Origin of the sequence: Billgrantia desiderata (genome assembly GCF_900108215.1) — a bacterium.
In the GTDB taxonomy this organism is placed as follows: domain Bacteria; phylum Pseudomonadota; class Gammaproteobacteria; order Pseudomonadales; family Halomonadaceae; genus Halomonas; species Halomonas desiderata.
Window position 1 is genome coordinate 1 of the sequence record NZ_FNVC01000015.1, and the last position, 54,840, is coordinate 54,840.

General features: G+C 61.7%; 58 protein-coding genes, 7 tRNA genes and 1 pseudogene (1 of these 66 only partly in view). 36 read left to right on the forward strand and 30 right to left on the reverse strand.

Going from position 1 to position 54,840, the window contains the following annotated elements:
- Positions 1-213: 213 nt before the first annotated feature.
- A complete protein-coding gene (locus C4S71_RS13775; protein WP_086509375.1) occupies positions 214-447 on the reverse strand; it encodes a S1C family serine protease in 234 nt (77 codons plus the stop codon).
- Between the two features lie 224 nt (positions 448-671).
- Between C4S71_RS13775 and C4S71_RS13780 the strand changes: the two are divergent.
- The 4 genes and pseudogenes from C4S71_RS13780 (at position 672) to C4S71_RS13795 (ending at position 4,444) form a co-directional block, all read left to right on the forward strand.
- Positions 672-1,519, forward strand: a pseudogene (locus C4S71_RS13780) (cation diffusion facilitator family transporter).
- Positions 1,520-1,620: 101 nt separating this feature from the next.
- The gene (locus tag C4S71_RS13785) at positions 1,621-2,298 is read left to right on the forward strand and encodes a DsbA family protein (RefSeq protein WP_086509374.1); all 678 of its coding nucleotides are present in this window, start codon (positions 1,621-1,623) and stop codon (positions 2,296-2,298) included.
- Positions 2,295-3,554: a M23 family metallopeptidase gene (locus C4S71_RS22615; RefSeq protein ID WP_200825301.1), complete on the forward strand. Its 1,260-nt coding sequence runs from the start codon at positions 2,295-2,297 to the stop codon at positions 3,552-3,554. Before C4S71_RS13785 ends, C4S71_RS22615 begins: the two co-directional genes overlap by 4 nt.
- A 107-nt stretch (positions 3,555-3,661) precedes the next feature.
- Positions 3,662-4,444 carry a ZIP family metal transporter gene (locus tag C4S71_RS13795; protein WP_086509373.1) on the forward strand — a complete coding sequence of 261 codons (783 nt, stop codon included), beginning with the start codon at positions 3,662-3,664 and terminating at the stop codon, positions 4,442-4,444.
- A gap of 21 nt (positions 4,445-4,465) precedes the next feature.
- Here the strand turns inward: C4S71_RS13795 and C4S71_RS13800 are convergent, their stop codons facing one another.
- Positions 4,466-4,924: a MerR family transcriptional regulator gene (locus tag C4S71_RS13800; RefSeq protein ID WP_086509372.1), complete on the reverse strand. Its 459-nt coding sequence runs from the start codon at positions 4,922-4,924 to the stop codon at positions 4,466-4,468.
- A gap of 85 nt (positions 4,925-5,009) precedes the next feature.
- On the opposite strand from C4S71_RS13800, the gene C4S71_RS13805 reads away from it, so the two are divergent.
- The 8 genes from C4S71_RS13805 to C4S71_RS13840 all read left to right on the forward strand — a co-directional run bounded on the left by C4S71_RS13805 (position 5,010) and on the right by C4S71_RS13840 (position 12,943).
- On the forward strand, positions 5,010-7,205 hold the full coding sequence (locus C4S71_RS13805; protein WP_086509371.1) for a heavy metal translocating P-type ATPase: 2,196 nt from the start codon (positions 5,010-5,012) through the stop codon (positions 7,203-7,205).
- Positions 7,202-7,705: a signal peptidase II gene (gene lspA / locus C4S71_RS13810; RefSeq protein WP_086509370.1), complete on the forward strand. Its 504-nt coding sequence runs from the start codon at positions 7,202-7,204 to the stop codon at positions 7,703-7,705. The genes C4S71_RS13805 and lspA overlap by 4 nt, the downstream gene beginning before the upstream one ends.
- Before the next feature lie 4 nt (positions 7,706-7,709).
- The gene (gene lnt / locus C4S71_RS13815; protein WP_086509369.1) at positions 7,710-9,212 is read left to right on the forward strand and encodes an apolipoprotein N-acyltransferase; all 1,503 of its coding nucleotides are present in this window, start codon (positions 7,710-7,712) and stop codon (positions 9,210-9,212) included.
- Positions 9,213-9,286: 74 nt separating this feature from the next.
- Entirely contained in the window at positions 9,287-10,303 is a 1,017-nt protein-coding gene (locus C4S71_RS13820) for a L,D-transpeptidase family protein (protein ID WP_235014438.1), read from the forward strand.
- 235 nt (positions 10,304-10,538) lie between these two features.
- Positions 10,539-10,832 (forward strand): hypothetical protein, encoded by a 294-nt coding sequence (locus C4S71_RS13825; protein WP_086509367.1) that lies wholly within the window; start codon positions 10,539-10,541, stop codon positions 10,830-10,832.
- 29 nt (positions 10,833-10,861) lie between these two features.
- Positions 10,862-11,605, forward strand: coding sequence for a cytochrome c biogenesis CcdA family protein (locus C4S71_RS13830; protein WP_086509366.1), 744 nt, complete (start codon positions 10,862-10,864; stop codon positions 11,603-11,605).
- 23 nt (positions 11,606-11,628) lie between these two features.
- Positions 11,629-12,492, forward strand: a complete 864-nt coding sequence (locus tag C4S71_RS13835) for a beta propeller repeat protein (protein ID WP_086509365.1) — start codon at positions 11,629-11,631, stop codon at positions 12,490-12,492.
- Positions 12,485-12,943, forward strand: coding sequence for a c-type cytochrome (locus C4S71_RS13840; protein ID WP_176342808.1), 459 nt, complete (start codon positions 12,485-12,487; stop codon positions 12,941-12,943). Before C4S71_RS13835 ends, C4S71_RS13840 begins: the two co-directional genes overlap by 8 nt.
- A gap of 70 nt (positions 12,944-13,013) precedes the next feature.
- Here the strand turns inward: C4S71_RS13840 and C4S71_RS13845 are convergent, their stop codons facing one another.
- Positions 13,014-14,315: an ISL3 family transposase gene (locus tag C4S71_RS13845; RefSeq protein ID WP_033988338.1), complete on the reverse strand. Its 1,302-nt coding sequence runs from the start codon at positions 14,313-14,315 to the stop codon at positions 13,014-13,016.
- Positions 14,316-14,393: 78 nt separating this feature from the next.
- A complete protein-coding gene (merR, locus tag C4S71_RS13850) occupies positions 14,394-14,840 on the reverse strand; it encodes an Hg(II)-responsive transcriptional regulator (protein ID WP_006911920.1) in 447 nt (148 codons plus the stop codon).
- A gap of 73 nt (positions 14,841-14,913) precedes the next feature.
- Here merR and merT point away from each other — a divergent pair, with 73 nt between their 5' ends.
- The 6 genes from merT to C4S71_RS22890 all read left to right on the forward strand — a co-directional run bounded on the left by merT (position 14,914) and on the right by C4S71_RS22890 (position 18,005).
- Positions 14,914-15,264, forward strand: a complete 351-nt coding sequence (gene merT / locus C4S71_RS13855) for a mercuric ion transporter MerT (RefSeq protein ID WP_027965778.1) — start codon at positions 14,914-14,916, stop codon at positions 15,262-15,264.
- 13 nt (positions 15,265-15,277) lie between these two features.
- Positions 15,278-15,574, forward strand: coding sequence for a mercury resistance system periplasmic binding protein MerP (gene merP / locus C4S71_RS13860; RefSeq protein WP_022519794.1), 297 nt, complete (start codon positions 15,278-15,280; stop codon positions 15,572-15,574).
- A gap of 2 nt (positions 15,575-15,576) precedes the next feature.
- Entirely contained in the window at positions 15,577-15,834 is a 258-nt protein-coding gene (merF, locus tag C4S71_RS13865) for a mercury resistance system transport protein MerF (RefSeq protein WP_033988342.1), read from the forward strand.
- A gap of 73 nt (positions 15,835-15,907) precedes the next feature.
- The gene (merF, locus tag C4S71_RS13870; protein WP_027965777.1) at positions 15,908-16,147 is read left to right on the forward strand and encodes a mercury resistance system transport protein MerF; all 240 of its coding nucleotides are present in this window, start codon (positions 15,908-15,910) and stop codon (positions 16,145-16,147) included.
- Positions 16,140-17,789 carry a mercury(II) reductase gene (gene merA, locus C4S71_RS13875; protein ID WP_082051506.1) on the forward strand — a complete coding sequence of 550 codons (1,650 nt, stop codon included), beginning with the start codon at positions 16,140-16,142 and terminating at the stop codon, positions 17,787-17,789. Before merF (C4S71_RS13870) ends, merA begins: the two co-directional genes overlap by 8 nt.
- 81 nt (positions 17,790-17,870) lie before the next feature.
- The gene (locus C4S71_RS22890) at positions 17,871-18,005 is read left to right on the forward strand and encodes a hypothetical protein (RefSeq protein WP_255408533.1); all 135 of its coding nucleotides are present in this window, start codon (positions 17,871-17,873) and stop codon (positions 18,003-18,005) included.
- A 111-nt stretch (positions 18,006-18,116) separates the two neighbouring features.
- Here C4S71_RS22890 and C4S71_RS22315 read toward each other — a convergent pair whose 3' ends face one another.
- The 3 genes from C4S71_RS22315 to C4S71_RS13885 form a co-directional block, all read right to left on the reverse strand.
- Positions 18,117-18,584, reverse strand: a complete 468-nt coding sequence (locus tag C4S71_RS22315) for a hypothetical protein (RefSeq protein ID WP_140162521.1) — start codon at positions 18,582-18,584, stop codon at positions 18,117-18,119.
- Entirely contained in the window at positions 18,581-21,490 is a 2,910-nt protein-coding gene (locus C4S71_RS13880; RefSeq protein ID WP_160113392.1) for a site-specific integrase, read from the reverse strand. Before C4S71_RS13880 ends, C4S71_RS22315 begins: the two co-directional genes overlap by 4 nt.
- 95 nt (positions 21,491-21,585) lie before the next feature.
- Positions 21,586-22,941, reverse strand: coding sequence for a site-specific integrase (locus C4S71_RS13885; RefSeq protein WP_086511096.1), 1,356 nt, complete (start codon positions 22,939-22,941; stop codon positions 21,586-21,588).
- A 260-nt stretch (positions 22,942-23,201) separates the two neighbouring features.
- On the opposite strand from C4S71_RS13885, the gene C4S71_RS13890 reads away from it, so the two are divergent.
- Together C4S71_RS13890 and C4S71_RS13895 are read left to right on the forward strand one after the other, a co-directional pair.
- Positions 23,202-23,894 (forward strand): DinB/UmuC family translesion DNA polymerase, encoded by a 693-nt coding sequence (locus tag C4S71_RS13890; RefSeq protein WP_235014459.1) that lies wholly within the window; start codon positions 23,202-23,204, stop codon positions 23,892-23,894.
- Positions 23,895-23,956: 62 nt separating this feature from the next.
- Entirely contained in the window at positions 23,957-24,769 is an 813-nt protein-coding gene (locus C4S71_RS13895) for a DNA adenine methylase (protein WP_103969530.1), read from the forward strand.
- A gap of 1 nt (position 24,770) precedes the next feature.
- Here the strand turns inward: C4S71_RS13895 and C4S71_RS13900 are convergent, their stop codons facing one another.
- The 4 genes from C4S71_RS13900 to C4S71_RS13910 all read right to left on the reverse strand — a co-directional run bounded on the left by C4S71_RS13900 (position 24,771) and on the right by C4S71_RS13910 (position 27,979).
- On the reverse strand, positions 24,771-25,946 hold the full coding sequence (locus tag C4S71_RS13900; RefSeq protein WP_103969531.1) for a DGQHR domain-containing protein: 1,176 nt from the start codon (positions 25,944-25,946) through the stop codon (positions 24,771-24,773).
- A gap of 2 nt (positions 25,947-25,948) precedes the next feature.
- Entirely contained in the window at positions 25,949-26,455 is a 507-nt protein-coding gene (locus tag C4S71_RS22320; protein ID WP_146064605.1) for a hypothetical protein, read from the reverse strand.
- A gap of 87 nt (positions 26,456-26,542) precedes the next feature.
- A complete protein-coding gene (locus tag C4S71_RS13905) occupies positions 26,543-27,106 on the reverse strand; it encodes a hypothetical protein (protein WP_103969532.1) in 564 nt (187 codons plus the stop codon).
- A 135-nt stretch (positions 27,107-27,241) separates the two neighbouring features.
- Complete coding sequence (locus tag C4S71_RS13910; protein WP_103969533.1) at positions 27,242-27,979, reverse strand: XRE family transcriptional regulator; 738 nt, start codon at positions 27,977-27,979, stop codon at positions 27,242-27,244.
- Between the two features lie 39 nt (positions 27,980-28,018).
- Between C4S71_RS13910 and C4S71_RS13915 the strand changes: the two genes are divergently transcribed.
- From C4S71_RS13915 to C4S71_RS13965, 11 genes are read left to right on the forward strand one after another with little or no spacing between them, the layout of a single operon-like run.
- Positions 28,019-28,243, forward strand: coding sequence for a DNA-binding protein (locus tag C4S71_RS13915; RefSeq protein ID WP_103969534.1), 225 nt, complete (start codon positions 28,019-28,021; stop codon positions 28,241-28,243).
- A 39-nt stretch (positions 28,244-28,282) separates the two neighbouring features.
- Complete coding sequence (locus C4S71_RS13920; protein WP_086511099.1) at positions 28,283-28,480, forward strand: hypothetical protein; 198 nt, start codon at positions 28,283-28,285, stop codon at positions 28,478-28,480.
- 42 nt (positions 28,481-28,522) lie between these two features.
- On the forward strand, positions 28,523-28,723 hold the full coding sequence (locus C4S71_RS13925) for a hypothetical protein (protein ID WP_103969535.1): 201 nt from the start codon (positions 28,523-28,525) through the stop codon (positions 28,721-28,723).
- 2 nt (positions 28,724-28,725) lie between these two features.
- Positions 28,726-28,989, forward strand: coding sequence for an ogr/Delta-like zinc finger family protein (locus tag C4S71_RS13930; protein WP_160113393.1), 264 nt, complete (start codon positions 28,726-28,728; stop codon positions 28,987-28,989).
- Positions 28,990-29,031: 42 nt separating this feature from the next.
- Positions 29,032-29,367 (forward strand): hypothetical protein, encoded by a 336-nt coding sequence (locus C4S71_RS13935; protein WP_146064606.1) that lies wholly within the window; start codon positions 29,032-29,034, stop codon positions 29,365-29,367.
- A gap of 22 nt (positions 29,368-29,389) precedes the next feature.
- A complete protein-coding gene (locus C4S71_RS13940; protein ID WP_103969538.1) occupies positions 29,390-32,038 on the forward strand; it encodes a toprim domain-containing protein in 2,649 nt (882 codons plus the stop codon).
- Positions 32,039-32,057: 19 nt separating this feature from the next.
- A complete protein-coding gene (locus C4S71_RS13945; protein ID WP_103969539.1) occupies positions 32,058-32,387 on the forward strand; it encodes a phage antirepressor KilAC domain-containing protein in 330 nt (109 codons plus the stop codon).
- A 10-nt stretch (positions 32,388-32,397) separates the two neighbouring features.
- Complete coding sequence (locus C4S71_RS13950; protein ID WP_103969540.1) at positions 32,398-32,613, forward strand: hypothetical protein; 216 nt, start codon at positions 32,398-32,400, stop codon at positions 32,611-32,613.
- The gene (locus tag C4S71_RS13955) at positions 32,606-32,824 is read left to right on the forward strand and encodes a TraR/DksA C4-type zinc finger protein (RefSeq protein ID WP_103969541.1); all 219 of its coding nucleotides are present in this window, start codon (positions 32,606-32,608) and stop codon (positions 32,822-32,824) included. The genes C4S71_RS13950 and C4S71_RS13955 overlap by 8 nt, the downstream gene beginning before the upstream one ends.
- Positions 32,811-33,098, forward strand: a complete 288-nt coding sequence (locus C4S71_RS13960) for a hypothetical protein (protein WP_103969542.1) — start codon at positions 32,811-32,813, stop codon at positions 33,096-33,098. The genes C4S71_RS13955 and C4S71_RS13960 overlap by 14 nt, the downstream gene beginning before the upstream one ends.
- A gap of 38 nt (positions 33,099-33,136) precedes the next feature.
- Positions 33,137-34,303, forward strand: coding sequence for an Arm DNA-binding domain-containing protein (locus C4S71_RS13965; RefSeq protein WP_103969543.1), 1,167 nt, complete (start codon positions 33,137-33,139; stop codon positions 34,301-34,303).
- Between the two features lie 92 nt (positions 34,304-34,395).
- On the opposite strand, the gene C4S71_RS13970 is transcribed toward C4S71_RS13965, so the two are convergent.
- From C4S71_RS13970 to C4S71_RS14025, 12 genes are all read right to left on the reverse strand, one after another.
- A tRNA-Ser gene (locus C4S71_RS13970) sits at positions 34,396-34,483 on the reverse strand.
- A 105-nt stretch (positions 34,484-34,588) separates the two neighbouring features.
- Entirely contained in the window at positions 34,589-35,092 is a 504-nt protein-coding gene (locus C4S71_RS13975) for a YiiD C-terminal domain-containing protein (protein WP_086511754.1), read from the reverse strand.
- A 3-nt stretch (positions 35,093-35,095) separates the two neighbouring features.
- On the reverse strand, positions 35,096-35,656 hold the full coding sequence (locus C4S71_RS13980) for a nitroreductase family protein (RefSeq protein ID WP_103969544.1): 561 nt from the start codon (positions 35,654-35,656) through the stop codon (positions 35,096-35,098).
- Positions 35,657-35,761: 105 nt separating this feature from the next.
- Positions 35,762-36,595: an NADPH-dependent 7-cyano-7-deazaguanine reductase QueF gene (gene queF / locus C4S71_RS13985; RefSeq protein WP_103969545.1), complete on the reverse strand. Its 834-nt coding sequence runs from the start codon at positions 36,593-36,595 to the stop codon at positions 35,762-35,764.
- Entirely contained in the window at positions 36,592-37,365 is a 774-nt protein-coding gene (locus C4S71_RS13990) for an ABC transporter permease (protein ID WP_103969546.1), read from the reverse strand. The genes queF and C4S71_RS13990 overlap by 4 nt, the downstream gene beginning before the upstream one ends.
- Positions 37,362-38,324: an ABC transporter ATP-binding protein gene (locus tag C4S71_RS13995; protein WP_103969547.1), complete on the reverse strand. Its 963-nt coding sequence runs from the start codon at positions 38,322-38,324 to the stop codon at positions 37,362-37,364. Before C4S71_RS13995 ends, C4S71_RS13990 begins: the two co-directional genes overlap by 4 nt.
- Positions 38,325-38,488: 164 nt before the next feature.
- Positions 38,489-38,563, reverse strand: a tRNA-Gly gene (locus tag C4S71_RS14000).
- Between the two features lie 45 nt (positions 38,564-38,608).
- Positions 38,609-38,684, reverse strand: a tRNA-Glu gene (locus tag C4S71_RS14005).
- Between the two features lie 40 nt (positions 38,685-38,724).
- A tRNA-Gly gene (locus C4S71_RS14010) sits at positions 38,725-38,799 on the reverse strand.
- Between the two features lie 52 nt (positions 38,800-38,851).
- Positions 38,852-38,927, reverse strand: a tRNA-Glu gene (locus C4S71_RS14015).
- 36 nt (positions 38,928-38,963) lie between these two features.
- A tRNA-Gly gene (locus C4S71_RS14020) sits at positions 38,964-39,038 on the reverse strand.
- Between the two features lie 60 nt (positions 39,039-39,098).
- Positions 39,099-39,174, reverse strand: a tRNA-Glu gene (locus tag C4S71_RS14025).
- 156 nt (positions 39,175-39,330) lie between these two features.
- Here C4S71_RS14025 and msrB point away from each other — a divergent pair.
- From msrB to htpX, 4 genes are all read left to right on the forward strand, one after another.
- Positions 39,331-39,732 (forward strand): peptide-methionine (R)-S-oxide reductase MsrB, encoded by a 402-nt coding sequence (gene msrB, locus C4S71_RS14030; protein ID WP_086510844.1) that lies wholly within the window; start codon positions 39,331-39,333, stop codon positions 39,730-39,732.
- Between the two features lie 71 nt (positions 39,733-39,803).
- Complete coding sequence (gene ylqF, locus C4S71_RS14035) at positions 39,804-40,784, forward strand: ribosome biogenesis GTPase YlqF (RefSeq protein ID WP_103969548.1); 981 nt, start codon at positions 39,804-39,806, stop codon at positions 40,782-40,784.
- Positions 40,785-40,849: 65 nt separating this feature from the next.
- Entirely contained in the window at positions 40,850-42,082 is a 1,233-nt protein-coding gene (locus tag C4S71_RS14040) for a pyridoxal phosphate-dependent aminotransferase (RefSeq protein WP_103969549.1), read from the forward strand.
- Positions 42,083-42,211: 129 nt separating this feature from the next.
- Positions 42,212-43,114, forward strand: coding sequence for a protease HtpX (htpX, locus tag C4S71_RS14045; RefSeq protein ID WP_086510841.1), 903 nt, complete (start codon positions 42,212-42,214; stop codon positions 43,112-43,114).
- A 72-nt stretch (positions 43,115-43,186) separates the two neighbouring features.
- Here the strand turns inward: htpX and C4S71_RS14050 are convergent, their stop codons facing one another.
- The 4 genes from C4S71_RS14050 to C4S71_RS14065 form a co-directional block, all read right to left on the reverse strand.
- The gene (locus C4S71_RS14050; protein WP_103969550.1) at positions 43,187-44,938 is read right to left on the reverse strand and encodes a diguanylate cyclase domain-containing protein; all 1,752 of its coding nucleotides are present in this window, start codon (positions 44,936-44,938) and stop codon (positions 43,187-43,189) included.
- 190 nt (positions 44,939-45,128) lie between these two features.
- Positions 45,129-46,301 carry a 4-phosphoerythronate dehydrogenase PdxB gene (gene pdxB, locus C4S71_RS14055; RefSeq protein WP_103969551.1) on the reverse strand — a complete coding sequence of 391 codons (1,173 nt, stop codon included), beginning with the start codon at positions 46,299-46,301 and terminating at the stop codon, positions 45,129-45,131.
- Positions 46,302-46,303: 2 nt separating this feature from the next.
- Positions 46,304-47,791 (reverse strand): ABC transporter substrate-binding protein, encoded by a 1,488-nt coding sequence (locus C4S71_RS14060; protein ID WP_103969552.1) that lies wholly within the window; start codon positions 47,789-47,791, stop codon positions 46,304-46,306.
- Positions 47,784-49,172, reverse strand: coding sequence for a GGDEF domain-containing protein (locus tag C4S71_RS14065; protein ID WP_103969553.1), 1,389 nt, complete (start codon positions 49,170-49,172; stop codon positions 47,784-47,786). The genes C4S71_RS14060 and C4S71_RS14065 overlap by 8 nt, the downstream gene beginning before the upstream one ends.
- Positions 49,173-49,295: 123 nt before the next feature.
- Between C4S71_RS14065 and C4S71_RS14070 the strand changes: the two genes are divergently transcribed.
- Entirely contained in the window at positions 49,296-49,577 is a 282-nt protein-coding gene (locus tag C4S71_RS14070; RefSeq protein ID WP_086510837.1) for a hypothetical protein, read from the forward strand.
- Here the strand turns inward: C4S71_RS14070 and C4S71_RS22940 are convergent.
- The 3 genes from C4S71_RS22940 to rlmKL all read right to left on the reverse strand — a co-directional run.
- Positions 49,572-52,496 carry an EAL domain-containing protein gene (locus tag C4S71_RS22940; RefSeq protein ID WP_160113394.1) on the reverse strand — a complete coding sequence of 975 codons (2,925 nt, stop codon included), beginning with the start codon at positions 52,494-52,496 and terminating at the stop codon, positions 49,572-49,574. The two genes, C4S71_RS14070 and C4S71_RS22940, sit on opposite strands and share 6 nt — an antisense overlap.
- 179 nt (positions 52,497-52,675) lie before the next feature.
- Positions 52,676-53,029: a glutaredoxin family protein gene (locus C4S71_RS14080; RefSeq protein ID WP_103969555.1), complete on the reverse strand. Its 354-nt coding sequence runs from the start codon at positions 53,027-53,029 to the stop codon at positions 52,676-52,678.
- A protein-coding gene (gene rlmKL / locus C4S71_RS14085) for a bifunctional 23S rRNA (guanine(2069)-N(7))-methyltransferase RlmK/23S rRNA (guanine(2445)-N(2))-methyltransferase RlmL (RefSeq protein ID WP_103969556.1) crosses the window boundary here: on the reverse strand, positions 53,026-54,840 show its 3' portion. The gene runs 399 nt beyond the window's last position; only the last 1,815 of its 2,214 coding nucleotides appear in the window; its start codon lies beyond the right edge, outside the window; the stop codon is at positions 53,026-53,028. The genes C4S71_RS14080 and rlmKL overlap by 4 nt, the downstream gene beginning before the upstream one ends.

Here is a 54,840-nt window from a genome sequence, read left to right on the forward strand (position 1 = left end):
GCCTTATCCGTAGAAAAGCAAACCTGGCTGGAAGCTCGATCAAGTCTGTTTCCTGACTTGTGCAAGTAGTGATATTCAATAGAGTATCCTGTCCTGGCCGTTCACCCGGCACAGCAGGACAACTGCGTCACGTCCTTGGGGAAAGTCTGAGCGCAGAGATTGAGCCACTCCACCATGGTCAGGTAGGGAAACAGTGATCTTGCTCAGTCGCGGTCAGTCACCATTGAACTCACGGAAGACCTCCGGTATCTCCTGCCCCCCAAACTGCCGAGAGGACGTCATGGACATCTCGACTTCCCGGGAGGTCGAGATGTTGACGACGGCCGGCGCGGCCTTGTCGACCAGCTCCGTGAAGTCTGGCAGTCGTGGCTCGGCGAGGGCTGGCGTCACCATCAATAGTAAAGCTAGGCTCATCAGCCAGGCGTGCGAGTGCGGCTTGGGTATCAAAATGGGCTCCTTCCGGGGCATGGAACATGGTAACCGTGTTTGGTACGGCGCCCACTACGCAAAGTTCCATACGCCTAGCCCCGGCTCGGTCTTCATTAGAATTCGGGCTTGAATCTTGAGTTGCTATAGGTTTTATACTGCTGGGTCATCAGGTGACACTAGGATGACGCATGGGACATCATCACGATCATCCCCATCTTGACCCCACCTCTGGTGACCGTCGGATGAGCATCGCCATCTGGGCCAACGGGATATTGACTGTTGCTCAGATCGTTGGGGGTATCCTGGCGGGAAGCCTCGCGCTGATCGCGGATGCGCTGCATAACTTTCCGACATGGCTGCCCTTATCATTGCATTTGCTGCCCGCAAGATCGCGAGACGGCCGCCAGACTCTCAGATGACGTTCGGCTATGGGCGAATCGAGATTGTCGCAGCGCTGATCAACTACACGACCCTCATTCTCGTTGGGTTTTATCTAATTTATGAAGGCGTGATGCGCATGATCGACCCGCCAGAGATTCAGGGCTGGATAGTCGTCATCATCGGCATTGTCGCTCTTCTTGTCGATGCGCTAACGGCCTTGCTCACCTGGTCGATGCAAAAACATAGCGTCAACATTCGGGCTCTCTTCCTGCACAACCTGTCTGATGCGTTTGCGTCCATCGCTGTGATCATTGGCGGCTCGCTGATTCTGCTATACGACATGCGCTGGGTAGACCCCGCGATTACGATCAGTATTGCACTCTATATTCTCTATCTTGCCTTTACGGAGATAGGTGGCCCCATCCGGACACTGATGCTGAGCTCGCCACCCGATGTCGATGGTCAATCAGTCATTGATGCCCTGCGTAGCGTCGAAGGGGTTGAGGATGTGCATCATGTTCACCTATGGCAAATGCAGGAGAATACCGCCGCACTTGACTGCCACGTGGTGACGACGGAAGAAGGCTGGCAGCAGCTCGAGGCGATCAAGGCGGATATCAAAGCACGCTTTGACATTGGCCACTCCAGCTTGGAATTCGAGCATATTGATCATGCGCATCAGGGAGCCAATCTTTATGGGCATGGATAACACGCCACTATTCGCCGACTTGGGCACCCATCAGCGGTTGAGATCCACTCAGCAGTCCTCTCGTCGTGCTTTTCGCTTAACCATTTGAATTGGAGAAGTAAATGTACAAAAAAGCGACTTTTATCCTGGCCGGTGCGTTGATGCTGATCGCCATCATCGTGATCGTATCGAGACCCTCGCTGTTGGGCATGGGCGCCGAGGCGGCCAACCAGGATGGAGCTCAGGTCGAAAACTCTCTGGTGCGCTCACACTCGCCTATTCTGGGGCCGGAAGAAGCACCGGTGACCATCGTGGAGTTCTTCGACCCGGCCTGTGAGGCCTGCCGTGCCTTCTACCCGCTGACCAAGCGCATCCTGGAAGAGTACCCCGACCAGGTGCGGCTGGTGGTGCGCTACACGCCCTTCCACGGAGAAGTGTCCGAAACCGCCATTCGCGTGCTGGAAGTCGCCAGGCACCAGGACGTCTTCCAGCCGGTGCTGGAGGCGTTGCTGGCCCGCCAGAGCCAGTGGGCGGCTCATGGCAGCTTCGATGAAGCTGCTATTCTGGATATCGCCAGCCAGGCCGGTCTAGATAGAGCTGCAGCAGAGGAACAACTTGATTCACCCGAGGTACAAGCGGTCTTCGACCAGGACAAGGCTGACGTCAAGGCCAATCAGATCCGCCAGACGCCGACCTTTTTCGTCAATGGCGAGCTGGTGGACCCCTTCGGCATGCAGGAGCTGGTCGACGCCGTCAATCGTGAGGTGACCGAGGCCTCTGGCGAGGACGATGCGTCATGACGCGACGCTGGATGCTGGTAGGGTTGATGGGGCTGGGCCCTCTGCTGGCCGAAGCCCATTGGCAAGACAATGCCTCGCTATCACCGAGCGAGCCGACATCGGCCAGGGCACAAGCTATCCCGCAGGAGGGATCATCACCCTCGGCTGTTCAGCCGCCCGAGCGCGTCGCCCAAGAGCTAACCGTGGCACCAGGGGATACCCTGAATGCATTGCTGCAGCAGCTTGGCGCGGATTCCGACACGCGCACCCAAGCGTCGAAATCGCTGGCGGAGAGGTTCGACCCGAGACGCTTGCGGCCTGGAGACCGTCTCACTTTCACCTCTCTGACGACCGGACAGCCGGTGTCGGTGACCATCGAGCGTGATTCGGGTATTCAATACGTCGTCACGCTTGGGGAGCGGCCGTCGACGCGGATTGTCCCGCCTCGTCTCGACACCCTGACTCTGGGCCGTGAAGTGGACGTCGAAACGTCACTCTATGCCGCCTTGGCGGCAGAGGGGATACCCACGCGTTTCGCCGTGGACCTCGAGGTGCTGTTAGGCGGACTCATGGACACAGCCCGAGATATTTCGGGCGCGGAGCGCCTGCAGTTACTGTGGGAAGAGGATCGCCGAGAGGATGGCACGCGAGTTGGGCCTCCCCGTCTGACCTATATGGGGTTGGCTGACCAGTCGGCACGACTGGAGATGGTATGGCCAGCGGACCAGAGAGCCACCGTGATGCTCTACAAGGACGGTAGCCTTGTGGAGACGAAGCGGTTCCCGGTGGTCGGCGCACGCCTGACGTCCGCCTTCGGCAATCGACGCCATCCCGTATACGGGGGGGTACGTCGTCATGACGGCGTCGACCTTGCCGCGCCTCGCGGCACCCCGGTCATGGCGACGGCGCCGGGGCGGGTCTCCTTCATCGGTCGCCGTGGAGGTTATGGTCGTGTCGTGGAGGTAGAGCACGAGATGGGCACCCTCAGCCGCTATACGCATCTCAGCCGCTTCGCCTCCGGTCTGTCGGTCGGGGACGTCATCAATGCCGGCGACACGCTGGGGGAAGTCGGGGCCTCCGGACTCACCACGGGTCCCAACCTGCACTACGAAGTGAGAGTGGGTGACCGACCTGTCGATCCTCTGGAGGAGGGGCAGCGCATCATTCTGGGGGAGTCACCGGCACCCCAGGATTATCGAAGCGTGCTCTTCGAGGCTCGTGGTCGTCTGCAAAAAGCCATCGGTACGTCCGGTCTGGTCGCCTTGGATAATCGATAGGCCGACAGGCAGGCTTGTTGTATGACACGCATCGGTGGCCATGTAATGGCTATTGTCGTGTGACACAACATTCCCTGCAGTACCAATCCTCCAGAAGGGAAGGGTCTATGGAAGGTGTCTCTCCGGTCACACTGGGGTTCCTGGGTAGTCTTGCCGCCGGTTCGATGACCGCCATCGGAGCGCTACCTGTCCTGATCAGCAAGGCGCCCGATCGTGCCGTTCGCGACCTGGCACTCGGATTCGCCGCCGGTGTCATGCTGGCGGCGTCCTTCTTTTCACTGATCATTCCCTCCCTGGAAGCCTCTGGACTGCGCTATGGCGGTAGCGTCTTGCCTGCCGCCATTGCCTGCGCGTCGATACTGATGGGGATCGGACTGGTCGCCCTGCTGAATGAGCGACTCCCCCACGAACATTTCGAACAGGGGCGTGAAGGGCCGGAGGCTGCATCGCTGCGCCGAATCTGGTTATTCATCTTCGCCATCACGATCCACAACCTGCCAGAGGGTCTGGCGGTGGGTGTGGCCTTCGGAGCAGGGGGAAGCGAAGGGGGACTTCCCCTTGCTATCGGTATCGGCCTGCAGAATGCGCCGGAAGGCCTGGCGGTGGCAGTGGCATTGCTGGGTGAGGGGTATTCACGCTGGCGATCCTGGACCATTGCCTCCCTCACCGGGCTGGTCGAGCCGTTGGGTGGCCTGCTGGGAGCGGGAGTCGTCAGCATGTCGCAAGTGCTGCTCCCCTGGGGGCTGGCCTTCGCCGCCGGCGCCATGCTCTATGTCATCAGCCATGAGATCATTCCCGAGACCCACCGAAGCGGCCACCAGAACAAGGCGACGCTGGGGCTCTCGGTGGGATTGGTACTCATGCTGTTCCTGGATGTCTCGCTGGGCTAGCATGCCGACCCGTCCAGGCGCCTACCCCAGATCGTGAGCGCCTCCGTGGGCCTGGTCGCTGATACAAAGCTGATGATCGCCCAACACTTCAATGATCCGGCAGCTTTCGACCTTCCCCCCGGCACACTGGCTCACCATCCGTCTGAGCTCGTCACGCAGAGCGGAGAGCCGCTGCAGCCGCGCCTCGATCTCCTCCAGGTGGTGCTTGGCAATGGCGTCGACCTCCTGACACGGCATGTCGGGTTGGTCTGACATGGCCAGCAGTTCACGCACCGCATCCACCGAGAAGCCGAAGTCCCGGGCATGGCGAATGAAGGTCAACCGCCTGACAGCCTCCTCGCCGTAGCGTCGCTGCCCACCCACGGTGCGCGACGCATCGCCCACCAACCCGATGCGCTCATAGTAGCGCACCGTTTCAGGCTTGCAGCCGGCGCGCCGTGCCAGCTCGCCGATGCCGATGGCAGGGCTAATCTCCGGCATCCTGATGTTCCTCCCGTATGGCTTGAATCTATAGTTGCTATAAGGTTTATACTGCAAAGGATAACGCATCGCCAGGAGTGTCACCATGAAGAATTCAGCACCCATAGCCACGGCCACAGCCTCGACGCTACGGGTGGAAGGCATGGACTGTGGTGGGTGCGAGCGCAAGGTCGAAGCTGCGCTGGGCCGCCTGGAGGGCATCGAGGAGGTGTCGGCCAGCTCGGTCACCGGATCGGTGACGATTCACCCTCAGCAGAGCACGAGGTCCTCTCATGAGGCGATCGAGCGGACCCTTAACGAGCTCGGTTACCGCCTTGCCGGCGAGGATGAGGGAGGTAAGTCGGATGCCTCCCCAGCCTCTTGGTGGCAGACCGCCAAGGGACGCCTGGTAATCGTCACCGGGGGCCTGCTGACTCTGGCCTTCGTTCTCCGCCTGACCTGGCCGGCCCTGGGCAACTGGCCCTTCGTCGCCGCCACCCTGGTGGGGCTGGTGCCCATCGCACAGAGTGCCTGGGGCGCGCTGAAGATGCGCAACCCCTTCACCATCGAGATGCTGATGAGCATCGCCGCCCTGGGCGCCCTGGCCATCGATGCCGCCGCCGAGGCGGCGGTGGTGGTCTTCCTGTTCGCCGTGGGCGAATTGCTGGAGGGGGTGGCCGCCTCAAGGGCGCGACGCAGCATTTCGGCCCTCGCGGACCTCACCCCGTCCACGGCGAGGCTGATGGAGGATGGGGAAATCCGGGAGGTCTCGGCCGCCACGCTTACGCCCGGGCAGCGAGTCCTGGTGCGACCGGGCGACCGCGTCCCCTGCGATGGGCGTATCCTGACCGGCGAGTCCGATGTGGATGAGTCACCGATCAATGGGGAGTCCGTGCCCCGCTCGCGTGCCCCGGGTGACGACATCTTCGCCGGCACGGTCAACCTCGATGCCGCCCTGGAAGTGGAGGTAACCCGCGGTGCCGAGGACAACACCATCGCCCGGGTCATCCGCCTGGTGGAGGAGGCCCAGGCCGCCAAGGCACCGGTGGCCCGCTTCATCGATCGCTTCGCTTTCTACTACATGCCGGCGGTGGTGGGGCTCGCCCTGCTGATGGCGGTGGTGCCGCCGCTGGTCTCGACCATGGCCTGGTCGGAATCGGTCTATCGCGCCCTGGCCCTGCTGTTGATCGCCTGTCCTTGTGCCCTGGTGATCTCGACCCCCGCGGCGATCGCTGCCGGCCTCTCGGCGGGCGCCCGCCGTGGGCTGCTGATCAAGGGCGGCGCGGTGCTCGAACAGCTGGGTAAGCTCCGAACGGTGGCGCTGGACAAGACCGGCACCCTCACCGCCGGTACCCCCAAGGTCACCGACGTGGAGGATTGGGCCACCGGCCAGGGCGCGCAGGAGATCCTGAGGCTGGCCGCCGCGCTGGAACGTGACTCCAGTCATCCCATCGCCACCGCCATCTTCTCGCATGCACAGCAGCTGGGCCTTTCCATCCCCCAGACGAACGGCAACCGAGCCCTTTCGGGACGTGGCGTCGCTGGTCAGGTCGAGGGGCGTGAGCTGAGCTTGGTCTCCCCCCGGCAACTGACAGAGCAGGCTGCACTCGATGACGATCTGAGCGCCCGGATCGCCGAGTTGGAACACGCCGGCAAGAGTCTCGCCCTGCTGGTCGAGAGCGAGCGTCCGCTGGGGCTGATCGCAGTACGCGATGAGCCGCGTGAGGACGCCCAGGAGGGGCTGACGGCGCTGTCACGCCTGGGCGTGCAGGCGGTGATGCTCAGCGGTGACAATGCACGTACCGCCGCTGCCATCGGTGGCTCTCTCGGCATCGAGGCGTATGGCGAGCTGATGCCCGAGGACAAGGCCCGGCGCGTGCAGGCGTGGCAGGCCGCCGGCCGGGGGCCTGTAGGGAAGGTGGGTGACGGGATCAACGATGCCCCGGCGCTGGCAGCAGCCGATGTCGGCATCGCCATGGGGGGCGGCACCGACGTGGCACTGGAAACGGCGGATGCGGCCCTGCTCAAGAACCGCGTCACCGGCATCGCCGAGCTGATTGACCTGTCTCGGGCCACGCTGCGCAACGTCAAGACCAACGTCGCCCTGGCGCTGGGTCTGAAGGCCATCTTCCTGGTGACCACGGCATTGGGCATTACCGGCATGTGGATCGCGGTGATGGCGGATACCGGCGCCACCGTGTTGGTGACCCTGAACGCCATGCGGCTGCTGGGCTATCGCTTCTCGCCCGTCACCGCCACGAGTGGCTCGGCAAGCCCGCGCTACCAGGAAGCCACGTCATGAGAACGAAACGGATAGCGATGGCGCGTCAGGGCCCGTACTGGTTGGCCCTGGCGGGCCTGGTCGGCCTGGCCGACCAAGTCATCAAGTGGCTGGTGCAGGCGCTGATGCCGTATGGCCAGACCGTCCCGCTGACCCCATTCTTCAACTGGGGTCACTGGTGGAACACGGGGGCAGCCTTCAGCTTCCTCGCCGATGCGGGTGGCTGGCAGCGCTATCTTTTCCTGGGCCTGACGGGGATGGTGGCTATCGTTCTGACCATCCTGTTGTGCCGGCCCAGGCCCCGTCTGGAGGCGCTGGGGTACAGCTTGATGCTGGGTGGCGCGTTGGGTAATGGCATCGACCGCCTGGCACGAGGGTATGTGGTGGACTACCTGGACGTTTACTGGCGTGAATGGCATTGGCCCGCCTTCAACCTGGCGGATATCGCTCTGTTCCTGGGCGTAGTGGCCTTCGCCATTACGACCTTGCGTGAGCGTCCCTCCTCCAGATTGTCTGAGTGACGGCATGGTTGCAGACAACCTGTCAGTCCCGCACAAGACGCTTGCCGGACGGGTCACGCCGGCTCTCGGCTGTTTGCTGGCCCTGGTCGCCGGAGGGCTGACCACCCTGAGCGCCGCGCCCTTCGCGCTGTGGTGGCTGGGCCCGATAGCGGTGGCCCTCGTCTATGTCGGCATCCATGCTCTGACACCCTCTCAGGCCGCCCTTCGCGGCTGGTGCTATGGGGTAGGCCTGTTCGGCTCGGGGACCTCCTGGGTCTTCGTCGCGATCCACGACTATGGCTATACCGGGGCGCCCCTAGCGCTCTTCCTCACCGGTCTGTTCGTGGCCGGCCTGGCGCTGTTCTTTGCCGTGCCCTTCTGGTTCTATCGTCGCATAACGGGCCGGCGGCTGGCCTTCCTCAGCTTCGCCGGCGTCTGGGTGCTGAGCGAATGGCTGCGCACCTGGCTGTTTACCGGGTTTCCCTGGCTGCTGCTGGGCACCTCCCAGGTAGACTCGCCATTGGCGGCCTGGGCTCCGGTCGGTGGGGTCTACCTGCTATCGCTGATCACTGCGCTGACCGGCACCCTGGGCGTGGAGTTTCTGCGCCGACGCTGGTGGGCCATAGTGCCCATCGCCGCTCTTTGGTTGACTCCCCTGGCCCTGCCGGCCCAGTGGACCTCCCCGGCCGGCGAGCCGCTGCGGGTCGCCTTGCTGCAGGGCAACCTGGATCAGGCGATCAAATGGACGCCCGAGGGCCAGCGCGAGGCGGCCAGTATCTACACGGTGTTGACCCTTGCCCAGTCCGGCGACCTCGACCTGGTTGTCTGGCCCGAGGCGGCCCTGCCGATGTTCGAGCAAGAGGCGCGACCGATCCTCGAGCGGGTGCAGTCCAATCTCGCGCCCGACACCGCCCTGCTCACCGGCATTCTGCAGCGCGACGGAGGCGACTACTACAACAGCGTGATCGGCCTGGGGAACGCCGAGGGCCAGTATCGTAAGGCGCGCCTGGTGCCCTTCGGCGAATACTTGCCGCTTGATCGTCTGCTCGCCGGTACCATTGCCTTCTTCGACCTGCCCATGCCAACCATGACGCCCGGGCCCGAGGCTCAGGGGCCGATCCACGCCGCCGGGACCACCATCGGCAACGCCATCTGCTACGAGATCATCTATGCCGACCGGGTCGCCGAGCAGGCGCGCGATGCTGAGCTACTGCTGACGGTCTCCAACGACACCTGGTTCGGCCGTTCCATCGGCCCCCTGCAGCATCTGCAGATGGCCCGCCTTCGCGCCCTGGAGAACGGCCGGTACCTGATCCGCGCCACCAGCAACGGCGTGACCGCCATCGTCGATCCTCAGGGCCGCGTCACGGCCCGCGCACCACAGTTCCAGGCGACGAGCCTTCGCGGCGAGGTGATGCCCATGGTGGGAAACACGCCGTTCACCCGAACCGGTAGCTGGCCGACCTGGCTGTTGGCCGCCTTACTGGTGCTGCTTGGATGGCGATTCAACACACATCGGTCTGGATGATAAGGGTCCAGCCGAAAAGGGAGAGGATGATGGCGTTGTCGAAACCTCACTCAGGTACGGCGGGGGAAGCTTCGTTGTGGCAACTCCGAACACGCACACTGGTGGGAGTGCTGGCAGGCTGGCTCGCGCTCATCGGCGTTGCTCAGGCCCAGGAGGAGAACGAGTGGCCCCGCGGCCACTATCCATTGCCTGAGGAAGGCAATGTGATCGGCGACACCTACCGCATAACGGTGGAGGATCGAGAAGATACCCTGCTCGATATCGCCAGGCGACACAACCTGGGGTACAGGGAGATCGTGCGCGCCAACCCGGACGTGAGCATCTGGATTCCCGGCGAGGGTACCGAGGTGACCATACCCGGGCGCTTCATCCTGCCCGCCGGAGAGCGCACTGGCATCGTCATCAACATCGCCGAGCTGCGCCTATATTACTATCCCGAGGTGGATGACGACGAGACACCACGTGTCGAGACCTATCCTATCGGCATCGGTCGCGAGGGCTTCGATACCCCCCTCGGGGTGACCAAGACCACCATGAATATCAAGAACCCCGCCTGGTATCCCCCCGAGTCGGTGCAGCGTGAAGCCAGGGCACGCGGTGAAGAGGCACCCAGTGTAGTGCCCCCAGGCCCGGACAATCCGCTGGGAGACCATGCCATTATCCTTGGATTCGATGGCTACTTGATCCATGGCACCAACCAGCCGGATGGTATCGGCATGCGTGCCAGCCGTGGCTGTATTCGCATGTTCCCTGGGGACATCGAGTCGATTTTCGACCGCGTGCCCGCCGGCACCCAGGTCCAAATCGTCAACCAGCCCATCAAGATCGGCTGGTATGAAGGGCAACCGCTGATTCAGGCATTCTCGCCTCTGGAGGGAGAGGGGCACAGCATGTCCACGTTGGTAGAGACCGTCACACGCCTCAACCAGCGCAAGGCCGAGGGCTGGAGCTTCGATTATGAACAGCTTCGCGGCCTGCTGAATGATCCCAGCGATCGAATAGTAGCCCTGAATCCCAGGCCGGAGCCGGATAAAACGCATGATACTGATTACAAGGGGATCTACGCAGAAATCGCGCTGCGCAGACTATGACAACGACAAGGCGAGTCTTGTCGGTCTCGTGACACTGGGTATTCGGTCGTGGCTGATCCAGGATCTATAGCGCTCTACATGACCATTGGCGTTGCGTTTATAGCCCCACCTTGCCGCATGGAACGGTAGGTTCCTAGGCTTGCTTTTGGCATACCGATTCTGGGGAGGGAAGGGCTATTGACCTCGACGTTGCTCTGGGCTACCTACTGCCTTGGGAGTTCTCGCTGGCCTGGCCATGGGCTGGGAGCAACTGGTCCTGTTGGGTATCGCCCCCCTGCTGGTGAGCCTACTGCCCTGCCTCATCATGTGTGGGCTGGGGCTGTGCATGATGAAATGCCAGGACAAGAAAGGGAAAGCGACCGACCAGGGCGAAGTCTCCAACGTACAGGCCAAGGCGGAATCCTCTGAAATACAAGCCGAGGTAGAAGCCTATCCGGCAGCGCCCAAGCAAGCGGAAGCCGCTATTCCCCACGAAGCTGACCAGCAGGTGTCATCATCAGAGCACCCCCTGTCCAAGCTTCAAGCCTAGCCGCGGGATAAGGAGGGGGATAAGGAGGGATGTGGGAAGTCGCCAACATCGGCCTGATCACGGCGTTTCTGGCAGGCCTGATCTCATTCGCGTCGCCCTGTGTCTTGCCGCTCGTACCCGGGTACCTCTCCTTCGTCGCCGGCCGCTCGCTGGGGCAGCTACAGGAAGCGGACCGGCGCGAACGGTTCCGGGTGTTGACCCAGTCGATATGGTTCGTGCTGGGGTTCTCTACGGTCTTCCTGATGCTGGGCGCCAGTGCCACGGCCATCGGTCGCTTGCTGCTGGCCTATCGCCAGGAAGCCAATCTGGTCGGCGGTATCATCGTCATCCTGTTTGGTGCCTTCATGACCGGCCTCATCCCGCTGCATGGGCTACAGCGAGAGTGGCGCTTTATCGGCCGGCTCAAGGCAGAGGGTGGCGGGCGTAGTGCGGCGTATCTGCTGGGCGTGGCGTTCGCCTTCGGCTGGACCCCCTGTATTGGCCCGATCCTGGGCGCCATCCTGACCGTCAGCGCCTCGACGGCCAATGCTTCGAGCGGCATGGCGTTACTCGGCATTTATTCGCTAGGCCTGGGGGTGCCCTTCCTGCTGAGCGCCGTTTCGCTCGATCGCTTCTTGCACCACCAGAAATTCTTGCGCCGCTGGGGCCGAGCCATGCACCTGGCGGCAGGACTGATCATGATCCTGATGGGCATCTTGATGATGACCGGAAAACTGACCGAGCTCTCGTATTGGCTATTGCGCACCTTTCCCGCCTTAGGTGCCATCGGCTAACCGTTATCCAGGGAAATAGTGATATGAAAAAAATGATGAGTCGCTTCTGGCATACCCTATCAATCACGAGCGGGGCCATCATCGGCCTTGGCATCGCCTCCGTGGCCGCAGCGGCCGAAGATGTCTTGCCGGCGCTGGAGTATGACCTGACCGGAGCTCGTCTGCTCAAGGTGAATTCCAGCCAGCTGTTTGAAAGCACGAACGGTGGCGACTCCTGGCAGGCCATCCCGTTGCCCGAGGCCGTAAGGACCGGGCAGTTGGTGGTGGCGCCGGCTGCCGCTGAGCAGACGCTTTATATCGCCGGCCCATCGATTGGAGTGCAGCGTAGCGACGACAATGGCGACAGCTGGTACCGGGTCGATGAGGGCCTGCCCAGCCGGAACGTCATCGCTTTCAGTGCCCACCGACATCAAGTCGAGACGCTCTACGCCAAGATCGCTGACGACGGCATCTACCAAAGTGACGATGCCGGCGAATCATGGCGGAAGAAGGATAGCGGCCCTGTCCAACCTGTTCGCCGGCTCGTCCACTCCGATATGGAGGGCAGCATGCAGACCGGTTGGCTCTATGCGGTGTCTGACGATGCGGTGCGCCTGTCGATGGATTGCTTTTGCGGCTGGCGACCGACCGGAGAGCTCGATGCCGATACCGTCTACGATGTGGCCTACGAGTTCGACGAGCCCGAACGTGTCTATGTGGCCACGGATCGAGGCCTGTGGGTCAGCGACAATGGTGGCAAGGCGTGGCTACGGATAGAAGGCGACGCTCCTGAACTCGTCGCGATCACTCTGGCGCCAGAAGGTACCCTCTATGGTTTGGATCGCGTGGGGGAACTCGTGCGCAGTAATGACCAAGGCCGGAACTGGAGGGCGATTCCCGATGCGTAACCGCGGGGTCCTCGTCACAACCTGGCTGCTGTTAAGTACTGCCGGGCAGGCCATGGCGGATGATGCCCCTCTTTCGCACGATGCCTCTCAGCCGATAGAGGGGGAGCAGATTTACCAGCAGCATTGTGCCAGCTGCCACGGCATCGATGGCGAGGGGATGCCGAACTGGCAGCGACCCAATGCGATGGGTGAGTTGCCGGCCCCACCACATGGGCCAGAAGGGCATACCTGGAAGCACTCCGATGCCATGCTGTATCGGATGGTCTCCGAAGGGTGGCGCGACCCCTGGAACGAGACCGAACGACTGACCATGCCGGCCTTCGAGGACGTGCTCACCCCTGCCGAGATCCGCTCCGTAATTAATTACCTCAAGACGCTATGGACGCCAGAGCAACAACGTCATCAGGCGGAAGAAAGCGAGGGAGCCTCATTTCCGATGCAAAGTGAGTAGCTGTGGGGTCTAAGTATTGAAGGGTATCCGGATTAAGTGGTAGATGGAGCCCCCTTGCTCCTTCGAACCCTTAACTCTCCCAGAAGGTTGATAGATCGACGCCGTAGTTTTTCTCAGGCTCGGGAAGACCCATGCTGTAGGTCATGGTGGCCTTGCCCAGGAAGGGGGATTCCTTGATCTGCGGCACCTTCTTCTTGTGCTTGGTGGTGTAGAGCATCCGGGCCCGCATCACCTCGAATGAGTAGCCCCGGCCATCGCGGTTCTTGTCCTTGGCCAGCCGATTGATCGACTCCGTGAAGGCGTTGGTGATTGGGGTGTCGGTTTCGAAGTAGGCCAGCACCTCCTCGCGCCATCCGCTGACGGCGCTGACGAGATCCTTCCACACCTCTTTCTGCCCCTGTGGAATGTCGTCAATCCAGCGGGCCAGCGCCTTTTCGGCATCACGCCGGGTGGTGCTGTCCCAGATGTGGTAGAACCGCTCCTTGTGCTCGTAGGCCGCCAGGAGCTGAGGGAAGGCCCCTGTCCATGTCTCCATGATAAGCCGCTCGCGATCTGAAACGTCGTGGGCACGCTTCAGCAGGATCTTCCTATCGCCCTTGAGGGTCCGCCGCTGGTTTGGCTTCAGATCCTTCCTGAGTCCCTTACGCACCTTCTCCAGGGCTTCGTTGGCCATCCGCACCACATGGAACTTATCGACCACAATGCGAGCCTGCGGCAGTACCGCCTGGACAGCACGGCGGTAGGGTTTCCACATATCCATGCTGACGATCTCGACCTGGTGGCGCTCGGTCATGCTCATGAGGCGCCTCGTCACCGCGTCCTGCTGGCGACCGGGCAGCAGGTCCAGTAGGGTACGCTCCTCCAGGTTGGTCAGGATGCAGCGGTAGCGGCGGTTCAGGTACAGCTCGTCGATCCCCAGGCAGCGGGGTGTCTCGAAACGATGCCAGGCTGCCAGGAACTCAGCCTTCTTCTTGAATATCTCGCGGACAGTCTTCTCGTCGAGGCCCGTGGTATCAGCCACGTAGGCGTAGGGGTGATTGAAGGCTTCCTTCTCGACGTGGTTGTAAAGCCTCCGCGTCATGCGGTGATCGTCTACCATTTCCGGAAGAGCTGGCCGGAACGTCCTTCCACACGCCCGGCAGGTGTAGCGGCGACGGACCACCCAGAGGGTGACCCGCTTTCCGTGGATGGGTAGGTCGCGATAGGCCACATCGCGCTTGCCGAACCTGACAAACTCACTCTCAACGCCGCATTCCTCGCAAGCTAGAGGCTCAGGAGCTTCGACCTGGTAGTGGAGATCATGCTCTTCCATCTTGGTGCCTAGGACGTGGTACTCGGGAAGGTGAAGGATGTTGTCAGGCAAGCTAGTCATGCAAACTTTCCTTGTCGACATGGTCCATAGATGATCGCGACTCTTTGACCGCGTTGTTTTCAACGAACTGAAGGTGAGTTACTCCCTTGGGTCTTCTGCTTCTCTGAGCCCTTCATGCAATGACGCAATTAGCGGGCAAGTGATATTGCCTTGTTGTGCATGGCATCTGTCGACCATTTCGCTCAGCACCTTCTCAATTCTTTCAAGCCTGTCGATCTTCTCGCGAACGTCCCCTAACTTGTGCTCTGCGAGAGCACTGGCTTCTTGACAGTGGGCGCCATCTTCCAGCCGAAGTAGGTCACTGATCTCATCCAGACTAAAGCCCAGCTGCTGCGCCGTTTTCACGAACGTCAACCTGTCGATATCGGCGGCACTATAGCGTCGAATACCTCCGGGAGGGCGTTCGGGCTCCGATAATAGCCCTCGTCGCTGGTAATAGCGGATTGTCTCGACATTGACGCCGGCCGCCTTGGCCAGGCCGCCAATGGTCATGGTGTCCGCCACTTTATCTGCATGTCTCTTCATGATGCTTGACTCCGTACCAAGCTACGGAAGTAACCTTATCGTAGCTCCCCCCATCCCGAAAGGAGAATCGTCAATGCGGACATCTAAAACGGGGCGAGGGCCCCTGGCCGCCGGAGGAGTCGCGGCCCTCCTGGCCTCGGCGTGTTGCCTCGGCCCGCTGGTGCTGATCACGCTGGGCGTTTCCGGCGCCTGGATCAGCAATCTGGCGGCGTTGGAGCCCTATCGCCCGCTCTTTATCGGCGTCGCGCTGGTGGCGATGTTCTTCGCCTGGCGTCGCGTCTTTCGGCCAGTGGAAAAGTGCCAGCCGGGAGAGGTGTGTGCCGTGCCACGGGTCAGGACGGGCTACAAGGCGATCTTCTGGCTCGTATCGCTGCTGGTGCTAATCGCCCTGGTATTCCCCTACATCTTGCCCCTGTTCTATTAAAAGGAGATCTACCATGAAAGCTCGTTTCGCCTTCATCGCGCTACTCGCCCTGCTCAGCACGCCCGCCTTAGCGGCCCTGCAGACCGTGACGCTGTCGGTGCCGGGCATGACCTGTGCCGCCTGCCCGATCACCGTCAAGGCCGCCCTCAACAAGGTGGACGGCGTCTCGCAAGTCGACGTGAGCTACGCGGATCTCGAGGCCGTGGTCACCTTTGACGACGCCCGAACGTCGGTGGAGGCATTGACCGAGGCCACCATCAACGCTGGGTATCCATCAACCCCGACATCCTCGCAAGCGGATCGAGAGTGATCATGAAGAATCCCAAGCCCCTGCTGCGCGTGAGCGTGATCGGCACCGTCCTGGTGGCATTGTGCTGCTTTACGCCGATCCTGGTGATCCTGCTTGGCACGGTGGGCCTGGCGGGGCTGACGGGCTATCTCGACGTTGTGTTATTGCCGGCCCTGGCCTTCTTCATCGGCCTGACCATTTATGCGATTTGGCGTAAGAAGCAGTTCGACGCCTGTTGTGACAACGGCTCTATCAAATCAAGGAATACGCCCCCTGAGTGACATCAAGCAGCTGCACATCGCGGTCATCGGGTGAGTTGTTTACGAGCTTGCCCGCCACGGTGAAGGAATAAGCGTGAAAGATTCGCAGAAATTTTTAAGCGTCGTGCTTGGCACCGGGTTGATGGTGCTGTGTTGCGCCGCGCCAATCGCCCTGGTGCTATTCGGTACGGCGGGCCTGGCCGCGTTGGCAGGCTATCTCGATTACCTGCTGTTTGCCGCCCTGGCCATCGGCTTACCTCTCTACGCGCGATACCACAAGCGGAAGCAGGATGCCGGCTTTACTAATGAAGACTCGGAGAAACGTGATGATTGAACTCAACGTGAGTGGCATGACCTGTGACCGCTGTGCGGATCATGTCAGGGAAGCCCTGGAGAAGCTGCCCGGCGTGCAGTCGGTGGAGGTATCCTATCCTCAGGGGACGGCATCGGTAGCCGTTGATCCGGAGACACCGGCCTCGGCGTTGACGTTTGCCGTGACCCGACTTGGCTACCAAGCTCGACTGGCCAACAGTGGGCCCACTTCCCCGGCAGGCGCATCGGTGTCCAAGGGCCGTGATGAAGACGCCCCGCACATCGCGGTGATCGGCAGCGGCGGCGCCGCCATGGCGGCGGCCCTGAAAGCCGCCGAGCGCGGCGCCCGGATCACCCTGATCGAACGCGGCACCGTCGGCGGTACCTGTGTCAATACAGGCTGTGTGCCTTCGAAGATCATGATTCGCGCGGCCCATATTGCCCACTTGCGTACGGAAAGTCCCTTCGATGCAGGCCTGAGCGCCCAGGCGCCGGTGGTGGATCGGGCCAAGCTGCTCGAGCAGCAGCAGCGACGTGTCGAGGAACTGCGTGACGCCAAGTACGAGGGGATTCTGCGCGACCACCCGGCCATCACGGTCCTGCACGGCGAGGCCCGGTTTATCGATGCCCATAGCCTGATGGTCAAGCTGAACGAGGGCGGCGAGCAGGTCGTCCACTTCGACCGCGCCTTAATCGGTACTGGCGCCCGACCGGCAGTACCGCCGATCCCGGGTCTTGCCGACACCCCCTACCTGACCTCTACCAGTGCGCTGGCCCTGGACACCCTTCCCGAGCGGCTGATTGTGATCGGCGCCTCGGTGGTGGCCCTGGAACTGGCCCAGGCCTTCGCCCGGCTGGGCAGCCGGGTCACGGTGCTGGCCCGCAGCCGCCTGCTCTCCCAGGAAGACCCGGCGGTAGGGGATGCGGTGGAGGCGGCGTTTCGCCGCGAGAGCATCGAGGTCCTCAAGCAGACCCAGGCGAGCCGCGTGGACTACACCGACAATGAATTCATTGTCGACACCAACGCCGGCACCTTGCGGGCGGATCAACTGCTGGTGGCCACCGGACGGACACCCAATACCGAGGCCCTGAACCTGGCGAGCCTCGGCGTGGAAACCGCACGTGGGGCGATTCTGGTCGATGAGCATCTGCACACCACGGTGCCGGGGCTCTATGCCGCCGGTGACTGCACCGATCAGCCGGAGTTCGTCTATGTCGCCGCCGCCGGGGGCAGCCGGGCTGCCGTCAACATGACCGGGGGCGAAGCCACCCTGGACCTGAGCGCCATGCCGGCGGTGATCTTCACCGACCCCCAGGTGGCCACCGTCGGCCTGACGGAAGCCGAGGCCATCGAGCAAGGCTTCAGCGTCGATACCCGCGAGCTGGACCTGGAAAACGTGCCGCGTGCGCTGGTGAATTTCGACACCGGTGGTTTCATCAAGCTGGTGGCCGAACGCGACTCGGGCCGGTTGCTGGGGGTGCAGGCGGTGGCGGGGGAAGCCGGTGAGCTGATCCAGACGGCGGTGATGGCGCTACGCGCACGCATGACCGTACACGACATCGCCAATGAGCTATTTCCCTACCTGACCATGGTGGAAGGGCTCAAGCTCTGTGCCCAGACTTTCACCAAGGATGTGACGCAGTTGTCCTGCTGTGCCGGGTGAACGATATGAGCGCGACCGTGGTGCCACTGGGCGGCGGCACCACGGGTTTTGGGCATGGACACCACAGGGAGCTCTGTCACGATGAACACGATACTACCCGATTGCGGGATGATGGGGGCGATGGGCTGGATAATGCCAGTGATCGGAATTGCCCTACTATTGCTGCTGGTCCTGGGCATCGCCTGTTTGGTGAAGTATCTGCTCTCTAGCAAGTGAGCGTACTGAGCGAGCCATCAACCAGCTAATCCGTTGTGGGTTGAGTTTGTCGGCCACCTTTCTCTCTCGCATACCAACCAGATAATCCGGATACCCGTATTGAAAAGGTGATTATAGACCCAAGTTTTCCCGAAGAATCTGATCGCGCAGGACGCCATTCGATTTTTCCGATAAAGCCAGCTTCCGCTCAACAGCGAGAATGCGAGCGGCCAGCTCAGCCTTTGTCAGGCGCATCAAATAATGCATACGTCGCCGCTCCGCATCGGTGGGTCTTTCCACATCGCTGTTCAGTAGGCGTCCAATGGTACGCCGCCTTCGAACGGGTTGAGCAGCTTCCTCGTATAATTGGCAGCATTCAGGATTTCGAAGAATGGTGGATTCGGAAATCCCCATTCCCGTATCGGAGAGTTCACGCGACATTCTCGCAATCCGTCCCAGCGTCACAGGACTGCCGGTCTCCTGTAGCCGGCTGATTGCTTGACGCACGATCGCCACGCTTCGATTGCGACGTTGCTGATGACTGCGTTTCAAACCGGCCATTGCAGCCTCGGAACGTGCCTTACTGGATTGTCGCGTCATCCCTCCTTCCTCCCGATGGTCAGTATGACGGGGTCTGCTGCCGCCTGATCAGCTCGCTCAAGAAGTTCCATCTCGGCCAGCACATCATTGCAGCTCGCCATGGCTTCCTTTGCCTTGCGCTCTTCAGCGGGCAGATTCTGTGCTTCCGCCATTTCCGCCATCTGCGCACAGGCCTGCCGGTAGATGATGACTTGGTCACGCTTGCGCCAGTCGGGCGCATTCCCGGCACAGCCGATGCAGGCGAACTTGATGGGACACTGACTGGCCACTGTGCAACGTCCACCGATAACCGGGATCAGTGCACCCACCTGCTCCTGCGCGGCTTCGACCTGCCGCCGGATTTGCGCTGGGGATCGTATGTGGGTACGGGACAGGTCCACACGGCTTTCAAAGATCTTCCGTTGCAGCTCCACCAGCCTGGCCGGCGTCGGCTGGGAATAGTATTCGGTCACTCGTATATCTCGCTGCTTCATGAGGAGTGCGATCACATCCACAGGCGTGTTCAACGCCCGCATCTCCGTGGCAAAGCCGTGACGCAGCAGGTGGGAAGTGACCCGCACGGCCTCACCGTCAGGCGTTTGCAGCGAGATACCGTGCAGCATGATGGACATCGTCGCATTGATGTCCTTATGGCTGAAATGTCTTCCGGCGTGCTGCCATAAGTAGGGCGCCGGTCGAAGTTTATGCCGCAAATTCCTAGTAGCAGGGATGGTCTCCAGGCTCTGCTCCCGCTCTCGCTGGAACTTCCACCAAGCGTGTAGCGCTCTCATGCAGCGCTCGTCAATATAGTAGGGCTCTTCTGCCCGGCGTCCCTTGGGAATTGCGCGAAAGGCGATCGCTTCACGGCCCTTGGCGAGCAGCACTCGTGATAGATGCTCCTGACTCAACCTGATTTGCAGGAACTCGTTCATGCGAGCCCCGGTCTTGGTCATGATCTGAATGGCCGCATGCCCGACGAGAGCGCCAAGCTTGAGCGCATCAAGTGGAATAAAGAGCATGCCAATATCTCGCGAGATACGTTCCAACCAGTTATTGGTTGATGCTCCCCAAGTCGATTGTGGAGGGAGCTGAAATGAGCTTCTCGAGTAGCCATTTCGCGTCAGAAAATCAGGATCGACAACCTGAGAGCGCAGCACATTCGCCTGCAGCAGTTCGATGAACCAATAGGGCTCTACAGCATCAGCGTCATCACGGGCATGGCCGCCCTCATAGCTCAGGAAGTAACCTGCCTGGTCGCATACCGCCGCACGCATGCGCTGACGCTGATCCTGATGATAGTAGAAGTCTTCTGCCACGGGCTCATGCACAGAACGCAATGTCGCTGCGTCCCAGAGCCTGAAATGCTGCTGTGTCGGTCGAGTGCGGCCTGAGGCCGATACCGTCTCATCGGTGATCGAGAATGATATCGGCAGGGCCTCTCCCTTCCGTTCATGATGGGCAATGGCATCTCGGAAGGCTGTGTACAGTCGCTCGACCTGAATGCATCGACGCTCGGCTATATCACGGAGCAGATAGAAGCGATCATGTACAACGGCGGTAGCGGCCTTACGGCGCATCCTCTGCTCGGCTCTTACTTCTCTATGAATAGTGGAGCGGTGCCAGAAGTGGTCATCCTTCAGAGCAATGAGTTTCCAAGGCGCTACGGCCCGGCGCTGCTCGGGTGTCAACTTGAGTAGGTAATCCTCTTGTTTGCGCAGCAAGCGGAAATAGGTCTGCAGAAATCGGCCGCGCTTGGGCGTACCCTCTTCCGGCAATACCTCACCATCATGGTATCTTTGATAGAACGCCTCGGGGTCCAGCTCATCGATATCTGCAAGTTCCAACCGTTTTAGATAGCGCGACATGCTGGCAAAGAAGGTGATGTCGTTACGTCGGTTGCCATCGGCGAAGGTCATGACGAAGAATGCCACATCCCGTAGTTTCGGTTGCGAAATGGAGTGGATCATTCGGCGCTGGGACTCATTGAAGGGCCGCCCCATGGTCGGTGATTCCAGAAAGGTCAGCGGCAGGTGGTGGAGTGCCGGTGTTACTCTGTCAAGCACCATCTCCAGAGTGATCTCCTTCCATACCCGCAATGGCCTGGCCTGATGCCCCGTCTCTTCTTCCCAACGCCGGATTTCTTGTTTAATGTGACGATCATTGTGCTCGGAAATCCGCAGTACCTCGCTGTAGGCTACCGTATGTCCCTCGCGGTGTAGGTGCTCAATGGTCAGACGTGTGAGCCGCGTGAGCACTTCACGTGAACGCCGCGTATTGGGAAGCGAATAGCGAAAGGTATTGAAGTCCCGACGCCAGCCCTCATAGGCCTCACGACTGTCGACCGGGGTGCTCAGGAGTTCATCGGCCAATGCTGCCACGTAATGGCGCGAATACCCCGACACGGTGGCTACGCTGTACCCGAGGCACCGGCTGATATCGGCCAGCTTGAAGGGAGTGCCGAGCCGGCGACGACGGTCCAGTTCCGCCGTGATCGATTCGTTTCGCTGGTTCAGCGCATGATTTTCGCCCACGAGGACGGTGGTACCGTAGGTGTCGAGAGATTTCCAGGCAACCGTGCGCGCTACCTGATGACCGGTCTCCTGCTCCCAGAGAACCAACTCCTCATTGAGGATCCGTCTTCGCCCTCCCGTAATGGCTTCAACTGCGTTCACCGTCATCAACGTGTTCTCGCGATGCAGTTGTTCGATGACCAGCCGCACAAAGCGTCGGAACAGCACCGGACCACTTGTTGTGCGCGTAATAAAGGGGCGAAAGGTGCGGTAGTCACGTACCCAGCGTTCATGAGCCTCTCGGTTCTCGACCACCGTCTGCAGCAACTCCGCTGCCAGGTCACGAACATAACGCTGGGTAACGCCACTGATCGTCTTGCGATCGTAGCCGGTAACCGCCATCACCTCCCGATTCACGAAGGCCTCACCCCGCTCGCGTCGACGATCAAGCTCGGCACGTATCGTAAGCCGCCGATGCTCCGGATTGGCGCGGTGTTGCCGGGCCGGCGGCGTCATGGTTTCAGCATCTCATCTAACATTCGCTGGCTCTCGGTAAGTGACTCGGGGGGAGAAGCCGGCTGGGAACGGCGAGCGCGATCATGCCGGTGCTCACGTTCGATGCGAGCATGAATGCGATGAGCCAGCTCCGGCAGATTATGTCGGCAGATAGCTTGGTCATAGATTGGCAGCATGTCGCTTTTCCAGGCCATGAGTTCACGTAGGGCACCACGCAGGCTCAGCAGTTCCTCAGCGGATCGGGCACGCTGGTGGATGTCGTTGAGCGCCTGTGTCACGAACCAGTGGCGGACCTGATGGCAACGCACTTGTAGGCCGGCGGCGTTGAGAGCCGGTGCCCAATAGTCGCGGCGGAAGTGGTCCGGGTTCATTGATGTGCCACGTCGAGTCAGGAACAGCGGAAGGTGATGAAGAGCTTCCACAGGCAGTGTAGTGAGTTCCGCCAGCCCATACCCTCGGGGATCTAGCCGAGCACGCTGCTCGTCCACATAGTGTCGCAGGACCTTGGCCGTGCGGTCGGTAATGAACAGCCTTTTCACTCGGCGTCCATGACTTCCCTTGCTGATCGACAACATCTCTCGCATAAAACCACTCTGCACCCAGTCCGCCACGCTGAGTTGACAAGCCTCGTGCACACGGCAGCCGGTATCAAAAAGGATACGTACCAGGCCGGTTTCGCGTAGTGTCCACCCCCACTGCTCACCAGCTGACATGACCCTGTTCATCAGGGCCGGTTCATCCAGGATCTCGGGTAACCATTGATTCCCCTTCAGCCGGAAGTAACTGGCGGAAAGGCGCATCTCTCGAACGCCGTCTACGCCACTGTCAGCCGGCATGGGCATTCGACCATGGGCATCGACAAACACCTGGAGTTGCCGGCGGCGCTCCTCCTCGATGTATCGGCGGGCACCGTCGGCATCCATCGGATTGCCATGGTGATAGCGACCGTGCTCATGCAGTACCGTGTAGAACGATCTCAGCGCCGCCAGGAGCCGTTCCAGGCGCCGGCCAGTCTGCCAAGTCGGTTCGATCCGACGGGTTTCGAATCCGCAGCGATCTCGACCCAACGCCACGATGCACTTCATTTCCGAAGCGAGGAAGAAAGCCAACAGTGCCCGCACCTGAGTAGGTGGACCAAGCAACTGCCAACCCTGTCGAAGCACGACGGGATGATCTGCCGCCCAGGAAGCAAAGGAGACCACTTCCCTCGTGTAGGCTCTTGCCGTCAGCGATGCATGATGACGCACGGACAGGCAGGCATAGAGGGTCAGCTCCGGGTGCGGTAACCCATCGCGATCCACCACATGAAAGGGATAGCAACCTTCGGCATGCAGGACTCGATAAACCGGCATAAACGGTTACCTCCCCAGAGCCAAGAATACTGTTGCTACCTGCACATGTCCGATGACTGTACTACAGTAGCTTTGATGAGAAAGAGTCCACTCTGGAGTATAGAGCCAAGCTGGCGAACCGCGCGGCAAAGAAGATCCCCGCATATCAAGGCGTCTGCGTACTCAAGGCCGACAGCCTGGAAACCTGCGGCCTGCTGCAGCGGATCGAGCTGGGCGATGTTTGGGGCGTCGGCCGTCGGCTCGTCGAGCGCCTAGCCGTGATGGGCATTAAAAGCGCCTGGGACCTCGCCCAGGCCAACCCAAAGGAGATCCGTCGTCGCTTCTCGGTCACCCTGGAGCGCACCGCCCTGGAGCTGCGCGGCGTGCCCTGCATCGAAATGAATGACTTCGACGAAGCCCGCCAGCGCATCATGACCAGCCGCAGCTTCGGCAAGCTCACCGACGACATCAACGAGATCCGCGAGGCGATCCGGCAGCACGGTCAACGCGGCGCCGAAAAGCTCCGCCGGCAGCACGGCTTGGCCAAGGCGGTGATGGTGTTCCTGAAAACGAACCCGTTCCGGCAGGATCTGCACCAGTACTCGCCAAGCCTGGTGCTCGAACTGCCCCGCCCCACGGCCGATAGCCGCGAGATACTGCACACCGCCGGCCAGGCCCTGGAGCGGATCTACCGGCCGCATTATCTCTACCAGAAAGGCGGAGTGATGCTGCTCGACCTGATCGACGCCGACCGACAGCAGCTCTCGCTGCTGGATACGCCACTAAGCGACGCCGAGCGGCAGCGCAGCGCAAAGCTGATGTCAGCCATGGACACGCTCAATCAGCGCATGGGGCGTGATACCGTGAAGCTCGGTATGCCGAGCCCAGGAGCGGCGTGGCATTTGCGTTGCGCACATCGCTCAGCACGCTGGACCACGCGATGGGATGAGCTACCTCGCACAAAAGCGTTTTAGCCCGTGGCAACAGATCCGCTCGCCGCGTATCATAGCGCCAAGTTTCATATTAGGATGTAGAGATGTCAGAACAGATTGTGCTGCCCTTTCTGAAGTGGGCTGGTGGGAAAAGGTGGTTGGTCCGTGACCACCCTGACATCTTTCCTAAAGAATTCAATACCTACATCGAGCCCTTCCTAGGTAGTGGATCGGTCTTTTTTCATCTGCAGCCTGAAAATGCTCTTCTCGCTGATGCAAACAAAGAGCTAATTACGACGTACCGAGCACTCCGAAATCGAAACCGGAAGGTGGAAATATTACTCAGAGAATATCACGAAAACCACTCTGAAGATTTTTATTACCACATGCGAGAGCAATCTCCTAAAACACAGGAAGAAATTGCTGCTCGCATGATTTACCTCAACAGGACTTGTTGGAATGGCCTTTATCGAGTAAGTCTTGCAGGGAAATTCAATGTCCCAAAAGGAACCAAGGAGAATGTAATATTAGACACTGATAACTTCCAGGCAACGGCTAAGTTATTACGCCGCGCAGCAATCGTTCACTCCGACTTCGAAGCCATAATAGATGCTGCCCAGGAAGATGACTTTGTTTTTGTTGATCCTCCCTATACTGTCAAGCACAACCTTAACGGCTTCGTAAAATATAACGAAAAACTATTTTCATGGGAAGATCAAATAAGATTAAAACTTGCAATTGACCGTGCCACTCGTCGCGGGGCCAAAATTTTGATCACAAACGCACACCATGAATCAATAGTCGAGCTATATGGCGACTATCTACAGCACAGTACGTTATCCAGACAAAGCGTCCTCTCAGGAAAAAGCGAGTTCAGAGGAAAATACTCAGAACTCGCCATAAAGTGCTGGGAGTGACTCACAATTCAAATGGTGAGACGCTCACAAGCTTCCTGTAGAGGGCAGCCTCGCCACTGGATCCTGGCTTGTAATTGTCTGTCGTAAAGTGGTCATCATCAAGATCAATATCTGAAAATATAGCAGAGAAATCCGACTCCTGAGGAACTTCCTTCTCAATATAGAGATAGCAGTCTTTCAGGTAGCGCATCAATGCCATAAATCCATTAGTTCTTCTTAGCATGACGCCCTTATCCTCAGAGCCCCAGGCTTTAGGCCACTTCTTTTCAACTGCCGAGAAATAAAACCATATTATATCAGTTAACTCGAAATCCTTTTCGTCAATCATGAAGTCTCTAAAAATCAATTTATTCCTGTCTTTCTCATCAGCCCTGGGCACCGATTTACGCCTGATGTATAAGTCCCTATCGACTTGCGGCCTCTTACTAATATATTTCATAAGTGATTGAACAAAGGCAGCCTGGGTTATTGCGCCAGGTAAGCTATGCGGGCTTGCAACACCAAGTCGCTTTATTCTCTTATAGAGAGGACTTCCTTCAGTCTCGTTAAGAGAAACTGCGATGTCATGGCATAGCTTTTGCGGACTTCTTGACTCTGCCAGATCATAAAGGTCGTAAAGAAGGCTCTTGTTAATCTTTGTTTGCGCGATATTAACAGTAGAGAAAATATAGGCCTCTGATGCCACGTCGATATCAACAAAAATAGAAACGTTGACCTGAAAATCCTCATCGCCTCTATAGCCTTTAAGACCTTCTATTCTATGCTGACCATCTATGACCTTAGCAATTTTTTGAAGTGGGATATCTTCATCCTCTTCTTCACCAGTTTCACTAACATAAGGGGCTAACTTTAAAATACCCGTTTCTTCATCATACTCAGCACACTTCCCATCTACAGAAAGAATCACGGCCGTTGGAAAACAAGCATCAAAACTGTTGACGTACTCGGCAATTTCATCAACACGCTTCTTACTTAATGGCCTTTGAATTCCTAGATAAGTTTCAAAGCCGCGTTCACCATCAATCCGACGAACATCCGTATGGGTAATATCAATAAGATCTCTGTAATCTATGGAACCCATAAAAAAAAGACCAATTGGCTGTTTTACAGGCACGCAAGGAATATCAAAAACATCTTTGTTGCTGTACCTATCAAACATTTCCACTTGAGGACTCATATTTACCCCCTCCCTCTGGCATGCTCTGCATATGCCCTTGCCTTACTAATCGTAGAGTCACGCATTTTATCATCAGGTCTTTTCACGCTATGATTAACATAAGTCGCAAAATAATTAACCGATAACGAGAACAAAAGAGCCGCTATAGAAGAAGTAACCATAAAATTTTCATCTATATTAGCAACAAGCTTATTGGCCACGTATGCAGCAACTGCCAATAGGGTGTAACAAGCAACGAAGAACTGAAAAAATCTTCTGTATTTAATTGGCGGCTCTGCTACAACTGAGTATGCTAAAGGTCCCATCATAGCAATAGAGGCAATCATTAACTCACCCTGCATAGCATTAAGGGCTACAGCGTCGAACCATGAATTGTCTGCCGTAAAACGAAGTAACAAAATACCAATCGCTATTGATGAAAGAGCATAAACGGAAATAATAGAAAACTCAGCAAATGCTGAGCACATCCACCCCCAAATATCTCGAACCCTTCTCCTAAAAGAAGCCATAACCCCACCCCCACATGCGGCAAAAAAATCTATTTATAACCACGCTACCTCCTGCGAAAGATGCCAAGCCAATATTCAACCATATAGTTATTCGCATATCTCGACGCAATACAAGCGCAGTTCCTGAATGAAAGCATCGAGGCCAGGGTCACGATCCTCGTAGTAGATATCGAGAAAGGCTGGGCTCCACTGATACCCGAAATCGGTCATCATCTTGATATCGGCCAGGGTCTCCATGCCAGTGACGGCTCGTAGGGCATCAAGGGCATCATCTCGGCCCATTTCCAGCATGATGGCATGCTCATCCATCAGACGTGAGCTGTCTCGCTTCGTAAAGCTCTCGAACCACAGCGGCATGGCTGTCATGGTCACGGCATCAAGTGAGGTGTGCGCGAAGGTGTTGTAGACACCGTAGATGGCTGCTCGCCAGTTTTCGTAATAGGTTACTTCAGCAGGCTCGCCTTGGATCGCAGGCTTCGACAGCCGAAACGCTAGCGGATCTTCTGAATACAGCTCGAAGGTGCCATTGCCTTCATCGTAGTCCCCATGCTCGTGGATCAGCTCACTCAGCGAGTCATACTGCTCAGTAATTTCCGCCATGACGGCAAAAGGCAGGCCTGTTAGGGCCACACTCATAAGGATACGCTTCATTCCCTTTCTCCTTGCGTACAAGCCCCCTCTGGGGCAGTTCTTGTGGGCGGTCTTTGCCGCCTCGTTATTCGTCAGAGGGTCAGCCAGGCGCCCGCCTGGCTCTGTTACATTATTGAATTGTTGCAATAATGCCGGTCACGAAACCCGTCCAATCCTGATCTCACACCGCCCCAGGATCTCCACCTCCCCCATCTGCTGCGGTGTGATCATCTCGGGTTGGTAGTGCTCGTTATCACTGATCAGATACAGCGCGCCGCCGGCAAGGCGCTGCAGGCGCTTGATGCGCCGCTCGCCGCTCACCGTCAGCAGAAACACTCCTTCCTGGCGAATATCCCGATTGGCCAGGTCGACCAGCACCCAGTCGCCATCGGCCAACGTGCTCTCCATCGAATCCCCACGTACCTTGATGCCGGCCACCTGCCCGGGCTGGATGCCCAGGGCGGCGAGCTGCGCCTCGGGGAAGTAGAGCATCCCCTCGATCCGCTCCTCTTCCAGCGAGCGGCCGGCGCCGGCGGCACCTTCCACGTCATAGAGCTTCACCGCTGCCAAGCCAGGCCCCGGCGCCTGTGACAAAGGAACTGTTTGAATACCTCCGATCTGGCCGGCCGCCTGGCTAGCCGCGATAGTATCCGAACGATTACCCGTCACTACATAGCTGATGTCTATGCCAGCCTCAGAAATAGCTGCCAAGTAGTCCGACTTTGGGCTGCGCTTATCGCTTTCATAGAGCATCTGGGTGTTTTTCGTGATGCCAGCGACCTCGCCCAGCTCTGTCTGGGAGAGGTTCAGGCGATTCCTCTCTTCCCTCAAACGCATCCCAATAGAATTCATTTGGCTGCCATTCCCATTGACAATGGAATCGTTTGATTCCATTATTCACCTATCCCACACGAACCCACACAGGTTAACACAATGCCCTTAACCCGTGAGCAGGCCCGCGAGGCGCTTGATCAACGCGGCATCAGCATCGCTGAGTTCGCCCGCGCTCATGACCTCAATCCCAACCTTGTCAGCGACCTGCTTGCCGGCCGCAAGAAGGGGCGCCGCGGCGAGGCGCATCGCGCCGCCGTATTGCTTGGCATCAAGGATGGTGTCGTCACCGATACCGATGATTTTCCACCCAAGCCGGACCGCTGAGCGTTCTGGCACTGAACCTGCTGCATAAGGAAATCGCCCATGTATCAGGACCCAAAGCGTGTGCGCTCCCGTTACGGCGCCATCAACCTCGACGAGTACGAGCGGCGCCTGATCGATGCGCTGGTCGATTACACCGGCATCGATAAAGCCGTGCTGCTGCGTCAACTGGTGATGAAGGAAGCCCTGGAAACCCTGGGCATCGCCGATCTCGAACTCAATGTGCCCCGCCGGGCGTAGGAATGGCAGGCCCTTTTGAGGACCTCAAGGAGCACTGGATTTATGGCTGACGAGTCCCGCCGCGGCGACCTGCAGCTCCCGCTGGATGAAGAGCTCGAAGCCGTACTCGATCAGGTTCGCGTACAGCAGAACCTCAGAACGAACGAAGAAGCCGCCGAGTGGCTGCTGCGCAGAAGGCTGCGCAAAGGCGCTCAAGGGCTCACCGGGCGCGGGCGCGCCCTCTATCTCGCAGGGAGAAACTGACCTTGACCACTCAGTTCCGAAACAAGCCGCGTATCCCTTGCCCCCACTGCGGCGAAACGGCGGGCATCCGCAAGAGCCAGGGGCTCACACCGGTGTACCGCGAGGCGGTCATCGAGTGCCGTAATCCCGAGTGCGGTTGGCGCGGCAAGATCTCCATCGAGATCACCCACACCATCACGCCCAGCGACATGCCGAATCCCACGGTAGCCCTGCCGCTGGTGCCACGCCTGCGCGAACTAGCCATGGCTCAGGCGGCTACCGGGTAGCCGCCACCCACCCCAGCAACACCCACAATCGGAGCGAGACCCATGCACGCATTGACTATCAATGACGCGGCTTGCGCGTACCTGTTGAAAATGCCCCGGCCCTATCAGCGCACCGTCGCGCTGGAGCGCTGTACCTCTCACCTGGTCGAGGCCCACGGCATCACCCTGGAACGCGCCGGCCTGGCCGCCCTGCAGGCGCTAGCGGAGCTCGAGACGCTGAACCAGGCCGCCTACATCGACGCCGAGGCCTCCACCGCCCATGTGGTGGTAGTGCGCCGCCCGGGCCGTAACGCATTGGCCTTCTCCGTGGCCGACCTGCTGCGCCTGCATGCCCAGGAACGCAGCACACCGATGCCCCCGGCTACTTCCCAGCACTGAACCCGTAGAGAAGGCACCGTTCATGGATAACCGGCTGCGCGACGACATCGTGACGCGACTGATCCGCGACTTCGAAGCCGAAGAGCGCGGCACGTACCTGCAGAAGGTGCGCTGCCCCGAGTGCGGCAAGCGCGAAGCCTTCATCAAGTCCGATGCGCCCTGGATGGTGAAGTGCGGCCGCGAGAACAAGTGCGGCAGCCAAGTCCACGTGAAAGAGCTGTTCCCCGAGCTGTTCGATTCCTGGAGCGAGCGCTTCGCCAACCTGCCACCCGCCCCGGGCAAGCCGCAAAGCAGCACGCCGGTGGCCGATGCCTACCTGAGCATGGGCCGCGGCTTCGAGCTCGAGCGCATCCAGGGCTGGTACACCCAGGAGAGCTTCTTCGATCCCAAGATCGACGCCGCCTCCGCCACCGTGCGCTTCACCCTGGGCGCCGGCGTGTGGTGGGAACGGCTGATCGACAAGCCCGCCCGCTTCGGCAAGCAGAAGGCCAACTTCCGCGGCAGCTACCGCGGCCAATGGTGGTGCCCGCCGGCGGTGGAGCTCGCCGCGGTCGAGGAGCTGTGGATCGTCGAGGGCATCTTCGATGCCATCGCTCTCACCCATCACGGCATCGCCGCCGTATCGGCGATGAGCTGCAACAACTACCCCGAGAAGGCTCTCGAAGCGCTGGATCAGGCCTGCCGGCAAGCCGGCCGCACTCGGCCTACCCTGGTGTGGGCGCTGGATACCGGCAAGGCCGGCCAGGAGTGGACGCTCAAGCTGATCCGCCGGGCGCGTGCCGCCGGTTGGGAGTGCGAAGCCGCCCAGCCCTGCGAAGGGCGCGACTGGAACGACCTGCATCAGCGCGGCGAGCTCACCGAGAAGCACCTCGAGGAGTACCGCTACAACGGCGCGCTGCTGATCGCGCCCAGTGCGAACGACAAGGCGCTGCTGATCTACGAGAAGACCGAGCGCCGCGAGTTCCCCTTCGTGCACCGCAGCCAGACCTACTGGTTCAAGCTCGACCTGGACAAGTACCAGAAGATCTACAGCGACCTGATCGACGGCGATCGCCCCATGAGCGAGCGCCAGGCCCGCGACAAGGCCCTGGAGCAGTCCGGTGCCATCAAGCGCATCGCCAACTGCCACCCGCGCCCGCTCTATTTCCAGCGCAACGCCCTCACCGATGAGAGCTGGTACTACTACCGCATCGAGTACCCGGGCGAACGCTACACGGTGAAGAACACCGTAACCGGCAGCGCCCTGGCCTCGGCCACAGAGTTCAAGAAGCGCCTGCTGTCGATCGCCCCCGGCGCGCAGTGGACGGGCTCCACCGAGCAGCTCGACGCCACCCTGGCGCAGCACTTGCCCATCCGCACCGTGGAAACGATCAACTTCGTCGGCTACGCCCGCGAGTACGAGGCCTACGTGCTGGGCGACTTCGCCGTGAAGGGCGGCAAGATCTACCAGCGCAACGACGAGGATTTCTTCGAGCTGGGCCGCACCGCGCTCAAGACCCTCTCACAGTCCACCCAGTTGCATATCAACAACGACCCGAACGACTACCGCACCGACTGGGCCGGGCTGATCCAGCACGCCTTCGGCAGCAAGGGCGTCGTCGCCCTGGCCTTCTGGCTGGGCACCCTGTTCGCCGAGCAGATCCGCTCTCGTGATAAGAGCTTCCCCTTCCTCGAGATCGTTGGCGAGGCCGGCGCCGGCAAGTCGACCCTGATCGAGTTCATGTGGAAGCTGCTCGGCCGCAACGACGAGGAAGGCTTCGACCCGGCCAAGTCGTCCGCCGCCGGCCGCGCGCGGCGCTTCGTCCAGGTCGCCAACCTGCCGGTGGTGCTGATCGAGTCCGATCGCGACGCCGAGGGCGGCAACAAGGCCAAGCAGTTCGATTGGGACGAACTCAAGACGGCCTACAACGGCCGCAGCGTGCGCGCCACAGGCGTGAAGAACATGGGCAGCGACACCTACGAGCCGCCCTTCCGTGGCGCCATCGTGATCAGCCAGAACGCCGCCGTGGCCGGCTCCGACGCCATCATGCAGCGCATCGTGCACCTGTTCTTCACCAAGGAAGGCCAGACCCGCGAAACCTTCGCCGCGGCCAAGGCGCTCGAGGGCATGAAGATCGACCACGTGTCGCGCTTCATCCTCGAGGCCACCTCACGCGAGAGCGAGCTGCTCGGCCTCTACGCCAAGCGCATGCCCCACTACTTCGAGCAGATCCACGGCATGCCCGAGGTGCGCTCGCTGCGCATCGCCCAGAACCACGCCCAGATCGCCGCCCTGGTGGATTGCCTGGGGCCGAAAGGCCTCGGCCTGTTCACCGCTGAAGCGATCGCCCAGGCACACCACCTGGTGGCCGCTATGGCCATCGAGCGGCAACAGGCCATCAATGCCGATCACCCACTGGTCGAGGAGTTCTGGGAAACCGTCGAGTACCTGGAGCGCACCCGCGTGGAGAACGTGCTCGACCACAACGCCGGCCAAGGCTACCTCGCCATCAACCTGAAGGAGTTCGAGAAGCTCGCCGCCGACCATCACTTCCGCTTCGACATGCGCGAGCTGAAACGCCAGCTCAAGGGCAGCAAGGCGCGCAAGTTCGTGGCGTCCAACCACCCCGTTTATTCGAAGACCCGGCCGAACGGCGGCACCGTCAAGTGCTGGCTGTTCGAGCGTGGCTGACAGGAAAGGGAGATCAGCGATGCGTACCTACACCCTCGACCAGGCCGCCGCCCTGCTCAACCTGGGGCGCAACACCCTAACCCGCCGGCTGCGCCAGGCCGGCATGCTCGGCCCCGACAACCTGCCCGCCGGCGCCTACCGCGGTGGCCGCCTGCTTCGCGTGAAGACCGGCACCTTTCGGCACCCGGTCGCCGGCTGGACCCACTACGGCCGCACCGAAATCACCGACGCCGGCCTGGACCACATCGCCGAAAAGCTCGGCATCGATATCGACCATCTGCCGGTGCTGCATGCCACCCGGCAGCCGCCCCGCACCACCCAACCACGCGCCGGCCACGGCGCCCGCTAGGAGAAGGCCCATGCCAATTGCCATCCCGCTCTGGGGCGTCGTGACGCCCGCCGGCGAGCCGATCGTCGGCTCGCTCTACCACACACCGCACGGCGCGAAGTATCGCTTCTGCGCCTGCCGCAACGTCGAGCCGGAGCGTCACCCCGCCTTCTGGCACGAACAGGAAACCAAGGGCTACCGAGTCCGGAAATTCACCCTTCAACACCAGGAGCAAACCCATGGCTGATACCGCGGATCTCGCCGGCGAGATCATCGAAACCTCACTGGCCAGCGCACTGGCCCGAGCTCAACTGCCGAACACCGTGGCCACCGATCCCTGGTGCGAGGAGTGCGGCGTGGAGATCCCCCAAGCTCGCCGCCTCGCCGCGCCCTGGGCAACCACCTGCATCAATTGCCAGAGCGTCCGAGAAAGGAGGGCCAAGCATGCCGCCCGTTAAGGGCGGCCGGCTGGCCAGAACTGCCGCCATGCTCTGTCAGGACGAGCTGTTTCGGCTCTACCTGGATCGGCGCAAGCGACACAAGTTCGGCCTCACGCCCAGCCAGTTGCCCGACGGTACCCACAACGAACAGGACGCGCGGGACTGGCTCTGCCAGGCCTGCCGCATCGAAAGCCGAGCCGAGCTCGATCACAACCCCTACGCCGCCGCCACCTTCAAGGGCATCCGCGCCCGCTTCGGCCGCTGGCGAGATCAGTACCAATGCGGTAACTAGGCACCGCTTCAAAGCAGCAATATTCCAAGGAGACAGAGATGCCAGATGGCTATGAGGTGCGCGGCAACGCCGTGCGCGTCTACTTCCGCTGGGAAGGCGAGCTTTGCCGAGAGTCGCTGCCTGGCAAGGCCACACCGGCCAATATCGAGCATGCCAAGCGACTCGCAGCCATCATCAACTACGAGATCGATGCCGGCACGTTCGACTATTCTCGCCACTTCCCTAACTCGGAGCGGCTCCAGAAAGGAAGCTTTGGCCACTACCTAGACTTGTGGTTGGCTATCAAGCAGAACGAACTGGCCTTTTCGAGCTACCGAGGCTATGCCTCGAAGGCAGAAACACACATTCGGCCGCGCTGGGGCAGCACTCAGGCCGACAAGATCGATCACATCGAGCTGCAGACCTGGATTCAGAAGGATCTGGCCGCCACGCTGGCCAACAAGACGATCAAGGAGATCGTCAGCATCATGCGGCAAGTGTTCAGGCTTTACTCCACTCGCAACAAGACCGCGTTCGACCCGACTTTCGGCATCAACATTCGACTGCCCGATGACGAGGATCCGGACCCCTTCACCCAGTCGGAAATCGAGAAGATTCTTTCGACCCCAACCAAGCGCATCCAGGAGCTAAACCTCATCAAGTACGCCCTCTACGATGGACCACGCACCTCAGAAGTGCAGGCCTTGGCCTGGGAAGACGTCCTAGATGTTGAACGAGGTATCGTGCGCTACCGGCGCGCCGTGGTGCGTGGACGTTTCAAGGTGACAAAGACCAAGCGATCGACACGAGTGCATCACCTGCTCAAACCTGCCCGCGAAGCACTCCAGGAGCAGTGGCGGTTAACCGGCAACCGGCCGCCCCAGATCTATGAAGTCGTGGACCGGGACAACCGCACGGTAAGGAAGGAGAAGCTGCGCTTGGTGTTCCTGAATTCGCTGTCAGGCAAGCCATTCTATGAAAACGCCCTACGCGAGCGCTTCTGGAGGGTGCACTTGAAGCGAGCCGGCGTGAGATACCGTGGGCCGAACCAATGCCGGCACACCTTCATAAGCCAAATGCTCAGTCTCGGTGTAGTGCCACTGCACTGGATCTCCCAGCACGTTGGTCACGCCACGATCGAAATGATCCAGCGTCGCTACGGAAAATGGATACGAACCGATGGGCAGGACGTGCCAAATATGATCGAGAAGCTTCTCAACCTATAAGCATTCCCAGATCTGTTCCCAAAACCGTTCCCAGAGGCCAGAAACGATAAAGGGGAATCGAGCTAAGCGCTTGATTCCCCTTTAAAATTCTGTGGCGGAGAGGGAGGGATTCGAACCCTCGAAGCCTTTCGACTTACACACTTTCCAGGCGTGCTCCTTCGACCACTCGGACACCTCTCCACATTGTGGTTCTTCCACGGGGGCAACGCCCTTGTGCGTCAGAACGGCGCAAAGTCTAACGGCTTAAGTACGCGTTTGCAAGCCGGTTTTTCGGTTCGAGCGCATTCAGCCGGCGGCCAGCACGGCGTAGTCGCCGTGGGCTTCCAGGCACAGGGTTTCGCCGCACCAGAGCTGCTGGACAAGAGCGATGCGGCCGCGCCCACGGCTCGTCAGTCGCTCGGCCAGGCTCGCCGGGCCCTGTTCGCTCTGGGCAGCGCAGACGATGCGGTAATCGCCGGTAACGGGGGCCAGGAAACGCTGGCTGGCTTCGGCCACGACGACGTCGCGGGCGTAGCCGCGCTGGCGCAGCCACAGGGTGGCCCAGCACCAGCCCAGCAGGGTGGTCTGGGCGGTGAGCGCCCCGCCGAAACCGGTGCCCTTGTCGTTGAGATTGGGGCCAAGCGCAAGCTCCCACACCAGGCTCTCCCCTTCCCAGCGCATCTCGCGAATGCCCAGATGCTCGACCATGGGGATGGCATCCATGAGCCAGGCCAGGAACGCCTGCGGGTCGTCACCCTGGCCGGGCTCGGGCAACGGCAGGCGTGGGTGGGGTATGCCGACCTCGCGCATGGGTCAGGTCCAACGCTCGACGAAGTCGCCGATATCATGCTCGGCAATGGGCTTGTGGCGCCCGCCGAGCTGGCCCAGATAGAGGAAGGCGATCAACTCGTCCTCTTCCTCCAGACCGAGCCCCTTGCGCACGGTGGGGTCGAAAGCGTACTTGCCGCTGCGCCACATGGCGCCGAGCCCCAACGCATGGGCCGCGAGCATGATGCCGTGGGCGGCGCAGCCGGCGGAGATCACCTGTTCGATCTTGGGCACCTTGGGCACGTCGGGGGTGACCTTGGCGATCACGGCAATGATCATGGGAGCGCGCAGCGGCTTCTTGCGCGCCGCATCCAGGGCGGCATCCTCGATGCTCGGGTCCTCACGGTATTCGGCCTCGGCGAACAGCTCGCCCAGCCGCTCGCGCCCTTCACCGGTGAACTCGATGAAACGCCAGGGGCGCAGCTCCTTGTGGTCCGGCGCGCGCAGCGCGGCGCGATAGATCGCTTCCATCTGCTCGGGGCCGGGGGCCGGCCCCATCAGCTTGCCCATCGAGCTGCGTTCGTGCAGCAGGGTCAGTGCGTCCATACCATTTCCCATGCCAGGTCGTCGAAATAGATCAAACTCTACCAGCTGCCCCGCTGGCTGTCGTGCCGGGCCTAGCGTTTCGACAGAGCCACTGTTGCGAAGGGCCTACTGTCTCGCCAAGCGCAGGGGCTCGGGCGGGCGCTCGCCGGGAGTGGCGCGCCAGGGGCTGATGTCGAGCCCGCCGCGACGCACGTAGCGCGCCAGCACCAGCAGTCGCTCCGGTTTCGCCTTGGCCATCAGGTCGGTGAAGATGTGCTCCACGCAGTGCTCGTGGAAGTCCTGATGCTGACGATAGCCGATCAGATAGCGCAGCAGGCCTTCGCGGTCGAGCTTGGGGCCGCGGTAGCGAATCAGCACGCTGCCCCAGTCGGGCTGGCCGGTGACCGGGCAGTTGGACTTGAGCAGATGGGAGTAGAGCGTCTCCTCGACGATCTCCTCCCCCACCTTCAAGTGCTCGGCGCTGGGCGAGTAGGCGTCGATCTCGATGTCGAGTTCGTCCAGGCACTCCCCGGGCAGTCGACAGACAGCCAGCGCCGCGTCGTCGACATCGTACAGCTCCACCGAGACCGGTGCCCCGGCGGCCTGGGCCAGGTCGCGCTCGAGGGTGTCGATCACCTGCTCGCGGCTGTCGAAACGGGTCTGGTTGAAGCCGTTGAGGTAGAGCTTCCACGACTTCGACTCGATCAGGTTGGGCGACTCCGCCGGCAGGCGAAAACGTGCCACGGCCACCCTTGGCTTGCCGCGGGCGTTGAGCCAGCTCACCTCGAAGGCGTGCCACTCGTCCTCGCCGACAAAGGGCAGCCGGCCCTCCTCGATGCCCAGCGGCGCGCGATTGGCCGCGCGGGGAATGGGATAGAGCAGCCCGGCATCGTAGTGCTCGGGGTAGGCGGACTCGCGCCCCAGCGGGGCATGCTCGAGCGTATCGGGTCGGTGACTCATGAACGTATTCCTTTGCCCCGTTCCAGCATCCACAGGGCGATGGCGAAGAGCACGATGATGAAAGCGAAGATGGCCGTCAGCGCCCAGCCTACCGGGATGTCGGAGATACCGAGAAAGCCGTGGCGGAACACGTTGACCATATAGAGTATCGGGTTGAGCAGCGAGACGTTCTGCCAGAAGGTCGGCAGCAGCGAGATCGAGTAGAACACCCCGCCCAGATAGGTCAACGGCGTGAGCACGAAGGTCGGCACGATGGAGACGTCGTCGAACTTGTCGGCCAGCAGCGCATTGATGAAGCCGCCGATGGAGAACAGCGCCGCAGTGAGCACCACCACGCCGAGGGTCAGCAGCGGGTGAGCCACGTTGATGCGGGTGAAGAACAGCGACACCAGGGTGACGATGGCGCCCACCCCCAGGCCGCGGGCCATGCCGCCCAGCACGAAGCCGGCCAGGATCACCCAGTTGGGCATGGGCGAGACCATCATCTCCTCCACGCTGCGCTGGAACTTGTTGGAGAAGAAGCTGGAGGCCACGTTGGAGTAGCTGTTGGTGATCACCGCCATCATGATCAGCCCCGGGACGATGAAGTCCATGTAGCTGAAGCCGTCCATCTCGCCGATGCGCGGACCGATCAGGCTGCCGAAGATGATGAAGTACATGGCCATGGTGATCGAGGGCGGCAGCAGCGTCTGCGGCCAGATCCGCGTGAAGCGCTTGATCTCCTTGAGCACCAGGGTCCACAGGGCGATGGCGATCTGAGCGGGGCTCACTTGTTCACCTCCACTGTGTCGAGTTCACGCTGCGCGCCGTTGCCCTGCTCCACCATCGACACGAACATCTCCTCCAGCCGGTTGGCGCGGTTGCGCATGGAGACCACCTCGATCCCCTGCTCGCCCAGGGCGGCAAACACGTCGTTGAGACGCTGACCGCGATGCACCACCACGGCAAGCTGGGCACCCTCCACCCGGTGCACCTCGAAGCCCTCGACATGCGGGGCCTGCTCCACGGGTCGGGCCAGGTCGAGCAGGAAGGTCTCGGTGTCGAGCTCGGCGAGCAGCTCGCGCACGCTGGTGTTCCGCACGATCTCGCCGCGGTTGATGATCGCCACGTTGCGACAGAGGCTCTCGGCCTCTTCCAGATAGTGAGTGGTGAGGATGATGGTGGTGCCCTCCTCGCGATTGATACGGCGCATGTACTCCCACATGCTGCGCCGCAGCTCGATATCGACGCCGGCGGTGGGCTCGTCGAGAATCAGCAGCTTGGGGCGGTGCATCAGGGCGCGGGCGATCATCAGGCGGCGTTTCATGCCGCCGGAGAGCATGCGCGCGCTGCCGCCCCGCTTGTCCCACAGCCCGAGGTCCTTGAGCAGTTGCTCGGCCCGGGGCAGCGCCTCGCGGCGCGGCATGCCGTAATAGCCCGCCTGGGCCAGCACGATGTCGATGACCTTCTCGAACTGGTTGAAGTTGAACTCCTGGGGCACCACGCCCAGGTGGTATTTGGCTCGGGCGAAGTCGCGGTCGATGTCGATGCCGAAGATCGAGACCCGGCCGGCGGTTTTCTGCACCAGCGAGCACACCACACCGAGGGTGGTGGACTTGCCGGCCCCGTTGGGGCCCAGCAGGGCGAAGAAATCCCCCTGCTCGACGTCGAGATCGATGCCCTTGAGGGCATGAAAGCCGTTGCCGTAGACCTTGGTCAGGCCACGGATCGACAGCGCCGGTTCGGCCATGGGACATCCTTGCGTTGGGATGAAGTGCGAGTCAAAGAGATTAGGGCGCGAAGAATTTTTTCAAGTCGCCGCCTGGAAAAACGCCGAAACCCTCGCCCATGGGCAAGGTCATCAAATTAAGTAGGGGGGCCGAGCCTTGGCACATTCGAGATGGAGAAGAAAACTGGAGCGGGAAAGGAGATTCGAACTCCCGACCCTCGCCTTGGCAAGGCGATGCTCTACCACTGAGCTATTCCCGCTTATCGCCTCTGGAGTGTCGACAGGGACCTCACAGAGCATCGAAGTGGCGTCCCATAGGGGGTTCGAACCCCTGTTCCCGCCGTGAAAGGGCGGTGTCCTAGGCCACTAGACGAATGGGACGCAAAAGCCAGACCGTGCGGTTACCTGCCGAAGCAGGATTTGGAGCGGGAAAGGAGATTCGAACTCCCGACCCTCGCCTTGGCAAGGCGATGCTCTACCACTGAGCTATTCCCGCATGCACGAACGTCTATGCTATCGATAAAGCAACTGCTACCGCAACCGGAAGGTGGCGTCCCATAGGGGGTTCGAACCCCTGTTCCCGCCGTGAAAGGGCGGTGTCCTGGACCACTAGACGAATGGGACGCATTGGAGCACCTGCTCTCGTGCCGAAGCAAGATTTGGAGCGGGAAAGGAGATTCGAACTCCCGACCCTCGCCTTGGCAAGGCGATGCTCTACCACTGAGCTATTCCCGCACTCTGTTCTTGCCCTTCGGTCCTGCACTCCGGTACCCGTTGAACCCAGCGTAAAACGAGTGGCGTCCCATAGGGGGTTCGAACCCCTGTTCCCGCCGTGAAAGGGCGGTGTCCTGGACCACTAGACGAATGGGACGCAGCCGTCTCGCTTTCGCCTCAACGAGGTGGCGCGAATGTTACTCAAGCCCCCCGAGGCTGTCAACTGTCGGCCTCGGGCTGGCCGAAAAGAGGGAAAACGGCCAAGCTTTCAGTGTCAGATGAAGTCGACGTCGCCCAGCAGGAGAGAGAGGCCATGCGCAAGAAGATCGTGAAGAGCGATGCCGAGTGGCAAGCCCAGCTTACCCCTGAACAGTATCGCGTGACGCGCCAGCAGGGCACCGAGCGCCCTTTCAGCGGCGACTATCAGGTGACCGGCGAGCACGGCATCTACCACTGTGTCTGCTGTAATGCTCCGCTGTTCGAGAACGAGCACAAGTTCGAAGCCGGCTGCGGCTGGCCCAGCTTCGATCGCCCACTGGGCAAGGCCGCCGTCGAGGAACGCCCCGACGACTCCCACGGCATGCAGCGCACCGAGGTAGTGTGCGCTCACTGCGATGCTCACCTGGGCCATGTGTTCCCCGATGGCCCGCCCCACACCACCGGGCTGCGCTACTGCATCAATTCGGTATCCATCGCCTTCCACCCCGGCGAGTAATCTTCCCCCACCCTGCCAAAGCCGCCCTTCTGCTATGATGGGCGGCCTCGTACGGTTTGCAGGAGTGGTACATGCTCGGCTGGTATCCGGGACACATGAACAAGGCGCGCCGCCAGATTCAGGAGGCGCTGCCGGAAATCGACGTGGCGATCGAGGTGCTCGACGCCCGCCTGCCCTACTCCAGTGCCAACCCCATGCTGGCCGGCCTGACCCGCCACAAGCCGGTGCTCAAGATCCTCTCGCGGGCCGATCTGGCCGACCCGGAGCGTACCCGGGAGTGGGTGGCGCACTTCGATTCGCTGCCCGATACCCGCGCGCTGGCGGTGACCACCACCAACGCCCGCGAACTCAAGCGCATCCCCAAACTGTGTCATGAGCTTGCCGGACAGGTACGCGCCGACCGCGACGTGCGGGTGATGATCATGGGCATTCCCAACGTCGGCAAATCGACCCTGATCAACGGCCTGGCCGGCAAGGCGATCGCCAAGACCGGCAACGAGCCGGCGGTGACCAAACGCCAGCAGAAGGTGCGCATTGCCGGTCGCGTGGCGCTGATCGACACCCCCGGCGTGCTATGGCCGAAGATCGAGGATCAGGCCAGCGCCTATCGCCTGGCCGCCAGCGGCGCCATCCGCGACACCGCCATCGATTACGTCGACGTGGCGGTGGTCACTGCCGCCGAGCTGGCCCGCCGCTATCCCGAGGCGCTGAAGGCCCGTTACAAGCTGACTTCCCTGCCGTCCTATGTGCCCAATCCCATGGCCGAGCAGGTCGAGGCGGACGGCCCCAAGCGCATCGACCTGCTCGCCGTGGCCGGCTTCGACGGCCACGCGATACTGGCCGAGATCGCCAGTCGCCGAGGCGGGCTGCGCCCCGGCGGCGAGATCGACCTGCATCGCGGCGCCGAGGTCCTGCTGCACGAACTGCGCGACGGCAAGCTGGGTCGCCTGACGCTGGAAACCCCCGCCGACATCCCGGCGCCGGCGGCCGACGAAGAGACGTCGCCACAAGCGACGATCAACGATAGCGGCGACGTCGACAACCCCGCATAATCATTGAGTTCCGGCGGCACGGCTGACCGGAGCCAACGGACACCACTGGAATCTCGGACACCTCAATGGACACGCCCTCCTCGTTCAGGAAATCGCACAAGCTCGACAACGTCTGCTACGACATCCGCGGCCCCGTGCTCGAACACGCCAAGCGGCTGGAAGACGAAGGCCACCGCATCCTCAAGCTCAACATCGGCAATCCCGCGCCGTTCGGCTTCGAGGCCCCGGAGGAGATCCTCCAGGACGTGATGCGCAACCTGCCCACCGCCCAGGGCTACTGCGATTCCAAGGGACTCTATTCGGCGCGCAAGGCGATCATGCAGGAGTGCCAGCGCAAGGAGATTCCCGGCGTAGGCATCGAGGACATCTTCATCGGCAACGGAGTGTCCGAGCTGATCGTGATGGCGCTGCAGGCGCTGCTCAACGATGGTGACGAGGTATTGATCCCCGCCCCGGACTACCCGCTGTGGACCGCCGCGGCTCATCTTTCCGGCGGTCACGCGGTGCACTACCGCTGCGACGAGCAGGCCGACTGGGCGCCGGACATCGCCGACGTGCGCGCCAAGGTCACCAGCCATACCCGCGCCATCGTGATCATCAACCCCAACAATCCCACCGGCGCGGTCTATCCGCCCGAGGTGGTGCGCGAGCTGCTGGCCATCGCCCGCGAGCACGATCTCGTGGTGTTCTCCGACGAGATCTACGACAAGATTCTCTACGACGGTACCGAGCACGTCTCCACCGGTGCGCTGGCCGACGAGGACCAGCTGGTGGTGACCCTCAACGGGCTGTCCAAGAGCTACCGTTGCGCCGGCTTCCGCTCCGGCTGGATGATCCTTTCCGGCAGCGTGGCCATGCAGCGCGCCCAGGACTACATCCAGGGACTCAACATGCTCGCCTCGATGCGCCTGTGCGCCAACGTGCCGGCCCAACATGCCATCCAGACGGCACTGGGCGGCTATCAGTCGATCAACGACCTGATCCTGCCCGGCGGTCGCCTGCTGGCCCAGCGCGACATCACCTACGAGAAACTCAACGCCATTCCTGGCGTCAGTTGCACCAAGGCCAAGGGAGCGCTCTACGCCTTCCCGCGGCTCGACTCCAAGGTCTACCCCATCCAGGATGACCAGAAGCTGGTGCTCGATCTGCTGCTGCAGGAGAAGATCCTGCTGGTGCAGGGTACCGCCTTCAACTGGCCCGAGCCGGACCACGTACGCATCGTCACCCTGCCCTGGGCCGACCAGCTCGGCGACGCTCTGGATCGCTTCGCCCGCTTCCTGGCACGCTATCGCCAGTAAGCCTTGGCGCTGGCCCGATTTTTCGGCTCGGACTTGAAACCTCCGTTAACCAGCCGTATCTAATCAACAGATTTTCTGGGCCGCCCGGTGCGGCCCTCGCTTCCTTGAGATGACCGGAGATTCCGAACGATGATGAGAATTCTGCTCTTCCTGGGCACCAACCTGGCGGTGATTCTCGTCGCCAGCATCACGCTGCGACTGCTTGGAGTGGAGGGCTACCTGCGCGGCCAGGGCTTCAATTTCAATGCCCTGCTGATCTTCTGCTTCATCGTCGGCATGGCCGGCTCGATGATCTCGCTGTTCATGTCGAAGTGGATGGCCAAGCGCGGTACCGGCACGGTGGTGATCACCCAGCCGAGCAATGCCACCGAGAAGTGGCTGCTCGACACCGTGGCCGAGCTTTCGCAGCAGGCTGGCATCAAGATGCCGGAGGTCGGTATCTTCCCGGCGCAGCAGTCCAACGCCTTCGCCACCGGCTGGAACAAGAACGACGCCCTGGTGGCGGTTTCCGCCGGCCTGCTCAACCGTATGCGCCCGGAAGAGGTACGCGCGGTGCTGGCCCACGAGATCGGCCACGTGGCCAACGGCGACATGGTCACCCTGGCCCTGATCCAGGGCGTGGTGAACACTTTCGTGATGTTCTTCGCCCGCGCCGTAGCCCACCTGGTCGACAATTTCCTGCGCGCCCGTAGCGGCGGAGAAGGCGGCCTGGGTTTCATGGGCTACTTCGCGGTGGTGATCGTCGCCGAGATCGTGTTCGGCCTGATCGCCTCGGCCATCGTCGCCTGGTTCTCGCGCTTCCGCGAGTACCGCGCCGACGCGGCAGGTGCCCAGTTGGCCGGCACCGGCGCCATGATCAACGCCCTGGCCCGACTCAAGGCGGAGACCGAGCTGCCCGACCAGATGCCCGACACCCTGCGTGCCATGGCCATCACCAAGGGGCAGACCCAGTCGTTGATGGAGCGCCTGTTCGCCAGCCACCCGCCGCTGGACGACCGGATTCGTGCGCTCAAGGAAGCCGCTTACCGGTAAGCTCGCTACATAAGCAGCAGTAGCATCATGAGAGCCCGTCGCGACGACGGGCTCTTTCGTTTCATGGGGACATCAGTCACTTGCCTCCCCAGCCGCATCATGGAGCCGCCAAGCATTGCCACCGTCGCGCTTGGCTCGATACATCGCCAGATCGGCCCAGCGCAATAGCTCATCGATGCCGGTCGTCTCGCTGCGGCTCAGGGCAACGCCTATCGAGGCGGCAATGCAGGCCTCATGCCCCTGCCAATCGAAGGGGCGCGCGAGGCTCGCGAGGATTCGCTCCAGCACCAGCTTCAATTCAACGAGAGAGCCCGTACCTGGCAGGATCAGAGCAAATTCATCGCCGCCTAGACGCGCCACGGTATCGCTGGCGCGCAGGCATTCGAGCATGCGTCGTCCCGCCTGCTGCAGCACCATGTCCCCGGCGTCATGGCCCAAGGTATCGTTGACTTTCTTGAAACCGTCGAGGTCGACGAAACACACCGCCAGCGCCTCCTCGCGTCGGCGGGTCTGGAGCAACTGCTGTTCGAGGCGCTCACGAAACAGCACCCGATTCGGCAGTCCCGTCAAGGCATCGTAGTGAGCTCGCCGCCACACTTCATCCTGCATCCGCTTGCGCTCGGTGATGTCGCGAAAGTTGATGACGGCTCCGGCCACGCCTTCACTGGTCCGAATGGGGTGAACCCGATACTCCACGGGCAGACTCAAGTCATCGGCACGCCAGAACACCGCATCCGACTCGCCGCCTTCCTCACCGAGCCGGTAGGCGCGCGAAATCGGGCACCCGCGCACGTCCCGCGGTTCGCCATCCGCATCGCTGTGAGCGATGAGATCTCGCAATTGCTTGCCTACCAGACGATCAGTCGGATACCCCAACAGGCGGGCCGCGACCGGATTACACAGGGTGCAGACGCCCTCCCGGTTGATTGCCAGGATGCCCTCCGCCGAGGAATCGATCAGCAGCCGCAATCGAGCCTCGGCCTGCTGACGCTCGGCCACCTCGCTCCTTAGCTCGCCGGTGCGCATTTCAACCAGACTGTCCTGCTGTGCATTGACCTCCTGCAACGAACGAATCTGGTGGCGTAGACGCGACAGCACGCCGATCGTGACCACCGTCAGCAGCAGCCAGGCCAGCCCGTGGGAGGCAACCAGATTCATCTTCTGCTGGCGTTCGAAGGCGAACATGGGGGCTGCCGGCAAGGTCACACTCAGCCCGCCGCGAATATCTCCCACTTCATAGCCCTGGTGCTGATGGCACTGCAGGCAGGCGGGCTCCACATGGAGCGCACGCATGTAGCGCAGCTCGGGAGTGGCACTGCGTACCAGCTCGATCCGTTCGGCTGCACCGTCTTGCCATGACGACTCGGCCAGGTTGCGAGCTTCACCCTTGCGCTTGTCCTCCTCCAGGGCTTGCAGCATGGCGGTTTCCCAGAGGTTCGCCTGATTACCCGGATTGATGGGATCAAGGCTGGTCAGGTGTACGCGGACGCCGGCCTTCTCGCGAACGATATCGATCAAGCCGCGAGTCATGAAGGCCGGATTCACCATGGTCAATGCACGGCCGTCGGGCAGTGCCAGCTCACGCTCCGGATGCACCAGGTAGGGGTTAGGCTGCATGCGCTCGGTCTGCCAGACGTAGACCCCACCGTGAGAAGCATTCCACAGCCGCATCGCTTCCATCATAGCGCCGATCTGGCGCGCCTGCTTGGTGACCACGTCGAGACTATGGGACTCGGTGGCTCGCCAGTTCCACCATAGCGACCCGCCTACCACCAGCGTCCATAGCAACAGGGGCAGCAGCCAATAGGCCGGTGCTTGCGCCATGCGGCTGACCAGGCGGCCGGTTCGTCCCCATGGGTCGGGATGAACAGGGAAAGTCTGAGTGGTTTGGAGATCTGGCACGAGCGACTCGGGGCAAGCGGAACAATCGAATTGCAGTATCGCAAAGCCTCCTTAGGCAGGATACGACTCCCCCTGTGACGCAGGCCCCGATAACGTTTTCGCTTGACTTGGATCAAGTGCCTTGTTGCGACCGTGACAGCCCAACCCCCGCTGCTTGCAGCCAGGTCGCATGCGCCGCAGCCTCTCCGCTCAACTCGAGAGTGAGGGTCGAGAGTTCACGTCGCAGCGGGTAGTTGACGCGGCAGGCGTCGAAACCCGTCGCCATGCCGAGCCGGCGGCTCTCCCGCAGCAGGCTGTCGTGGTCGCGGCGCACGTCGTAGACCGCACGCAGGCAGAGCCGCAGCGTCTCCTCGGCATCCAGCCCTCCTTCCAGGGCCAGATGCGCGACGGGGGGCCGGGGCAGCAAATCGTTGAGCTCGAGCCGTGCCGGCAAGCCCAGATGCCGGCTCAGCGCAGTATAGATCTGGTGCGTGCCGCGCAGCTTGCCGTCCAGACTGTGGCCGGCGATGTGGGGGGTGGCAATGACTGCCAGGTCGCGCAACGCCGGGTCGATGGCCGGCTCGCCCTCCCATACGTCGAGTACCGCCGTGATGTCACCGGAACCGGACAGCCGCTGACGCAGCGCCGCGCCGTCCACGCAGTCGCCCCGTCCGGCATTGAGCAGCAGCGTGCCGGGAGCCAGCTCGGCGATGCGCTGCGCATCAAGCAGATGATGGGTGGCGTGGAGCCCCCCGCGCACCAGCGGCGTATGCAGACAGAGCACGTCGCACTCGTCGATGAGGGTATCGAGAGCGGTGAAATCCTCACTCCCCTCATGCTCTGCCCGAGGCGGGTCGCAGGCCAGGCAGGCGATGCCCATGGCGCGGAGTCGGGCCAGCAGCCTGCCGCCCACGTTACCCACGCCGACGATGCCTACCCGGCGCTCGGCGAGTCGCCAACCCTGACGCTCGGCCAGGGTGAGTAGACTGCCCAGCACGTAGTCGACCACCGCTTCGGCGTTGCAGCCCGGCGCGCTGGCGAAAGCGATGCCGTGGCGCGCCAGCGCCGTCCGGTCGACATGGTCGGTGCCGATGGTACAGGTACCGACGAAGCGCAGCCGGGAGCCCCGAGCCATAGCGGTATCGAGAGTCGCCGCGTCGAGCCGGGTGATGGAGCGAATCACCAGCACGTCGATGTCCTGCAGGGCCGCCGCATCGATAGCACGCCCCGGCATTCGCACCAGTTCGCCCAGCGGACCGAAGCAGGCCTCGGCGCCCGGCACGTTGGCATCGACGAGAATGCGCATGTTCACTCCCAGTAAAGCTCTTCCAGCACCACGGCAGGGATGGGCGCATCGTCCCATACACCCTGCAGGTTCGACTTGCGTATGGCCTGCTGCGGCTTGAGAAACAGAAAGACGTGAACCGCCTCTTCGGCCAGATGGCGCTGCGCCTCAGCCAGCAGGCGGTGACGCTCGGCCGGGTCCTGCTGCGCCTCGATGCGTGACCAGAGTTCGCGAAACGTCTCGCTGTGATAGTTGAAGTAGTAATCATCGCGAGCGTAGATGTCGATGTCCATCGGTTCCACGTGGGCGATCATGGTCATATCGTAGTCACGCTCGGTGAACACCTGACGCAGCCACTCTCCCCACGAAACCCGCTGCAGCTCGACCTCGAAGCCAACCGCCTCCAGGTCCGAGGCGATGTAGAGGCTGCTCCGCTCGGCATATTGCGTGGGCGGCACCGTCAACGCGATAGGGGTTCCACCGCTGAAGCCGGCCTCGGCAAGCAGCTTCCGGGCCCGCTCGGGGTCGTAGGGATAACGCTGGCTCAGGTCCACGTAGGCCGGATGGCGCGGCGAAAAGTGACTTCCGATCAGGGGCGGGTCGATGGAGGGATAGATCGTCAGCAGCGCCTCGCGATCGATGGCATGGGAGAGTGCGCGGCGCACTCGCAGGTCCTGGAAGAGCGTACGGCCATGGTTCATGGCCAGCAGCACTTCGCCCTCGCTGAGGCCATCCTGGATCACGTAGTCGGCTCGCTGCATCAGCGGCATGTGAGCCGTCAGGCTGCTGGCATCGGGGTAGAGATCGATGGCCCCCTCCGAGAGCAGATTCTCCAGCTCAACCCGGTTGGGGGTGAAGGTGAACAGCGCCTCGCGGATGGCAGGCGGCTCGCCCCAATACGCTTCGAAGGCACGCAGCCGAATGCCCTCATTGCGCTCCCAGCCGACGAATCGGTAGGGGCCGGTGCCCACCGGATGCGAGCGGTTGGTGTGTACCGTATCGGGATGAACGATCACCGCGGCGGAGAGCGCCAGACGGAACGGCAACAGCGCATCGGGCTGCGCCAGCTCGATGCGCAGCTCATGCGTCCCCACTTCCTCTACGTGGCGGATCGCCTGGAACAGGTGGCGCTGAGGATTGGCATTCTCGACCTCCAGCAGGCGCCTCAGGCTATAGGCCGCCACTGCGGAGTCGAAGGTCTTGCCGTGATGAAAGCGGACGTCACTACGCAAGGCGAAGCGATAGACGAGGCCATCCTCGCTGACCTCCCAGCGGGTGGCCAGCGCCGGCTGTACCTCGCCATGCCGGTCGATGCGCGTGAGGCCCTGGAAGACATTCAGATGCAGCGCCTCTGCCACGGTGCTCGCTGCCGTCAGCGTGGGGTCGAGGTGGGGTGGCTCCAGCTGCAGCTCGACCCGCAGGAGGGTCTGGGAAGCCAGCCCCGGTATCGCCAGGAACGAAAGACTCGCGAGCAGTACCACCGCCAGCCGTCGACTGAACGCGTCACCCATAAGCCGCATCTCCGGAATCGTCTTGCGAAAGCCACCGATACATGACGCGGTTGCGCCCACTGCGCTTGGCCCGGTAGAGCGCTTCATCGGCCGCTTTGAGAGCCTCGTCGAACTCGCCACCGGGCAACTGCTGCGCCAGACCGAAGCTCGCCGTGACGCGCAACGCCGTTTCGCCAAGCTCGATCGAATGGCTTTCGAGTCCCTGGCGTATCTGCTCCAGCATGGGCACCACCGTGTCGATGTCGAACCCGGGCAGCAACGCCACGAACTCCTCGCCGCCGTATCGGGCCAGCAGGGCGGACTCGGGCAGCCCCCGCCGCAGGCGGTCGGCGACACAGCGAATCACCCGGTCGCCCGCCTCGTGGCCATGGGTGTCGTTGATCGCCTTGAAGTGGTCGATATCGATCATCGCCACACAGTAACCCTCGGCCGCCAGGGCGTTGCGGCGCTCGTTGAGTTCGCGCTCGAAGTAGTGGCGATTGCGCAACTGGGTCAGGGCGTCATGGGTGGCCAGGAAATCGAGCTCCCGGTTCATCGTCATGATCCGCCGTTCGTTGTCGTTGATCCGATGGACATAGCGTTGGATGGAGCGCGCCATTTGGGCGATCTCGTCGCTACCGTCCACCCGAAGCTCATGCGGGGCAGGCCGCTCCCGGCTGATGACCCGCTGCAGTTTGACCACCCTACGCACCACCGAACGGTTGATGTGATATGCCGTTGCCAACAGCAGGAGGACGGCAAGCAGGGCAAAGCCCTTCAAGGCGCCCTCCCGCTGGCGCAGCTGCTGCTCCATCTGCTCGGCCGCATCGCGAATGTCGAGGCGAATGCCGCTGACGTGATAACCGATGGCCACACTAAGATCCTGGGAGAGGGAGCGATTGGTGCGCATCTGCCGGGCCAGCAGCCTTTCGGTCTCGCGCAGCAGGGCATCGCTGGTCTCGTCCGGCGCTTGCTGAAGCTGCCCAACGAGATCGATGCGTCGCTGAACCAGAGCGTCCAGTGCGTCGAAACTCTCCATCAGTTGATCGCGCACCCGCTCGATATCGTCGAAGCTGCCCGCCTCGCCACGTATGGCGGCAAGCTCGTCCACCAGCCGCTCCATCCATTCGCGCCGATCGGTGATTTCGAACAGGGCCTGGCGCCGGCTGAAGTGATCGTCGGCCAGCAGCAGCATCGCGCCGCTGCCCAGCATGCTCTCGCTCTGCTGCATCAGGCGGCTGGCCGTCATCAGGGCATGCGTATGCCGTTCGGAGAGCTGCGAGACGGTCGCACGATACTCGCCGAAGGAGTGCAGCGCCAGCAGTATGGTAGCCAGTATGACCAGCGTCGGCACCATCGTGAGAGCGGCCAGCCTGACTGTCAGTCCGAAAACTCTTCTCATGTCATACCAGCCACTCTACATCCCTCGCTTGCTCGAGGACACCGAGGCTATACAATGCCGTATCCTGCCACTCGACATATCGGCAGAAACAACGTTTTCTTTATTTCGTCACGGAGAGCGAGTGTGATCGTCCGCTGGGAAAGTGACCACGATTACGTGCTGGTGCACATCCACCAGGACATGTTCGGCGACTGGATCTTCAGCCGCGCCTGGGGGCAGATCGGCACCCAGTTCGGCGGCCTCAAGCACATGCTCGCCGACGATCACGACCAGGCCAGGATGTGGCTCGCCGACGAAGCCACCATCCAGTCCTCGCGCGGCCTGCGCAAGGTGCTAGAAGTAGAGGCCGAGAGCGCCGAAGGGCAGGCGGCGGTACGCCAGCTCTCGCTGCTGGATGCGCTATAGCTCCTCCCGACCGATCCTCTTGTCGTCTATCCAGTGATGCAACAAGCCCTGCAGTTCCTCGCTGACCTCGGCCACCCGTCGGGTCAGCTGCATCAAGCCTTCTTTTCTCCCCCCCTGCCTGAGCTCCAGTGCCTCCCGCACCAGCCGGTCATAGGTGGCATGCAACCTGGCGATCTGCCCCACGGGAGTGGCCACCTCGAGCGGGCCTGCTTCCTGTTCCGACAGCCACTGCTGCAGGCGACACTGGCCGCAGCCCGTCTCGGGAATATCGTGGCGCTCTCCTCTCAGATAGTTCAGCACCCCGGCTGCGCTGGAGCGATGATCGACCATGGCGTAAATGGCCCGCAGCTCCGCCTGTCGGGCCGGCTTTCGCTGCCGCCATGACGGATCGGGACGCCAGGTATCGAGCCACGCGGGGACCGACTCAGCCGGCATGGGGCGGGCAATGGCATAGCCCTGGCCGAGTTGATACCCCATCGCCAGCAGCAGGCGGCCGTGCTGCAGGGTTTCCACCCCCTCGGCAATGATGTCGCGGCGAAATGCGATGGCAAGCCCCAGCACGCCCTCGAGTATCGTCAGGTCCTCTGGATCTTCAAGCATGTCGCGGACGAAGCTGCGGTCCACCTTGATAGCACTGGCAGGCAGGTGGCGCAGATAGCTCAGCGAGGAGTATCCGGTACCGAAGTCATCGAGCGCGAAGTCGACGCCAAGGGCATGGCATGCCTTCATCACGCTGGCGACATGGGCGACATCGCTCAGCGCACTGGTCTCCAGCACCTCCAGCATCAGATCGCCCGGCGTCACACTCGGATGGCACTCGATCTCGGCACGCAGGTGCTCGACGAAGCTGGGCTGTTGAAGATGCAGGGCGTCGATGTTGACGCTGATCGGCAGCCGAATGCCGACGGCTGCCCAGGTCTCGAACTGGTCCAGGGCACGGGCCAGCACCCATTCGCCCAGATCGGCGGCCAGCGGATGCTGCTGGATCACTGGCAGGAAGGAAGCAGGGGCCAGCAGCCCGCGCTGGGGATGCTGCCAGCGGATGAGCGCCTCTGCCCCGAGCACCTTGCCCGTCGCCATGTTGACCTTGGGCTGGTAGTGAAGCACGAACTCCTCGTTCGTCAGAGCCTCGCGGATACGCTCGAGACTCTCGAGGTGTCCACGCACCGCCCTGTCGTGTTCGGCATCGAAGACGTGAAAGCGGTTCTTGCCCGCCTGCTTGGCATGATACATGGCCTGATCGGCCTGACGGATGAGCTGCTCGGGCTCGATGTCGTCGTCGGGGATGAAATGCACCAGCCCGATGCTGCCCGACACGTAAAGACAATTCCCCTCGATGTCGATCGGCTCCGCGATGTGGTCGAGCAGGCGCACCATGAGACCGTTCACGTTCGCCGTGTCATTTTGTTCGGGCAACACGAGAATGAACTCGTCGCCACCGAAACGTGCCACCGTGTCGGCATCGCGCAGAGTCGACGTCAAGCGCTCGGCAATGGTGACCAGGACCCGGTCGCCGAAAACGTGGCCATACTGATCGTTGATCTCCTTGAAGCCGTCCAGGTCGATGTAGGCCAGGGACACCTTGCAACCGCTGCGCCGCGCCGTGAGCATGGCCTGACGCAGCCGATCGGACAGCAGGATACGGTTCGGCAGCCCGGTCAGGCTGTCATAGAAAGCTAGATTCTGAAGCTGCTGTTCGTGCTGCTTCTGACGGCTGATATCGGTGAAGATACCCACATAGTGGGACACCTGCCCCTGCTTGCCGCACACCTTCGAGATGGTCAGCAGCTCGGGAAATACCTCACCGTTCTTGCGCCGGTTCCACAGCTCCCCTTCCCAGGCGCCACGTTCGAGCAGCTCCTTCCACAGCTCACGGTAAAAGGCATCGCTCTGCTGTCCCGACTGGAGTAGACGCGGATTCCTGCCAAGCACCTCGTCGCGGTGGTAGCCAGTGATGCGCGAGAAGGCGGCATTGACGTCGAGAATGTCGCCCCGAGCATCGGTGATGATGATCCCCTCTCGGGCATGCCGGAACACGCTGGCGGCCAGTTCGATCTCCGCCGTCTTGCGTGCCACCACCTGCCGCAGCCGGACGTTCCACGCGACGATCAAGGCCAGCACCAGCACGAGACCCGCAGCGTAGAGCCAGTAGTCGCGCCAGCCGAAATCGACTCTCCCCGGCAAAGCGGCGCCTACCCACTTCTCCTGCAACCGATCGAGCGTACCGCTGGCGCGAGCGTGTTCGATGCCCTTGTTCAGAATCGATTGAAGCAGGTGGTTGTCTTGGGCTACGGCCATGGCATTGAGACCCACGTACAGCGGCTCCCCCACCCGCTTCATCAGCTCGTGCAAACCGCTGCTGTAGAGGTAATAGAGCACGATCTGCTCGTCGCCGACCATGGCGTCGGCACGCCCCTCGATCACGGCCAGTGCAGCACTGGCGAAATCGTCGGTCTGCACCAGCTCGAACTCGAGGCCGATTCTGGCCAGATACTCCTTGGCGTAGTCGCCGCTCTGGGTAGCCACCCGCTTGCCCTCGAGATCCGAAACCAGCGCAATGTCGGGCCTTCCGGCGGCAACGAAGATCGAGGCAGGCACTTCGAAGACCGTTTGCGTGAAGTCGAACTGCCGGTCTCTCACCTCGCTGTAGAAAAAACTGGTGAGGACATGCGCCTCGCCGCTCAATACACGCTGCTGCGCTTCCTGAAAGACGGTGTCGGTGAACTCGGCGTGAAACCCGGCCTCGGTGGCAATCCACTGGGCCAGCTCCACCATCATGCCGCGGGGCTGCTGGTTGGCATCGATGAATTCGAAGGGGGGATAGCGCGTCTGGCTGACGAAGACGATCGGCTCGTTGTCCTGAAGATAGCGCCGCTCCTCCTCGGTCAGCGCAATACCGCCGTTATCGGCACCAGACATTGAGCTGACCAAGGCCAGCAGTATGCCGGCCACAGCAGTGCGCTGCCACCGCCTACGTTGCGGTGCATTCATCCCCACCCCCGTGCCAACGAGCCCATGCCCTTTTGATTGTCACCAATGCGCTGCCGTCACACCACAGAGAAACGGAAGCTTGGTATACGCTGGGTCAACGTACCCTGTCAGCCCAGATAGCGTCTTCCACCGGAACGGGCAGGTGTCCTGGCAGTATCGTACCCGCCGTTCCCCGGGTCACCTTCCCCGGCCTGCAGCCTCCGCCAGGCGGCTTCATCGAGACGACCACGCGCGGCCAACCAGCTCGCCAGCCGCTGCGGCTCGAAACCCAGATCGAGCTCCTCACCCGTTTCGTCCACCAGCACCGGAATGCGTACGCCGTAGCGTTGCATCAACGCCTCGTCCTCACTGATCTCGACTTTGTGCAGCCGGTATTCCCCCCCATGCAGCACGTCCAGCAAGGCTTCGAGACGCTCGCACAGGTGACAGCCCAGCGTGGTGTAGAGCGTCAGGTGGGTCATGCTCCCTCCCGGTGACGAATGAAAAATACATGATGGATGTCGGGACGCCGGGTAAAGTCCGGATCGAAAGTGCGCGCCGAGATGTCCTGCACCTTGAAACGCTCGGCCAGTTCCGGGTCGAGCTGGAAGCGGCGCTGATTGTTGGAGAACACCAGGGTTCCGCCCGCAGCCAGCCGCGCCATGGCCAGCGATACCAGACGCACCTGGTCGCGCTGCACGTCGAGCGTGCCCTCCATCTTCTTCGAGTTGGAGAAGGTCGGCGGGTCGAGAAAGATCAGGTCGAACTCGGCCCTGGCGGTTTCCAGCCAGCGCAGGCAGTCGTCGCGCACCACGCGATGGCGCGCCGGATCGAGCCCATTGAGGGCGAAGTTATCCCGCGCCCACTCCAGATAGGTGTTGGAGAGATCGACGCTGACGCTGTCGCTGGCACCGCCCGCCTCTTCCGTACCCAACGCAGCCTGTACCGTGGCCGCGGCGGTGTAGCAGAACAGGTTGAGGAAGCGCTTGCCCGCCGCCATCTCGCCCAGCATTCGGCGTACCGGGCGATGATCGAGGAACAGCCCGGTATCGAGGTAGTCACGCAGGTTGATCCATAGTCTGGCGCGCCCTTCGTGCACCTGGAAACGCTCACCTGTGCTGGCCTGCTTACGGTACTGCTCCTTGCCGCTCTGCTTCTCGCGGCGCTTGACTATCACCTGCCCCGGGTCGACGCCCAGTACCTCGGGAATCACCTGGAGGGCGTCGAACAGACGCTTCTGCGCCTGGGCGGCATTCACCGAGCGCGGCGGTGCGTACTCCTGAACGTGCACCCGCCCGTCGTAGACATCCACCGCCAGGGCGTACTCGGGCATGTCGGCATCGTAGAGCCGGTAGCAGCTCTCGCCCGACTGCTTGAGCCACTTCTTCAACCGCTTGCGGTTCTTTTCCAGGCGGTTGGCGAACATCTGCGCCCCTTCGCTGCGCCGGGGCGTCGCCACGCCGGTGGTGCTACCCGCCCCAGCGTGCTGGGCGACGTCAGCCGCGTCGGGCACGTCCATCAACAGCAGCTTGGCCTCCAACGGGCCGTTCTTCAGCGAATATTGCTTATCGGCGCGCAGGCCGATGCGATGGCCGAGATCGGGATTGGCGGTGAACACCGCCAGGCGCCAGCCGGGGAACGCCTGCCGTATGCCCTCACCCAGCTCACGATAGAGCGTGACCAGCTCGGGCAGCTCGCCCAGCCGCTCGCCGTATGGCGGGTTGGTGATGACCAGGCCTCGCACCTCATCGCCCAGCTCGGAAGGCCGCTGCAGCTGGCCGAGCGAGGCGCCTTGGAACTCGATCAGCGCCGGAATGCCGGCACGCATGGCGTTGGCCTTTGCCGCCGCCAGCGCCGGGGGGCTCTGGTCGAAGCCGTAGAGCCGGCTACGGCATCGCTTGCGGCCGATGCTGGCACGAGCTTCGGCCTCGCGCTTGAGCTCGGCCCAGAGCACTTCGTCATGCTGCGCCCAGCCGTGAAAACCGAAGCGCACCCGGTTCAGATTGGGTGCCATGTCGGCGGCCATCAGCGCCGCCTCGATCAGCAGCGTGCCGGCACCGCACAGCGGGTCGACCAGCGCCTGGCCGTCGCGCAGGCGCTGCGGCCAGCCGGCGCGGATGAGCAGCGCCGCGGCCAGGTTCTCCTTGAGCGGGGCATGCCCCACGTCGCGACGGTAGCCGCGACGATGCAGACTCTCCCCGGAGAGATCCACGCCCAGGGTGAGACGCCCCCGGTGCAGATGGGCATAAAGCCTCAGGTCGGGACGCTGCAGGTCGACGCCGGGACGCGGCCG

What these genes read in the sequence shown, in the direction of transcription:
- C4S71_RS13785 (WP_086509374.1), top strand. Translation starts at nt 1,621, where the DNA reads ATGTACAAAAAAGCGACTTTTATCCTGGCCGGTGCGTTGATGCTGATC.
- C4S71_RS22615 (WP_200825301.1), top strand. Translation starts at nt 2,295, where the DNA reads ATGACGCGACGCTGGATGCTGGTAGGGTTGATGGGGCTGGGCCCTCTG.
- C4S71_RS13795 (WP_086509373.1), top strand. Translation starts at nt 3,662, where the DNA reads ATGGAAGGTGTCTCTCCGGTCACACTGGGGTTCCTGGGTAGTCTTGCC.
- C4S71_RS13800 (WP_086509372.1), bottom strand. Translation starts at nt 4,924, where the DNA reads ATGCCGGAGATTAGCCCTGCCATCGGCATCGGCGAGCTGGCACGGCGC.
- C4S71_RS13805 (WP_086509371.1), top strand. Translation starts at nt 5,010, where the DNA reads ATGAAGAATTCAGCACCCATAGCCACGGCCACAGCCTCGACGCTACGG.
- lspA (WP_086509370.1), top strand. Translation starts at nt 7,202, where the DNA reads ATGAGAACGAAACGGATAGCGATGGCGCGTCAGGGCCCGTACTGGTTG.
- lnt (WP_086509369.1), top strand. Translation starts at nt 7,710, where the DNA reads ATGGTTGCAGACAACCTGTCAGTCCCGCACAAGACGCTTGCCGGACGG.
- C4S71_RS13825 (WP_086509367.1), top strand. Translation starts at nt 10,539, where the DNA reads ATGGGCTGGGAGCAACTGGTCCTGTTGGGTATCGCCCCCCTGCTGGTG.
- C4S71_RS13830 (WP_086509366.1), top strand. Translation starts at nt 10,862, where the DNA reads ATGTGGGAAGTCGCCAACATCGGCCTGATCACGGCGTTTCTGGCAGGC.
- C4S71_RS13835 (WP_086509365.1), top strand. Translation starts at nt 11,629, where the DNA reads ATGAAAAAAATGATGAGTCGCTTCTGGCATACCCTATCAATCACGAGC.
- C4S71_RS13840 (WP_176342808.1), top strand. Translation starts at nt 12,485, where the DNA reads ATGCGTAACCGCGGGGTCCTCGTCACAACCTGGCTGCTGTTAAGTACT.
- C4S71_RS13845 (WP_033988338.1), bottom strand. Translation starts at nt 14,315, where the DNA reads ATGACTAGCTTGCCTGACAACATCCTTCACCTTCCCGAGTACCACGTC.
- merR (WP_006911920.1), bottom strand. Translation starts at nt 14,840, where the DNA reads ATGAAGAGACATGCAGATAAAGTGGCGGACACCATGACCATTGGCGGC.
- merT (WP_027965778.1), top strand. Translation starts at nt 14,914, where the DNA reads ATGCGGACATCTAAAACGGGGCGAGGGCCCCTGGCCGCCGGAGGAGTC.
- merP (WP_022519794.1), top strand. Translation starts at nt 15,278, where the DNA reads ATGAAAGCTCGTTTCGCCTTCATCGCGCTACTCGCCCTGCTCAGCACG.
- merF (WP_033988342.1), top strand. Translation starts at nt 15,577, where the DNA reads ATGAAGAATCCCAAGCCCCTGCTGCGCGTGAGCGTGATCGGCACCGTC.
- merA (WP_082051506.1), top strand. Translation starts at nt 16,140, where the DNA reads ATGATTGAACTCAACGTGAGTGGCATGACCTGTGACCGCTGTGCGGAT.
- C4S71_RS22890 (WP_255408533.1), top strand. Translation starts at nt 17,871, where the DNA reads ATGAACACGATACTACCCGATTGCGGGATGATGGGGGCGATGGGCTGG.
- C4S71_RS22315 (WP_140162521.1), bottom strand. Translation starts at nt 18,584, where the DNA reads ATGACGCGACAATCCAGTAAGGCACGTTCCGAGGCTGCAATGGCCGGT.
- C4S71_RS13885 (WP_086511096.1), bottom strand. Translation starts at nt 22,941, where the DNA reads ATGCCGGTTTATCGAGTCCTGCATGCCGAAGGTTGCTATCCCTTTCAT.
- C4S71_RS13890 (WP_235014459.1), top strand. Translation starts at nt 23,202, where the DNA reads ATGGGCATTAAAAGCGCCTGGGACCTCGCCCAGGCCAACCCAAAGGAG.
- C4S71_RS13895 (WP_103969530.1), top strand. Translation starts at nt 23,957, where the DNA reads ATGTCAGAACAGATTGTGCTGCCCTTTCTGAAGTGGGCTGGTGGGAAA.
- C4S71_RS13900 (WP_103969531.1), bottom strand. Translation starts at nt 25,946, where the DNA reads ATGAGTCCTCAAGTGGAAATGTTTGATAGGTACAGCAACAAAGATGTT.
- C4S71_RS22320 (WP_146064605.1), bottom strand. Translation starts at nt 26,455, where the DNA reads ATGGCTTCTTTTAGGAGAAGGGTTCGAGATATTTGGGGGTGGATGTGC.
- C4S71_RS13905 (WP_103969532.1), bottom strand. Translation starts at nt 27,106, where the DNA reads ATGAAGCGTATCCTTATGAGTGTGGCCCTAACAGGCCTGCCTTTTGCC.
- C4S71_RS13910 (WP_103969533.1), bottom strand. Translation starts at nt 27,979, where the DNA reads ATGGAATCAAACGATTCCATTGTCAATGGGAATGGCAGCCAAATGAAT.
- C4S71_RS13915 (WP_103969534.1), top strand. Translation starts at nt 28,019, where the DNA reads ATGCCCTTAACCCGTGAGCAGGCCCGCGAGGCGCTTGATCAACGCGGC.
- C4S71_RS13920 (WP_086511099.1), top strand. Translation starts at nt 28,283, where the DNA reads ATGTATCAGGACCCAAAGCGTGTGCGCTCCCGTTACGGCGCCATCAAC.
- C4S71_RS13925 (WP_103969535.1), top strand. Translation starts at nt 28,523, where the DNA reads ATGGCTGACGAGTCCCGCCGCGGCGACCTGCAGCTCCCGCTGGATGAA.
- C4S71_RS13935 (WP_146064606.1), top strand. Translation starts at nt 29,032, where the DNA reads ATGCACGCATTGACTATCAATGACGCGGCTTGCGCGTACCTGTTGAAA.
- C4S71_RS13940 (WP_103969538.1), top strand. Translation starts at nt 29,390, where the DNA reads ATGGATAACCGGCTGCGCGACGACATCGTGACGCGACTGATCCGCGAC.
- C4S71_RS13945 (WP_103969539.1), top strand. Translation starts at nt 32,058, where the DNA reads ATGCGTACCTACACCCTCGACCAGGCCGCCGCCCTGCTCAACCTGGGG.
- C4S71_RS13950 (WP_103969540.1), top strand. Translation starts at nt 32,398, where the DNA reads ATGCCAATTGCCATCCCGCTCTGGGGCGTCGTGACGCCCGCCGGCGAG.
- C4S71_RS13955 (WP_103969541.1), top strand. Translation starts at nt 32,606, where the DNA reads ATGGCTGATACCGCGGATCTCGCCGGCGAGATCATCGAAACCTCACTG.
- C4S71_RS13960 (WP_103969542.1), top strand. Translation starts at nt 32,811, where the DNA reads ATGCCGCCCGTTAAGGGCGGCCGGCTGGCCAGAACTGCCGCCATGCTC.
- C4S71_RS13965 (WP_103969543.1), top strand. Translation starts at nt 33,137, where the DNA reads ATGCCAGATGGCTATGAGGTGCGCGGCAACGCCGTGCGCGTCTACTTC.
- C4S71_RS13975 (WP_086511754.1), bottom strand. Translation starts at nt 35,092, where the DNA reads ATGCGCGAGGTCGGCATACCCCACCCACGCCTGCCGTTGCCCGAGCCC.
- C4S71_RS13980 (WP_103969544.1), bottom strand. Translation starts at nt 35,656, where the DNA reads ATGGACGCACTGACCCTGCTGCACGAACGCAGCTCGATGGGCAAGCTG.
- queF (WP_103969545.1), bottom strand. Translation starts at nt 36,595, where the DNA reads ATGAGTCACCGACCCGATACGCTCGAGCATGCCCCGCTGGGGCGCGAG.
- C4S71_RS13995 (WP_103969547.1), bottom strand. Translation starts at nt 38,324, where the DNA reads ATGGCCGAACCGGCGCTGTCGATCCGTGGCCTGACCAAGGTCTACGGC.
- msrB (WP_086510844.1), top strand. Translation starts at nt 39,331, where the DNA reads ATGCGCAAGAAGATCGTGAAGAGCGATGCCGAGTGGCAAGCCCAGCTT.
- ylqF (WP_103969548.1), top strand. Translation starts at nt 39,804, where the DNA reads ATGCTCGGCTGGTATCCGGGACACATGAACAAGGCGCGCCGCCAGATT.
- C4S71_RS14040 (WP_103969549.1), top strand. Translation starts at nt 40,850, where the DNA reads ATGGACACGCCCTCCTCGTTCAGGAAATCGCACAAGCTCGACAACGTC.
- htpX (WP_086510841.1), top strand. Translation starts at nt 42,212, where the DNA reads ATGATGAGAATTCTGCTCTTCCTGGGCACCAACCTGGCGGTGATTCTC.
- C4S71_RS14050 (WP_103969550.1), bottom strand. Translation starts at nt 44,938, where the DNA reads ATGGCGCAAGCACCGGCCTATTGGCTGCTGCCCCTGTTGCTATGGACG.
- pdxB (WP_103969551.1), bottom strand. Translation starts at nt 46,301, where the DNA reads ATGCGCATTCTCGTCGATGCCAACGTGCCGGGCGCCGAGGCCTGCTTC.
- C4S71_RS14060 (WP_103969552.1), bottom strand. Translation starts at nt 47,791, where the DNA reads ATGGGTGACGCGTTCAGTCGACGGCTGGCGGTGGTACTGCTCGCGAGT.
- C4S71_RS14065 (WP_103969553.1), bottom strand. Translation starts at nt 49,172, where the DNA reads ATGAGAAGAGTTTTCGGACTGACAGTCAGGCTGGCCGCTCTCACGATG.
- C4S71_RS22940 (WP_160113394.1), bottom strand. Translation starts at nt 52,496, where the DNA reads ATGTCTGGTGCCGATAACGGCGGTATTGCGCTGACCGAGGAGGAGCGG.
- C4S71_RS14080 (WP_103969555.1), bottom strand. Translation starts at nt 53,029, where the DNA reads ATGACCCACCTGACGCTCTACACCACGCTGGGCTGTCACCTGTGCGAG.